Source organism: Pseudoalteromonas undina, from assembly GCF_000238275.3.
Classification (GTDB): domain Bacteria; phylum Pseudomonadota; class Gammaproteobacteria; order Enterobacterales; family Alteromonadaceae; genus Pseudoalteromonas; species Pseudoalteromonas undina.
In genome coordinates, this window is record NZ_AHCF03000003.1 from 115344 (window position 1) to 173014 (window position 57671).

A 57671-nucleotide genomic window follows, 5' to 3' on the forward strand; every position below is an offset into this window, starting at 1 on the left:
ATTTTCTACATAGTGCTGATTAACGGCAGTAATTATATCGCCTGAGCGAAGTCCTGCTTGTTTGGCTGGTGAATTATTAATTACTTTAACAATCGTGGTGCGTTGCTCGATGCTTTTTACTTCTATACCTAGGCCAGTATAGCGACCATTCGTGTTATTAAATAATGCATTTAGCTCATTTTTATCTAAATACTTAGAGTAGGCGTCGAGCTTAGAGTATAAGCGTTCAAATTGAGACGAGTTGTATTCAATATACTCACTGTTTTGCAGTGCTAAATCATCAACGTAGTAGGTGTGAATATTAAACAGTATTTCATTTATTTTTTGGCTTTCTAAGTCTTTAACCGAGCTTGCATAGGCTGTATTTATAAAGCCAAAAAACACTAATAAAACAAATAAGATAAAACAAAAGCAGGGTGCACGCTTTTTCACAGAGGTTTTTTGTTGGCAAATGTGTGTGTTTATCATAACTGCCTCTAACAGGATGCAGCTATTTTGATATTAAATACGCCTGCACCATTTTATGGGATTAACAGCACGTCCTTTATGACGTATTTCAAAGTATAGACCAGAATCGGCTTGTCCACCACTTTGCCCAACTAATGCAACACTTTCACCTTCTCTGACCATATCACCCACGTCTTTTAGCAAGGTTTGTGCGTGTCCGTATAAGCTCATAAAACCTTGACCATGGTCAAGTACGATTACCCAGCCATAGCCTTTTAACCAGTCGGCAAATACTACTTGGCCATTATCAATGCTATTAACTGAAGTCCCTTCAGATGCAGAAATTAATACACCTTTCCAGTTTATTCCGCCGTGCTTACGTTGACCAAACCTATGCGCTAATTTTCCTTTGCTCGGCCAGTTTAATTTTCCTTTATTACGATTTAAGCCAAGTAGTTCAATTTTTGTAACTTTTTCTTCTTCTTCAAGTTCTTTGATAGTGGCGATCAGAGTTTGTTCGTTTTCTTCTAAATAGCTAATGGAATTTTTGGTTTTATTTAACTGCTTTTTTAGGTTTTGTAAGCTTGCTTGGCGCTCATTTTTAGCCCCAAGAAGTGCTGCTTGTCGTCTTTTTTGTTCTTCAAATAAAGCAACGAGCCTCTCTTTTGTTTTCGCAAGCTCAGCTTGATTTTTTGCAATCTCAACTTGCAGTGCTTTAAGATCATCAAGTTGCTTTATACGAGCTTTATTCAGGTAGTTATAGTAGCTAAGTGTGCGTTCAAATTTGGCGGTATCTTCTTGGTTAAGTAGCATTTTTGAATAGTCATCGCTACCTGCCATATAAGCACTTTTTAACTGTGCTGCTAAAATACGTTGAAATTGGGCTTGTTGTTTTTCAAGCTTTGCCGCGCGTTGTTGTTGCTCTGCTTGCTGTTGTTGTGTTTTTTTAACGGATTGCTCAGCCATATTAAGTGCTTTAGCGTTTTTCGCTATAGCGAGCTCATGTGTTTTTAGTTTTTGCTGCTGTTTAGCTATTTCTTTTTGCTGTTGTTGAAACTCAGCTTGGCTTTGCTCTAAAGCAACTTGTACTTGGGATAGGTCTTTTTTGGTACGATCTTCATTAGCCACTGCAACGCCAGTGGCTAATGAGTTTAGTACACATATACACGCAATGATGCGGCATGCGCTTTTATTCATAAATTATTTCAACACCATAATTGGCGAACCGGTCATTTCTGCAGGTTGTTCCAAACCCATTAAATGCAGCATAGTAGGTGCAACATCGCTCAAGGCTTTACCGGTATGCGCTTGTGCGTCACGACCTACATAAATAAAGGGTACTGGCTCGCTAGTATGTGCTGTGTGCGCTTGGCCTGTTTTAAGGTTTGCCATTTGCTCTGCATTACCATGATCAGCAGTTATTAGTGCTTCTCCACCATATTCTTTAAGGGCATCAACTACACGACCAATACAGCTATCTACTGCTTCACAGGCTTTAACTGCCGCTTCAAATACACCTGAGTGGCCGACCATATCGCCATTAGGGTAGTTACAAATAATGGCATCATACTTTCCACTTTTTATTGCTGCAACGAGTTTATCGGTAAGCATTTGTGAGTTCATTTCTGGCTGTAAATCATACGTTGCTACTTGAGGAGATGGGATCAGCTCGCGAGTTTCGCCGTCAAACTCATTTTCGCGTCCGCCACTAAAGAAAAAGGTAACGTGGGCATATTTTTCAGTTTCAGATATACGTAGCTGAGTTTTACCTTGTTTTTCAAACCATTCGCCAAGTACGTTATTAAGCGGCGTTGGGCCAAAAGCCACTGGCGCATCAATATCAGCAGCGTATTCAGTCATCATCACAAAGGCACTAAGCTCGGGCGATTTTTTCTTATTAAAGCCGTCAAAATCAGGTTCGACAAAGGCGCGAGTGATTTCGCGTGCGCGGTCTGCTCTAAAGTTGGCAAATATAATGGTGTCGCCATCATTTACTTTTACTGATTCGCTACCTTTCGGGGTAATAGTACTTGCTGCTACAAATTCGTCATTTTCATCGCGCTCATAAGCCGCGTTAAGTGCGTTTACGCCATCTTCATAATCAAAGTCGCTTTCACCTAGGGTGATTAAATTATACGCTTTTTCAACACGGTTCCAGCGGTTGTCTCTGTCCATGGCATAGTAACGACCAATTAATGAGGCTAAACGGCCACATTTAAGTTCGCTAAACAAGGCTTCAATACGCTCAATTGATGCTTTAGCGCTGCGTGGGGGAGTATCTCTGCCATCTAAAAAGGCATGAAAGTACACCTCTTTAGCGCCGCGTTTTGCAGCCAATTGTATACTCGCCACAATATGATCTTCGTGACTATGAACGCCACCAGGGCTTAGCAGTCCCATAATATGAACGGCTTTGTTGGCATGAACAGCTTTATCAATGTTTTCAACCAGTGCAGGGGTTGTATCAAATTCGCCATCATCAATGGCTTTTGTGATGCGAGTAAAATCTTGATACACAATACGACCAGCACCTAAATTAACGTGGCCAACCTCAGAATTACCCATTTGACCACCAGGAAGACCCACATCTAAACCCGATGCTGAAATTAATGTATGAGGGCGAGTTGCCCAAAGCTCATCTAACACAGGGGTATTAGCAGCTAAAATGGCATTACTTTGCTCATCTTCTCTGTATCCCCAGCCATCTAAAATCATTAATACCAGTGGTTTTTTATGCTCTGTCATAGTCACTCCTGAATAATTAGCGTTGCTAAAATACACGCTAACATTAATGCCAACATGCCAAGCTTAAGCATACCGTGTTTTATAGCTAGGATCAGCAATGAAAAGAAGATATTAAAAATTTTCAATGAGTTCACTCTCTCAATTGAATATTTTAAAGGGTTAGGTTATTTTTCAGTTAAAAGAGCACTACATTGTGGCTTTCACGCGTGCTTAAACTCGCATTTTTAGCTGATTTGGGTATACTTGCGCGGCTAATCCCTATTTTATTCAAGTATTGAATAGGCTTGTGGGGTAAGTTAAGCCTATGTGTAGGTAAAACTCAGAGTAGCCTAGCAGTGCTCTAAATTGACTTATTGATGAGTGACTGCTCATTGTGTAAGTACAATAAATATGAATTAAATATCTAAAACACCTTGTTTTAGCATGTAACTTTATAGTGGAAGTCGAATGGATCAATATATTGAATTTGTCTCAAATCATCCAATTCTAAGCCTAGCTTGGGTTGCGATTGCGTTTCTTATTGTTAGTGGCGCAATAAAAAGTAAATTTTCAGCAATTCGTCAGATCAATCCTCAGCAGTTAACGTTACTTATTAACCGCGAAGACGGTCAGGTTGTTGATATGCGCGGGCAAAAAGAGTTTAAAACAGGTCATATTGCCGGTGCTGTGCATTTAAACCCAGAAAAAGCTAAAGAATCTGATTTCTCAACCCTTGAAAAGTATAAGAGCAAACCCATTATAGTGGTATGTGCTGCAGGCATGACTGCCTCAGGTGTTGCAACCGCAATGCATAAAGCAGGCTATGAACAGGTTTATGTTTTATCTGGCGGTATGGGTGCGTGGCAATCAGCAAGTCTGCCAACAACAAGCGGTCGCTAATATCTCTTAGCTAAACCGATTAAGGATTAATTATGAGTAACGTTGTTTTATACACCAAAGGATATTGTCCTTTTTGTCATCGCGCATTAGCGCTGTTAGACAGCAAAGGTGTAGAATACACAAACATTGATATTGGCGTTCAGCCAGAGCTTCGCGATGAAATGATCGCCAAAGCCGGTGGCGCAAGCACGGTTCCACAAATTTTTATCAACGATGAACACATCGGTGGCTGTGACGACATGATGGCACTAGAAGCACAAGGTCACCTTGACGCTAAGCTGAGTGCTTAATTTAATTAATTATAATAAATAACAGGTTAGGAATAACAATGAACGAACAAAATCAAAATGCAGCAGCAGAAGCTGATGCAGGCGCACAGTTTACTATTCAACGTATTTACACTAAAGATGTGTCGTTTGAAACGCCAAATTCACCAGCTATTTTTCAAAAAGAGTGGGCTCCAGAAGTAAAATTAGATTTAGATACACGCTCTAATAAGCTTGATGAAGGTGTATACGAAGTTGTTTTAGCATTAACTGTGACAGCATCTATCGGTGAAGAAACTGCGTTTTTGTGTGAAATTCAACAAGCAGGTATTTTTACTATTGCTGAAGTTGAAGAGATGCAATTAGCACACATGCTAGGTGCATTCTGTCCTAACGTGTTATTCCCATATGCACGTGAAGCGGTATCAAACTTAGTAAACCGTGGTACGTTTCCACAACTTAATCTTGCGCCAGTTAACTTTGACGCATTATTTGCACAGTACATGCAGCAACGCACAGCGCAAGCTGAGCAGGCTTCAGCAGACGCATAATTTATGAATACAGCAACATCAGCTGTTACTGTTTTAGGGGCGGGGTCATATGGCACCGCCCTTGCTATTTGTTTAGCCCGAAATGGTCACAAAGTGACTTTATGGGGGCGCAATAGCCAAGACGTTGCGACGCTTGCAGCTGAGCGAAAAAATCAACGTTACTTACCTGATATTCCTTTTCCTGACACCTTAACTCTTGAAGCCGATTTACAGCATGCAACAGCAGCTAGCGATATTGTTTTAGTTGTTGTGCCAAGTCATGCGTTTGCTGACACGTTAAAGCAAATTAAACCGGCTTTGCGCTCTGATGCAAAAGTAGCGTGGGCTACTAAAGGACTTGAGCCAGATACTGGGCGTTTATTGCAAGAAGTGGCAGTGCAAGAACTCGGTGAAGAAGTACCATTAGCGGTGCTTTCGGGGCCAACTTTTGCCAAAGAAATGGCTAAGGGCTCACCAACCGCTATTTCGGTGTCATCAACGTCATCAGCATTTGCGAAACAAATTGCCGATTTATTACATTGCGGTCGCTCGTTTAGAGTGTACAACAATGACGACTTTATTGGCATACAGCTTGGTGGTGCGGTTAAAAACGTAATTGCTATTGGTGCAGGGATTTCTGATGGTGTTGGCTTTGGTGCAAATGCACGTACCGCGCTTATTACCCGTGGTTTAGCAGAGTTATCGCGTTTAGGTTGTGCCCTAGGTGCAAAGCCAGAGACCTTTATGGGGATGGCTGGGTTAGGCGATTTAATTCTAACCTGTACCGATAATCAGTCGCGCAATCGCCGTTTTGGTTTAGCCTTAGGTCAAGGTGAAAGTGTTGATGATGCGATTGCATCAATCGGCCAAGTAGTTGAGGGATTTAGAAATACCAAAGAAGTGTATTTACTCGCGCAGCGTGCTGGTGTTGAAATGCCAATCACTGAGCAAATATACAAAGTACTTTATGAAAATAAAGACATGAAAGCAGCTGCTATGGCCTTATTAGGTCGTGAACAAAAGTCAGAATAAAACGAACTGCTAGGTTTTAGGTGACAGGTATTTTGTTTACCTAAAACCTAAAACCTAAAACCTTATTGGGCGTTTGGAAAACCAAGCTGGCGCCAAGATTCATACACAAACACAGCGACCGCATTAGATAGATTCATACTGCGGCTATCGGCTTGCATAGGAATACGCACGCGTTGCTCGTTTGGCAGTGCTTGAATCATGTCATCAGGTAAGCCTCGGGTTTCTGGGCCGAATACTAAGCAATCACCCGCTTCATACTGTGCTTGGTGATGAAACTGACTACCTTTAGTGGTGCACGCATACACTTTTTTAGGCTGGCACTTTTCTAAGTAAGCTTCAAATGAAGCATGACGTTGCACATGACTAAATTCGTGATAATCAAGGCCAGCGCGTTTTACACGTTTGTCATCCCACTCAAACCCTAACGGTTCAATTAAATGCAGTGCATAGCCTGTATTGGCACATAAACGAATGATATTCCCGGTGTTAGGCGGAATTTCAGGTTGGTATAAAACAATATCCAGCACAATAAGCCCTATAAAATCTTTAATTTGACGGGCTCAGTATACACGAACAATGAATAAAAAATGATATACTGAAAACATTAAATACAGCATAAAACGGAAAGATACGTGCATAATCGCAGTTATGAATTTTGGGTCAAGGCCTCTAGCATCGTGACCATGGTCATGGTTAGCCTAATGATTGCGACCAAAGCATGGGCGTGGCTGGCGTCGGGTTCGGCGTCAATGCTTGGCTCATTAACCGACTCATTAATGGATATCACAGCGACACTAATGAGCTTTTTGGTTTTATCGTATGCACTGCGTCCTGCTGACGATGACCACCGATTTGGTCACGGTAAAGCGGAGGCGCTTGCAGGGCTGGGACAAGCAGCTTTTATTGCAGGCTCGGGTTGTTTATTGGCGTTTCACGGTATTGAGCGACTCATTAACCCCGTAGAGCTGACACATTCATTATTAGGTGTTTGGGTCAGTATTTTTGCCATAGTGTGTACATTAGTGATTGTATTTGTGCAAAATAAAGTCGTGAAGCATACAGAGTCAATCGCTATAAAAGCCGATTCTGTGCACTACAAAGGCGATTTAATTTTAAACGCTGCGGTGCTACTTGCTATTTTGCTGGCCTATTATGGGGTACTGTATGCTGACCCTTTGTTTGCGATAGGTGTGGCAGGGTATTTACTTTATAACAGCTGGGATATAGCAACAGAGAGTGCCTCACACTTAATGGATAAAGAGCTGCCCGATGAAGAAAAGCAAAGCATTTTTGAAATAGCGCGTAACCATAATGACGTTTATGGGGTGCACGGTATTCGCACTCGACAAGGCGGTAAAGTTAAGTTTATTCAGCTGCATTTAGAGCTTGATGACAATTTACCACTTATTCGTGCCCATAAAGTAGCAGATGAAGTAGAAGCCATGATAAGTGCTCGTTTTGAATCTGAGGTAGATATACTCATCCACCTCGATCCGCTTTCTGTTTTAGTGAATTCTAAAACTGCTCAAGAAGTAACAGACTCACAAAACTGATAAAAATTAGCTAATAGCGGCTTTCGAATTTCGTCACGTTCAAAAAGTAGCTCGTGTTTTGCATCTTCAAAACTCTCGATTGTTGCATGAGCATGCCTTTTTGCAAAACTATACTGCGCTTTGTTATTAACCACTGTATCGCTAGCTGCACTTGCTATAAACAATGGAATTGGTACGTTTAGATTATCAATCGACTTTAAGAATGATATCGTAGCTGCGAGCCAGCCAAACGTAACGCCACCTAATTGTATGTTAGGTTCTAATTGATAGGCTTGCCTAAAGTAGGTGTAACGCTCCTCGCTGCTAGTAAGTACGTTTTCTGTAAATGGGATTGGGTTGTAGTTGCCTTGTCCAAATGCATAGCAAGAGTGTAAACCAAGCCAAGTGGCTAAGTTAACAATAAATTGCGTTGGTATTTTTGGTACGTCTTTTGTAAAAATATCAAACATAGGCGCAGACAAAAACACACCTTTATAGCTGTTTTCAAAATTAGCTAAATAATCAACTGCTATCGCGCTACCCATTGAATGAGCCAGCATGACTTTTTTACCTTGCCAATGCTTTGAAACTATTTGCTGATCAAAGTTATTAAGGTCATTGCTGTAGTTATTATAATGTTTTACAAAGCCTTTATGCTTATTTTTAAGATGTCTGTAAGAGCACCCCTGACCTTGGTGATCCATAATAAACACAGCAAAATTATTACAGTATAGCTCCCATATCAGTTCTTTATACTTTTCTAGGCCCTCAACACGCCCCGTACTTATCACTACTGCAGTGGTAGCATTGTTAGGGATTGCGTATGCGTAAAATAACTTTCCTGCAGGTGTATCTAAGTAGCTTTTAGTTAAATGTGAAGTATAAAAAACACTAATGGCCTCTTGATTACTCTCAAGCTGGGCTTCTGAACTATAAAACATGCTTTACTCTTTGATTAACGGCAAGGTTATATTAGCACACAAGCCACCTTGTTCTTTATTCGATAAGACTAAATTTCCGCCATGCGCTATTACCGCATTTTTTGCAATGGCTAACCCTAACCCCGTACCCCCGCTGATGCGGTCGCGTGCATCTGATTGCCTAAAAAACGGTTCACACAATTTATCAAGTTGCGCTTTAGGGACGCCTGGACCATCATCACATATTTGTATGTATATGGTATCACTGTGTTTTAAGCTAATACTAATAGTATGTTGTGCATATTTAATGGCGTTGCGCAGAATGTTCTCTAAGGCACTGGCAATTAACATTTCGTCGCACTCTATATTTACTTCAACATTACCGTGTACAACTAGGGCTTTATTGTGCTGTTTTGCTTCAAACTGAGCATCGTTAATCACATGGTCAACAATCACTTGCAGCGACTGTGTTTGCAGCGATAAAGGTTGGCTATTAGCTTCTAAGCGCGATACCTGCAATACATCGGCTATCATTTTATCTAGTTGATTAGCTTCTTTTTCAATACGCAATAAATACGATTGGCTTGCTTCACTTGCCTGCATTTGTGCCAACCCCGTAGCCATTTTTAAACGGGTTAGCGGAGAGCGTAATTCATGGGATATATCGGCTAATAAACGCTTTTGAGCGCTGAGTAGCTGCTCAAGTTGATCAGCCATACGGTTAAAGTCGCGTCCTAAAACTCCAAGTTCATCTTTTCGCTGACTATTTATCGCCGCACGCGCACTTAAATCACCGTTTGAAAGTTTGATTGCTGCTTGTTTTAAGCTATTTATAGGGGCAATTAAGTTACGACTAAATAAGAAACTTAATGTAAGTGAGGCGATAATTGCAATGGAAATTTTTAACCAAACGGGTAATAACCTTAAGCGAATAAAGAGTGGTCGCTGCTGATTGATATCGATTTCATATAACTCAAATTCCCCTTCAGGAACCCGAATGCGTACAGGCCCAAAAGCTTGGTAATATTCAGTAAAAATAACCTGTGGCGACATGCCCTTACTAAAGTTAAGTAAGCTTAAATCAATATTGTTCTCAACATTTTTACTGATCAACACTTCATCGCTATTTTGTGAATTTAAATAAAGTAACTTACGTTTAGTTAAACGCGGATGAGTAATAATGTCATTAATAGAGCGCTTGTGTTTATGTGCGCTACGCTCGATACCTCGTGCCAAATATTCTAGGTTTTTTTGCATCGGCCCTTGTAGTGGATCATGGCTAATGGCGTTTATTAGTGAAATATTACTCAAGAAAAAGAGCGCTGTAAAAGTGCCTATAATCGTCAGCCAAAACCACGTAAAGACCTTAAAAAACAAATAATACCGTGGGTGGCGAAGCCAACTAAAACGCAGGGGTTTATTCTCCTTGGATGAAGACATAACCCGTTCCCCTCATTGTTTTAATTTTATCGCCCTCAATATGCTCGGCTATTTTTTTACGAATATTACTCACATGCATATCTATAGAGCGGTCGAAAGACGCTAAGCGTCTGCCTAATACATCTTCGCTTATTTGCTCTTTGCTAATTACATCTGGCGCGTGTTTTATCAATAAAGCGAGTATTTCGTATTCGGTGCCCGTTAGTGTGAGGGGGCTGTTATTAATACTGGCCTCTCGCGCAGCAAAATTAATAGTAATACCATTTAAAGAGAGCTTTTTATTAGTGTTATTGCTCACACTATTTATATGTTCAATGCGGCGAGTAATTGCTTTTACGCGGGCAAGGAGTTCTCTGTGATTAAACGGCTTTGGTATGTAGTCGTCAGCGCCGAGCTCTAAACCAAAAATACGGTCAAAGTCTTCTCCTTTAGCGGTCAACATAATCACTGGTGTTAATTTACTTTGCCTGAGTTGCTTCAGCACTTCAAAGCCATCTATAGAGGGTAGCATAACGTCTAGTAATATAAGCGCGTAATCGTTTTGCAAGGCAAGCTCTAAGCCTTGTTGACCATCATGTGCGGTTTGAACGCTAAAGCCCTGTGCACTTAGGTATTCGCTTAATAATTCGCATAAACCGGTATCATCATCAATCATTAATAGTTTCATATATAAAGCCTTACGCGCTGTTTATGGTTTTATTTTACGCGTTTAATGTATCAATAGTTAGTCTTTACATAACCTTTACACTGCTTTGCGTTACTTTGCATTGAGCCAGTTATAGTGAACACACTGGTTAGCAGCCAACAACCAACCCAATATAAAGGTGATGATTATGACTAAAGTAAACACGCTATCAAAATTAGTACTTATATGTGGCTTAACAGCTGCAACGCTCAGTGCGGGCAGCGCATTTGCAAAAGGCGATGGCTATAAACAAGAACACTCTCAAGCGCGCTTTTTACTCTCTGAGCGAGCAGTAGATAAGCTGGCACTTACGCAAGATCAACAAACACAACTAAAAGCGATTTTTACAGCGCAAAAAACGCAAATTAAAGCGCTAAGAAGCCAAGACAAAGACGTGCGCAAGGCACAGCGTCAAGCCTATAAAGCACAAATGGATGCATTATTGTCAGCGCCAAATTTTGACGAAAATGCAGCTAAAGAGTTATTAACCGCACGCCAAGATAAGAAACAGCAATTGGGGTTAATTAAATTAAAAACCCAGCATCAAGTAATGCAATTGCTTAACGCTGAGCAAAAAGAAAAGTTAGCTAAAATACAGCAGCGAATGAATAAAAAACACCGTAAACATAGAGCATAACGTTTTAACGCAAAGCAAAAAGCCAGCTAAATGCTGGCTTTTTTATATTACACGAGTGATTATTTAAAAAAGTCATCTTCATTTTTTGCCATCATTGCTTCAATGTCTTCAATCATGTCTTGATTGAATTCATCTGCAGAGGTGATGGGTGCTGAAATTTTATTATTTTCAAACGACCACTCACCTAAGTCAATAAGTTGGCAACGCTTTGAACAAAAAGGGCGGTGCGGACTTTGTGCTGACCATTCTACTTTTATTTTGCAGGTTGGGCAGTTAACCATAGTTGGCATAATTTACTCTCAAATTGATATAAGCTTAGCCGCTCAATTTATCGTTAAGCAACTAAGCACTTTATTTAAAAACTAGTAACACGGTTTATCTCAGCCAGAGAGGTAACGCCCTCTGCTGCTTTTCGAAGACCTGATAAGCGTATGTTATTAAACCCTGCTTTAAGTGATACTTCGGCAATTTCTAGTGAGTTACCCCCACGCATAATAATTTGTGCAATTTCTGGAGTAACTTTCATAACTTCATAAATACCAACACGGCCTTTGAAGCCATCTGTACAGTTTTCACAGCCTTTAGGGGCATATAAAACCATATCCTGTATTTGCTGTTCACTAAAGCCTTGGCGCATAAGTTCTTCACGCGGTAATTGCTCTGGCGTTTTACATTTAGAGCATAACCTTCGGGCTAAACGCTGGGCGATTATCAAGCTGATTGAACTGGCCACATTATACGCGGGTACGCCCATATTTAACAAACGAGTAATCGTTTCTGGTGCTGAGTTAGTATGTAATGTAGATAACACTAAATGACCGGTTTGCGCCGCCTTAATAGATATTTCAGCAGTTTCTAAATCACGTATTTCACCGACCATTACTACATCGGGATCTTGGCGTAAAAATGCCCGCAAAGCGTTAGCAAAGGTCATGTCGGCTTTAGTGTTTATTTGTACTTGGTTAATCCCTTCGAGGTTAATTTCTACCGGATCTTCGGCGGTACTAATATTTCGCTCGGGCTGATTTAGTATATTTAAGCCCGTATACAGGGATACGGTTTTACCCGAGCCAGTTGGGCCAGTAACTAAAATCATCCCCTGAGGTTGATTTAGTGCATCGAGGTAGAGCTCTTTCTGTTCGGGCTCATAGCCTAAAACATCAATACCTAACATGGCACTTGATGAATCGAGGATACGCATTACAATTTTTTCGCCCCACAAAGTGGGCATAGTACTAACACGAAAATCAATACTTTTACGTTCTGTCACTTTGAGTTTTATGCGGCCATCTTGTGGCTTACGTTTTTCAGCGATATCAAGGCGCGACATAACTTTTATACGGGCAGATAGCTTACTGGCTAAGGTATTTGGCGGGCTGGCTACCTCATGCAAAATTCCGTCGATACGAAAGCGAATACGGTATTTATGTTCATAAGGTTCAAAGTGTAAGTCTGAAGCGCCTTTTTTTATTGCGTCCATTAAAATTTTATTAATGTAGACAATAATAGGGGCGTCGTCTTTGTCATCGTCTTTAGACGTATGATCTTTTTGTGGCTCAGAATCTAGTTCAGCAAACTCTTTAAATTCATCCTCACTTAAATTTAAGCTACCTGCAGCATCCAGTAGTTGCTCAATTTTATGGTCAAGCTGTAGGTAGTCAACCACTACCACTTCACACGATAAACCGGTGCTAAATTCAAAGTTTTCAAAAGCGCCGTAATCGGTAGGATCTGAAGCGGCAATATATACTTTTCTGCCTTTTTGTACCAAAGGTAAAATATGATGCTTACGGATCAGCTTTTCTTTAACTAGCTCGGCAGGAATTTGTGCAACATTAAAATCTTTTAAATCAAAAAAAGGCACTCTAAACAAATCAATACATTGCTCAGCTAAATCGTTGCTATCTATTTTTCCGCATTTAGAAATAAGTTCTGCGGTTGACGCAAAGTCTTGCTGCCTGGCTTTTACGGTATCGGTATCAACCCGGCCGAGGGTAATAAATTTTCGTAGTAACGGTGAGTTAATATTCATTGCGCACCTGATTTAATCCTTCTTTACTCAGCAATTTATCAGAAAAAAGAAAGGAATACATTAATCGTACCAATGCAGCAGATAATTTACCGATAAAAATATCAGTTTATTGCGCTGTGATTGGGTCAGTCACTCTATATTGTAGACTTTGCTTGCTGTAAATAATAATTATGTAGCTTAAGTAAGTCTTGTTTTACATCGTTTAAATCGCGGTTATTATTTAAAATATCATCCGCTTTTTGTTGTTTATGCTCACGAGACATTTGTGCGTCAATTATTTGTTTTGCTTGTTCAGAGCTTATATTGTCACGTTTTGTGGTGCGGGTAATTTGTATTTCTACTGGTACATCAATCAGCAAGGTGCGATTACAGTAGCTATCAAGCCCATTTTCGAATAATAACGGGGCAACTAAAACCACATAGTCGCTTTGCGCGTTTTTTAAGTCAGTGAGCAGTTTAGTGCGTATTAAAGGGTGCAACAGCGCATTGAGCCATGTTTTTTGCTCCGGATTACTAAAAATCCGGGCTCTTAGCTCGCCACGGTTTAATGCGCCATGTTCATCGAGTATGTCAGTGCCAAAATGCTCAACAATAGCTTTTAAACCATCAGTGCCAGGTTCAACTACTTGGCGAGCCACAATATCAGCATCAACAATAGTAATGCCTAGCTCTGCCAACATATCGCTAACTGCGGTTTTACCGCAGCCAATTCCGCCGGTTAGTCCCAATACCCAGTTGTTTTTATGATGTTGTGTATTGTTCATAGTTAGTAGCCAATAAAATTAAAATAGCTGTTTTGCAGTTGCGTCCCCCATAGCATAGTGATCCAACCTGCTATTGCTAAGTAAGGGCCAAAAGGAATAGGCGTTGCTTTGTCTTTACCTTGAATACTCAGTAGGGCAATGCCAATAACAGCGCCAACTACGCTTGAAAGTAAAATAACGGTCAATAACGATTGCCAACCCAGCAGTGCGCCAAACACCGCCAGTAATTTAAAGTCGCCATAACCCATACCTTCTTTGCCGGTTATTAACTTAAACAGCCAAAACACGCTCCATAAGCTTAAGTAACCACATGCTGCACCAATAATCGCATCGCTAGGGGCTATGGTATAACCCAATACTGAGGCGATTAACGCCAGCCATAAAAGCGGCAAAGTAAGCTGATCTGGCAGTAGCATGTGATCAATATCAACAAAAGTCAGTGCTACCAATGCCCAAGTCACTACAATGTACAATAAAGCCTGCTCTGTTGCGCCAAAGGTGTAGGCAACCGCTAAACTTAAAATAGCGGTGATGGCTTCAACGGTTGGGTAACGCACTGAGATTGGGTTATCACAGGTTGCGCATTTACCTTTTAAAAATAACCAACTAAATATAGGAATGTTTTGCCATGGTTTAATGGCTGCTTCGCACTTAGGACAACATGAGTTGGGCTTAACTAAATTAAACGTGTCAGTAGTTTGTGAAGTGATCTGTTCAGTCTTTGGGCTGGTTAGTTCATCGGCTAATAATAAGCGGCATTCAGTTTGCCATTCTTTTTGCATCATTAGTGGCAAGCGATATATCACTACATTTAAAAAGCTACCTATACATAAACTTACTAGGCCAACCATGGTCAAGTAAAACCATAGGTTTGCTTGCATCGCGTTGCTGATATCAATAAAAAGACTTTGCATTTATTTTACCTAAAACTAAATTCTGTGTTGATAATACAGTGGTTTTACATAAGTGCAAAGTTAGGTTCGAGGTTTGGGCGACGGGCGACGAGATGCGGGGAACCACCGCGTTTTAATTGTTCTGTAGGCGGAGCTTTATGCCGCGCAAGGTCATTATTCACAATAGAGGTTAAGAGACGCTTCGCTTTTAGAGGTAGTTAAGGTTACGGGCGGCAAGCTGGGGTCTCGAACCCCGCGCCTAAAACCTGTCTAAATAACTGAACCTAGTTGGAATATAGGTAAGTACATGGCCACAATTAAGCCACCCACTAGCACGCCGAGTACCGCCATTATTAATGGCTCTAATAGGCTAGATAGGCCATCTACGGCGTCATCCACCTCTTGCTCATAAATAGTGGCCACTTTAGCCAGCATGCCATCTAAGGATCCTGACTCTTCACCAATGGCGACCATTTGTACCACCATATCGGGGAATATTTTTGAATTACGCATCGCCCAGTTCATTTGATTACCTGAGCTTACCTCAGCTTTTATTTCTAAAATAGCATAACGATAAACCGCATTACCTGAGGCACCGGCTGCAGAATCAAGCGCATCTACCAGCGGTACACCCGCAGCAAAGGTGGTCGATAAAGTACGCGCATAACGTGCCACGGCCGCTTTATTTAAAATCATACCTATAACAGGGAGCTTGAGTATGGCGCGGTCGGTGGCATCTCTGAGCGCTAAACTTCTGAGTGCGGCTTCTTTATATATGTAGCCAAATGCCATTACGGCAATCAATATCATCCACCAATACTCTTGCATAAATTCAGAAATGGCGATAACAAATAAAGTAAAAGCGGGCAGCTCTGCGCCAAAACCAGCAAATATTTCTTGAAACTGTGGTACTACAAATATCAGCAAGATAGAAGTTACAATACCTGCAACCACTAAAACCGATATAGGATAAAACATGGCTTTTTTAATTTTTGATTTTAGTGCTTCTGACTTTTCTTTATATAGCGCAACGCGGTCAAATATTTTATCCAGTGCACCAGATTGCTCACCAGAGGCCACTAAATCGCAATATAAATCATCAAAATAGCGAGGGTATTTTCTAAGTGCGTTAGAAAGCGGCAACCCTGCTTTGACTTCATCGCCAATAGCACTCATCAGCTTACTCACGCTTTTATTGGTGGAGCCTGAAGCTATCATCTCAATGGACTGAATTAGTGGTACACCCGCCATTAGCATAGTGGCAATTTGTCGAGTAACTAAGGCAATATCTTTCGGGGTTACTTTTTGTACGCTTTTTATACCAAACAGCGGCTTGGCTTTACGTTTAACTTTTGAGGGAGTAATGCCTTGTTTGCGTAACTGCGCTTTGACTAGTGCAATGCTTGATCCAGTAAGCTCACCCTCAAGCTTCTTGCCGCGAGCGCTTACACCTACCCATTGAAAGGTATCTAGGCCTTTATTTTCTTGTTTATCTGCCATATGAAACTCACTTGAATTAAACGGGGGTTAAATTACGCAATTAGTAAAAATTTATATAAAAAAAAGCGCCCTACAGAGCGCTTATTAAAAGTTAAATACCGATCATAATTATAATTATAATTATGATGATGGTGTTGCAGCAGCAGCTTGAGGGCAGCTCTTTGGAGCTAGGCTAGCATCACCAGTAATGCCGGCTGTAGCACACGTCCAAGCTCCAGTTGTATCATTACGTGTCCAAGTTAAGGTTGCGCCATTGACTTGAGAAGGTGCATTTTGAACAGTACATACAATGGTATTTGCTGTAGCTGTAATTGCACAATTTTGCGTATCAGTATTGGTAACAGCTTTGATATCACCGATGGCAGAAACAGTTTCACCATTATTCTTCATTATTTCAAACTCAGTTTTAGCGCCTGTTATTTCAGCTAAACCAGCAGTTAGCTTAGATGAAGCTTGATAATTAGAATAAGCAGGCAGTGCTACTGCTGCTAAAATACCGATGATTGCTACTACAATCATTAATTCAATTAGGGTGAAACCCTTTTGGTTTTGTTGTGTCATTGTTTGCATGTTTCCTCTCCTAAAGGATAATGTTGTGGTAAGCCAAACGGGTATAAGTTTTAAAACTATAACTTATGTGTTTACTTAACCTGTTACTACAAAAATAAAATCATTTTGCCAAATTTAGTGCTGCGCTTGAGTGGTAAAATATTTGCCGCAAATACAGCACGCTATATGGCGATTACGTACTAACTTGACCCTTATTTGAGTATAAGCCTAACTATTAAAAGTTAGTTATAACCCGTGTAAGTTACAAGTTAATTATAAAAATAAACCCTGTCGCTTATTTTTACTCTGTCCCTTATAAAGGCTTTTTCACTCTTTTTAACTAATTAAAAATTCAAAACTAGTTAATATGGATGAGTCTAACACTGTTTATTGCGCTTTTGTATGTAAAAACTTTATAAAAAACGCATTAATTTAATAACTTGTTACAAATAATCCTTTTGAATTATTTAATGCCCTTTTTTAAAAGCTGTCAATCAATTAGCGCAAGAATATATAAATAAATTTTACATTATTTATTCAAATCGCATCGATAAATCGATTGATTGTAAATTTTTTGTAAGCGCGCCGCTTGAAATAAAGTCGACCCCAGCTTGCGAGTAGGCTTTGAGCGTTTCTAGGGTCATATTGCCTGATACTTCTAACTTAGCGCGCTTATTTGTAATGCTAACCGCTTGGCGTATTTGCTCTGGGTTAAAGTTATCTAACATTATGATGTCGGCGCCAGCGTTAATGGCTTGCTCTAGCTCATCAAACGATTCAACCTCAACCTCTATAGGTTTATCGGCATGATTTAGCTTAGCTTGAGTAATAGCGTTATTAATTCCTCCACAAGCCGCTATGTGGTTTTCTTTAATTAAAAACGCATCAAACAAACCAATTCGGTGGTTTGCACCGCCACCACACTTAACTGCGTATTTTTGCAATGCTCTTAGCCCAGGTATGGTTTTACGAGTATCGAGTAGTTGCGTGCTTGTACCACTTAGCTCTTTTACATAATGCGCGGTGGTGGTGGCTGTGCCAGAAAGCGTTTGTACAAAATTAAGTGCGGTGCGCTCGGCCGTTAAAATAGCGCGAGCAGAACCGGATGCGGTAAATAGGGTGCTATTGGCACTGACAAAGTCGCCATCGTTAACGCATATGTTTACAACCACACTTGGGTCGACTTGTTTGAACACTTCAATGATTAGGTCTTTACCACAAAAAATGCAGTCTTCACGGGTGATCACTTTCGCATTGGCTTGCTCTGCTTGAGGAATAAGCTGTGCGGTAATATCGCCTTGTTCTGCGCTTTGATAATTAAGGTCTTCATCCAGTGCTAAAGTAACAAGTTGGCTAATTAGGGTATGCGAAATAGACATGAAAAAGCTCATAGTAGATAATAAATTAACTAAATTTTACTCTGTTTAATTACTAATTAGAAGCAGCTAACAACTAAACTAAAAATTAACGCGTTAATCATATTTTATCGTTTAGTATTACGCTATCTTTATAGGGTTAAATCTATTAGCATCTTGATATACATCAATTTTGGTTGATTAACCTGAGCGCTGCGAGCTACGGGTAACGGGCTATGGGCAGCGGGCTACATAAGTTTTAAATAAATAGTATGAAAATAGATTCTTTAGGCGTTATAAATAATATTAGCCAGCGGGCGTGTAGCCACTTTGACGAGCGACCTGCTCACTGCGATATTTCGCTGTTGGTTATTCATAATATTTCATTACCCGCGGGGGGGTTTAACACATCTTACGTTGATGACTTATTTATGGGGTGTATTGATTGTAATGCGCACCCTAGCTTTAGTGACCTAGAAGGGGTTAGGGTATCAGCGCATTGTTTTATTAAGCGCTGCGGCGAGATAATACAGTACGTGCCTTTTGAAAAACGTGCATGGCACGCAGGGCGTTCCTGCTTTGCTGGGCAACAAAATTGTAATGATTTTAGTATAGGTATAGAGCTTGAGGGCACAGATACAACTAACTACACCGATGCGCAATATCAAAGTTTAGCTGCATTGGCGCACGCTATTATGCAGCGTTACCCAAAAATAACAGCCAGTAATATAGTAGGGCACTGCGATATTGCCCCTGGGCGAAAAACCGACCCTGGAGAGAGTTTTAACTGGCGTAAATTTTTTAACCTAATTGAATAACTAAGTAAAGCGAGTAACTACATGATTTTGGTTTCAATAATAATAGCACTGATACTTGAGCGTTTAGGTGCTCGCTCTGCGCATTGGCAAATGAGTTATTACGCTAATGGCTACTTAACTCGCTCTGTTAATTTATTGACCAATAAAGGTTTATTTGGCACAGCTACGGGGTTTTTAATTTGGCTATTCCTGCCTGTGATTGCTATTGGGTGTGTGTATTTTTTATCTGACTTTGTACTTTGGCAGCTTGTTTTTAATGTGGCAGTGTTATTGGTGTGCTTTGGTTGTGCTAAACAGCGTGCTTTGTATAAGTCGTACCTCAATGCATTAACTCGAGGTGATCAAACTGCAGCTACCTTATACGCTTTGCAATTGGGACAAAAGCGCACAGAGGAGCAACAAGGAGGTGAAACCTTAGGGCAAACGCTGGCTTGGGTTAACTTTCGATTTTATTGTGCGGTTATATTTTGGTTTGTGGTATTGGGTGTTGCCGGTGCTGTTTTTTATGCGCTAGTGCGCACTTTTGCCGACTTAGTGAGTGACAATAGTGATGAAGTCATTGCTAAGCATTTTAAGTTAATCCACCGTTTATTGTTTTGGCTAGATTGGCTCCCAGCGCGTATTACCAGTTTTGGTTATTTAGTGATTGGTAACTTTAATAAAGGGACTAGCTGTTGGCTGCATTACGTGTTTGACTTTTCAAGCCCTAATCGCAAGGTGGTTACTTATACGGCGTTAGCGGCTGAACAAGTTGAAGAGCGCTATTATGGTTGCACCTTTGAAGCCACCTGCATGATCAAACTGGTTAAGCGCAATGTACTTTTTTATTTAGTATTAATTGCCTTAATGACTTTATTTGGTGGTTTAAGCTAAAGAGCAGGGGTTAGGTTCTAGGTATTAGTTGGCGGGCTACGAGCAATGAGCAACGGGGAACGGGGAACGGGGAACGGGCTTAAAACCTTTAACCTCTAACCTAGAGCCCAAATATGCGCGAGGTAAACTCTCACTTACAATGATATAAAAGTATGTTTGTATAAGGTGCTAGGTTTTATCCTACTGCCGAACCCCGAACCCCGAACCCCGAACCCCGAACCCCGAAAATTAAAATCATCTGGTCTGACCATTTGTTTTTCATCTTATTAACCTTTCTTTACCCTCTGTGATCTGTGTATTATTTGAACTTTGTTTAAATTACGTTACGCTGGCCTTAGGGCTTTAAAACTGCTGTAAATTGACAGTAATTACGGTTTTTGATAACGTATGGCAAAATTTGGTATGACCAATTTACCTTTTGGTCAGGTCATTCAGTTAAAAGCCTTATTTAATGGGCTGCTAGCACTTATACAACGCGGACGTTGATTGATGTCTTTAAAAATTAAAGCGGCAAAATTATCTGATGTTATTTTACAACAACTTGAGAACATGATTCTTGAGGGGTCGTTAGCACCAGGAGAAAAGTTACCACCGGAGCGTGAACTCGCTAAGCAATTTGAAGTGTCGCGTCCGTCGTTGCGTGAAGCCATTCAAAAGCTTGAGGCAAAAGGGCTCGTAACCCGTCGTCAAGGTGGTGGAACGTATGTAAAAAATCAATTGGAAGAGGGGCTGACTGATCCGTTGTTTGATTTGATCAGTAAACACCCCGAATCGCAATTTGATTTATTAGAATTTCGTCATGCTCTAGAGGGAATTGCGGCTTATTACGCAGCACTTCGCGGCACAAGCAACGATTTTGCAAAAGTAAAACAAAGCTTTGATCAGATTGCATTAGCTAAAGATGAATTAAAGCAAAAAGCCAAAGCGATTAATGACTTTCATTTTTGCATCGCTGAGGCGTCTCATAACGTAGTGTTACTGCATTTAGTAAGAGGGATGCAAAGCTTACTTGAGCAGAATGTTTTACAAAATTTAACGGTATTACTTAAAAAGTCAGATATAAGCAGCCAATTAGCCGAGCATAGACGCTTATTAATGGATGCAGTGATTGACGGTAATCCTGAACAAGCTCGCTTAGCGAGTAATGCGCATTTAGCCTATATTGAAGAAGCATTGCTTGAAGCGGGTAAAGAGCATTCGCGAATTGAACGTAGTTTAAGACGCACCAAACAAAATTAAGCAAGTACATTCACTTTTAACTTGAGTTAACAGTGAAGTATTCAATACATAAAATTAGTATTTTAAACATAAGGAAACCTCCATATGTCTGAAGTCAATAAAATTGACGTAGACGCGCTAGAAACACAAGAGTGGTTACAAGCTCTTGAATCGGTTGTGCGCGAAGAAGGTGTTGAACGAGCTCAGTTTTTACTTGAGCAAGTGTTAGAACAAGCCCGTTTAGACGGTGTTGATATGCCAACAGGCATTAACACAAACTACGTTAATACGATTCCGGTTGATCAAGAACCTGCCTACCCTGGTGATGTAAATCTTGAGCGCCGTATTCGTTCAATTATTCGCTGGAACGCGATTATGATTGTATTGCGTGCATCGAAAAAAGATCTCGACTTAGGCGGCCATATGGCGTCTTACCAATCGTCTGCTGCATTTTACGAAGTGTGTTTTAACCATTTCTTTAAAGCGCCAAATGATGTTGATGGCGGCGATTTAGTTTATTACCAAGGTCATATTTCTCCGGGTATTTATGCGCGTGCATTTGTTGAAGGGCGTTTAAGTGCTGAACAGCTTGATAATTTCCGTCAGGAAGTAGATGGTAAAGGCCTACCTTCTTACCCTCATCCTAAATTAATGCCTGAGTTTTGGCAGTTCCCAACGGTATCTATGGGCTTAGGTCCAATTTCTTCAATTTACCAAGCGCGTTTCTTAAAGTACTTAGATGGCCGTGGATTAAAAGACACTAAAAACCAACGTGTATATGCGTTTTTAGGTGATGGTGAAATGGATGAGCCAGAATCACGTGGTGCTATTTCTTTTGCTGCCCGTGAAAAGCTAGATAACCTATGTTACTTAGTTAACTGTAACCTACAGCGCTTAGATGGCCCTGTAATGGGTAACGGTAAAATCATTCAAGAGCTAGAAGGCCTATTTAAAGGCGCTGGCTGGAATGTTATTAAACTTGTTTGGGGCAGCGGTTGGGATATTCTGCTTGCTAAAGACACCACAGGTAAATTACTACAGTTAATGAACGAAACTGTTGATGGTGATTACCAAACATATAAAGCAAAAGATGGCGCGTACGTACGTGAACATTTCTTTGGTCGTTACCCAGAAACAGCAGCACTTGTTGCTGATATGACAGATGAAGAAATTTTCGCCCTTAAGCGCGGTGGTCATGAGCCTTCAAAACTGTTTGCTGCATTTAAAAAAGCAGAAGAAACGAAAGGTCGTCCAACAGTAATCCTTGCTAAAACAGTAAAAGGTTACGGCATGGGTGAAGCGGCTGAAGGTAAAAACATTGCGCACCAAGTTAAGAAAATGGATATGTCGCATGTGGCTCACTTACGCTCACGTTTAGGCTTAGATGATTTAGTATCTGAAGAGCAATTGAAAGAGCTACCATACTTAGAGCTTGAAAAAGATTCTCCAGAGTATAAGTACCTTCATGCACGTCGTGATGCGCTACAAGGTTACACGCCAACACGTATCGCTAAGTTTTCTGAAAAGTTACAGTTACCAGAAGTAGATGCGTTCAAGCCATTACTTGAAGAGCAAAAGCGTGATATTTCAACCACTATGGGCTTTGTGCGTGCACTTAATATCTTATTAAAAGATAAAGGTATTGGTAAAAATATTGTGCCAATTATTGCCGATGAAGCACGTACTTTTGGTATGGAAGGTTTATTCCGTCAAATCGGTATTTACAACCCACATGGCCAAAATTACACCCCTCAAGACCGTGATATTGTTTCTTACTATAAAGAAGCAACCTCAGGGCAGGTATTACAAGAAGGGATTAACGAGCTAGGTGCAATGTCGTCATGGGTTGCTGCTGCAACATCTTACAGTACCAACGACTTACCGATGATCCCATTCTACATTTACTACTCTATGTTTGGTTTCCAACGTGTTGGTGACATGGCATGGATGGCAGGGGATCAACAAGCACGTGGTTTCTTATTAGGTGCTACAGCGGGTCGTACAACGCTAAATGGTGAAGGCTTACAGCACGAAGATGGCCACAGCCACATTCTTGCAAACACTGTACCTAACTGTATTTCTTACGATCCTACTTATGCATTTGAAGTAGCGGTTATCGTGCAAGACGGTATTCGTCGTATGTACGGTGAAGAGCAAGAAAACATTTACTACTATCTAACGCTAATGAACGAAAACTACCATCAGCCAGCAATGCCAGAAGGCGCTGAAGAAGGTATTCGTAAAGGTATCTACAAGCTAGAAAGCTACGAAGGTAAAAAAGCCAACGTACAGCTATTAAGCTCAGGTACTATCATGACTGAAGTGCGTAAAGCTGCGGCAATTTTAAGCGAAGAGTTTGGTATTGCGTCTGATGTTTACTCAGTAACTTCATTCAATGAACTTACCCGTGATGGACAAGATGTTGAACGTTTCAACATGCTTAACCCAGAAAGCGAGCAAAAAACGCCATACATCACTAGCGTATTAAACGATTCAGTAACTGTTGCTGCAACGGATTACATGAAAAACTACGCAGAACAAGCGCGTTCATTTATTCCAAGCAATAACTACAAAGTATTGGGTACAGATGGTTACGGTCGTTCAGACAGCCGTGAAAACCTACGTCGTCACTTTGAAGTTAACGCAAGCTACGTGGTAGTTGCGACATTATCTGAACTTGCTAAACGTGGTGAAGTTGAAAAGTCAGTGGTTGTTGAAGCAATTAAAAAATTCAACATCGACACTAACAAACTAAATCCACTGTACGCATAAGAGGTTTGCAATGAGTATTGAAATTAAAGTACCTGATATCGGTGGCGATGAAGTAGAAGTAACCGAAATACTAGTGAGCGTTGGCGATAAAGTTGAAGTTGACCAATCACTATTAAGTGTTGAAGGTGATAAAGCTGCGATGGAAGTACCTGCTGAACAAGCCGGTACGGTAAAAGAAATTAAAGTAAATGTGGGTGACACTGTTACCACAGGCACTTTAGTGTTCATCTTTGAAGGTGAAGCGCAAGACTCTGCTGCTGACTCTAAAGAAGCTGAAAAAACCGAGGAAGCAGCACCTGCTGCGCCATCGGCTTCATCAACCAAAGAAGTTACTGTGCCAGATATTGGTGATGACGAAGTTGAAGTAACTGAAATTATGGTTGCAGTTGGTGATAGCGTAGAAGAAGAGCAGTCTATCTTAAACGTTGAAGGCGACAAAGCGGCAATGGAAGTACCAGCACCCTTTGCCGGTACAGTAAAAGAAATTAAAGTAAATACTGGTGACAAAGTGAAAACGGGTTCATTAGTATTTGTTTTTGAAGTGTCAGGTGGTGATAACCAAAGTGCTCCTGCAGCTGATTCAAAAGCACAAGAGAAGCCTGCTGAACAAACATCGGCATCAAGCACTAAAGAAGTTAGCGTGCCTGATATTGGTGATGACGAAGTTGAAGTAACAGAAGTGATGGTTGCGGTTGGCGATAGCGTAGAAGAAGAGCAATCTATCTTAAACGTTGAAGGCGACAAAGCAGCTATGGAAGTACCGGCGCCGTTTGCAGGTACTGTTAAAGAGATTAAAGTAGCGACTGGCGATAAAGTTAAAACTGGCTCATTGATTTTTGTATTTGAAGTGGCGGGTAGTGCACCAGCTGCAGCACCTGCAGAAAAATCAGCACCAGCGCCTAAAACAGAATCTAAGCCGGCAGCTCAGACTGAGTCAAAACCAGCAGCATCATCTGCTAAAGCAAGCTCTGAAAGCTTTGAAAACAATAGCGCTTATGCACATGCATCGCCAGTGGTTCGCCGTTTAGCACGTGAGTTTGGTATTAACCTTGCCAACGTTAAAGGCACGGGTCGTAAAAACCGTGTTGTTAAAGAAGACGTGCAAAACTATGTTAAGCAACTGGTTAAGCAAGTTGAGTCTGGTCAAGTACCAGCAGCTAAAGGCAATGCTGGTGGCGGTGAGCTTGGTTTAATTCCATGGCCAAAAGTTGATTTTGCTAAGTTTGGTGAAATTGAAGAGAAAAAACTCTCTCGTATTCAAAAGCTGTCAGGTAAAAACTTACACCGTAACTGGGTACAAATCCCACATGTTACCCAGTTTGATGAAGCGGATATCACGAGCCTTGAGCAGTTCCGTAAAGAGCAAAATGCCCTTAACGAGAAGAAAAAGCTGGGTGTTAAAATTACGCCATTAGTATTTGTAATGAAAGCAGCTGCTAAAGCGCTTGCTGAGTTCCCTACATTTAACTCATCGCTTTCAGAGGATGGCGAAAGCTTAATCCTTAAAAAGTACATTAATATTGGTGTAGCGGTTGATACGCCAAATGGCTTAGTTGTACCAGTGTTTAAAGATGTTGATAAAAAAGGCATTATTGAACTATCTCGTGAACTAATGGAAGTATCTGCTAAAGCGCGTGATGGCAAGTTAAGTTCATCAGATATGCAAGGTGGTTGTTTTACTATTTCAAGCCTAGGTGGCATTGGCGGTACGGCATTTACGCCGATTGTGAATGCGCCTGAGGTGGCAATTTTAGGTGTGTCAAAATCTGAAATGAAGCCTAAGTGGAATGGTAAAGAGTTTGAGCCTAAGCTAATGGTTCCACTTTCAATGTCTTACGACCATAGAGTGATTGACGGTGCACTTGCTGCACGCTTTACTGTTACTCTTGCAAGTTACATGAGTGATATACGCCAGTTAGTGATGTGATCACTACAGAGTGAGTAAAATCAAATCCCAGCCAGTTGTTTTTAGCTGGGATTTTTATCATTTGCAATGATACAATATTTGCACAAATGCCCTTTTCTGCCTTGCAGAAACATGGCAGTTAAATTTTGGGGCTGTGTCCCGTTCAAACAATAAAGGTAATAGCATGAGCAACGAATTAAAAACTCAAGTTGTTGTACTAGGCGGTGGTCCTGGTGGTTACTCTGCAGCTTTTCGCGCTGCTGACTTGGGCTTAGAAGTTACATTAGTAGAATCTCGCGAGACATTAGGCGGTGTATGTCTTAATGTTGGTTGTATTCCTTCTAAAGCACTTTTACACGTAGCTAAAGTGATTGATGATGCTGCAGAAATGTCATCTCACGGCGTTACTTTTGGCGCACCAAAAATTGACTTAGATGAAGTTCGTTCTTGGAAAGACTCTGTTGTTGGCCAGCTTACAGGTGGCTTAGACGGCATGGCTAAAATGCGTAAAGTAAAAGTTGTATCTGGTTACGGTAAATTTACTGGTAGCAACACTTTAGATGTTGAAGGCGCTGACGGTAAAACAACCATTACCTTTGATAACGCAATTATTGCTGCGGGTTCTAAACCTGTAAACTTACCTTTCATCCCTGAGGATGATCGCGTTATTGATTCAACGGGCGCGCTAGAGCTTAAAGATGTTCCTGAAAAGCTACTTGTTTTAGGTGGTGGTATTATCGGTCTTGAAATGGGTACGGTTTACCGTGCACTAGGTTCTGCAATTGATGTTGTAGAATTTGCAGACCAACTTGTTCCTGCTGCTGATAAAGACATCATTAAAATTTACCAAAAGCATGTTAAAGACAAGTTTAATGTAATGCTTTCAACTAAAGTAACTGGCGTTGAAGCAAAAGACGACGGTTTATATGTTACGTTTGAAGGCAAAAATGCACCGGCAGAGCCAGTACGTTACGATAAAGTACTTGTTGCTGTAGGTCGTACACCAAATGGTAACATGTTAGACGCTGATAAAGCGGGTGTGAATATTGATGAGCGTGGTTTTATTAACGTTGATAAGCAATTACGTACTAACGTAGAACATATTTTTGCGATTGGTGACTTAGTGGGTCAGCCTATGCTTGCGCATAAAGCGGTTCATGAAGGCCATGTTGCAGCAGAAGTTATCTCTGGTCAAAAACATTACTTTGATCCTAAGTGTATTCCTTCAATTGCTTACACTGACCCTGAAATTGCATGGGCGGGTGTAACTGAAAAAGAAGCGAAAGAGCAAGGTTTAAGCATTGAAACAGCTGTATTCCCTTGGGCTGCATCGGGTCGTGCTATTGCTTCTTCACGTACTGAAGGTTCTACTAAGCTTATTTTTGATAAAGAAAGCGGCCGTATTATCGGTGGTGCTATGATTGGTATTAACGCAGGCGAAATGCTGGGCGAAATCGGTCTAGGTATTGAAATGGGTGCAGATGGTGAAGACCTAGCGCTAACAATTCATGCTCACCCAACATTGAACGAATCAATCGGCCTTGCTGCTGAAATTTTTGAAGGTTCAATCACTGATTTACCAAACAAAAAAGCAGTTAAAAAGAAGAAGTAATTTCTTTTAGTTAATCGCGATAAAAAACCCAAGCCTCGGCTTGGGTTTTTTGTTTTTATAGCCTCAGCGTTTAGCAAAAGATTGTTCTGTGTAGCGCAGCGTCTCTATGGTGCAAAAACAAAGACTAAACCATGTCGAGCTGCGAGTGTCGGGCAACGGGCTTAAAACCCTAAATTAAACCTGCGCGAGATAAATTCACGCCTGCAACATAAAAGTTATGCTTGCAAAAAGCTCGGTGTTTTATTTTACTAGCGCCCGCAGCCCGCAGCCCGCAGCCCGCAGCCCGCAGCCCGCAGATATCTATTTCCTTTTATTTTAGCTACAATGCGCAGCCATCAGTTTATAGGTAATTAACCACAGTGACCCAGAGTTTAAAAAATTCAGTTTTAGCATTACGTGCTCAGCAAATAAGTGAATCTCGACGTGAGTTTAATGCCCGTGGTGGAAAAATGGATCGCTGTGAGCAATGCTTAATTGCCAAGCATTACTGTATTTGTGAGGACGCTGAGTACGCAAGCTGTAGCGCTGCAGTATGCTTACTTATGTATCACAATGAAAGTTTTAAACCGTCTAATACAGGGCGTTTAATTGCGGAAATAGTGCCTGATAATCATGCGTTTCGTTGGGATAGAACCTCCCCAGATCCTGCTTTATTAGCATTGTTGAATAATGATAAATATCAGCCTTTTGTGATTTTTCCGGCTGAAGATGTTGAAACTGATAGGGTGGTAACCCAGGTTGAAACGCATGCAGGTAAACAGCCATTGTTTATATTTTTAGATGGTACATGGCGAGAAGCTAAAAAAATGATTCGTAAGAGTCCTTATTTAGATAACTTACCTGTGCTTTCTATTACCGCAGAAAAACTCTCAGATTACCGATTACGTGTAGCGCCCCATGCTCATCAGTTAGGAACGGCAGAAGTAGCTATTATGGTATTAGCATTGGCTGGTGAAGTTGATGCGAGCACTAAATTAGAACAGCATTTTATTAAGTTTCGCGACGCTTATTTACTTGGTAAGCGTAACAAAGGCAGGCCCGAATAAAGTGCAGGGTATTAATACGAAAAAGCTGAATTTGACGCTTGAGTATAGCCTAAACATATATAACTTGGCTGACCGCTGACTTTCAGGCAAAAGAAAAGCGCGAACCATCTCTAGTCGCGCTTGCGGAATCTTCTAACTTTGTTGCATCCTGCAATTGAACCTAATCAACTCCAATTTTTACGATCCGTGTTATTACAATATTACTTTCTAGTTCTATGTAATATAGGCTATCCGGGCCTGTCTCCATAAATTCCTAAAACATCCTGTAAGGTAAAATCTATTACCAATCCTTATTGCACATCCGAGTGCATTCCCTTTGTTACCATTCCGTTGTGTTGCCTTTAAGGCCTGTCCTTTTTGTTCCCTATCCTTTATAAACAACTATTCCGCTGTTGTTATCCATTATGCATCATCCTGATGCTATCCCTTGTGCAACAATCCATTGCGATACTCATCCTGAGCCTGTCCTTAAATCCCTGTTATCCTAAAAACCAAACCTTGGTATTCGAGTAGTTAATCCGTTTCCATTTACTCGGTAAGCGTCGTTGCTTATTTATGGGTTAATTATAGAGAGTGATTTGCAGTAAATGTAGGATAAAACCGCTTATGGTTTATGTTCTTACAAATGAAATATTTATAAATTATCTAAAATACAATGGCTTGCTGTATTTATGGGGTGTTATGCAGGGTGTTTTTACTCATTTACTGCCATAAGCGTAAGAGATATCTTACAAGGGTTTTCTTTTTTGGGCGTATTTATCACTAAGTAATTATATAAAGTGTGCACTTTTTAGTTCATCGCGGTAAAATTAATGATAATAATTATTAGTCAGGTAAGAAAATATGAAAAAAACACTAGCGCTTGTCGTTGGACTAATTATCTCAGCACCTGCTGTTGCAACCGATGTTGTGAATATTTACTCATTTAGACAACCTTTTTTAATTAAACCTATTTTAGATGATTTTACACAGCAAACAGGCATTAAAACTAATGTTGTGTTTGCTAAAAAAGGCCTAATCGAGCGTGTTAAGCGTGAAGGCAAGCACAGCAAAGCAGATTTAGTTTTAACGTCTAACTTTAGTGCGTTAATTCAGTTAGAAGAGCTAAAGCTAACGCGAACTATTGATAGCGAGAAGGTTAATAAGAATGTGCCGGCTGCATTTCGTGATGGCGATGGTCAGTGGGTGGCGCTCACTAAGCGAGTGCGAAATGTTTACTCTTCAAAAGAGCGTTTAGGTCCATTACCTGAGCTGAGTTATGAAGATTTAGCTGCACCTGAATATAAAGGTCAAATTTGTACTCGCTCTGGTAAACACCCTTATAACTTAGGGTTAGTGGCTTCTATGATTGCTCATCATGGTGAAGTCCAGACTAAAACATGGCTCGAGGGTGTAAAAGCGAATTTAGCGCGTAAGCCGCAGGGAAATGACCGTGCGCAAGTGAAAGCCGTTAAAGAAGGTTTATGTAATTTAGCTTTAGGTAACAGTTACTACTTAGGTAAAATGTTGCAAGATGAAGCGCAAAAACCGTGGGCAGATGCGGTTAATATTAATTTTCCAAACCAAACTAACCGTGGTTCGCATATTAACGTATCGGGTGCGGTAATTACTAAGTATGCTAAAAACCCTGAAAATGCCTTGAAACTTATAGAGTATATGACCGACAATAAGGCGCAAAATATGTATGCCTCGCTCAATATGGAGTACCCGGTCAAGCCAGGTGTTAAGCTTTCAAGTTTGGTTGCATCATGGGGAAGCTTTAAGGAAGACAGCTTACCGCTTGATGAAATTAGCAAATATCGTCCGTTAGCCCTTAAGCTAATTGATGAGGTGAAGTTCGATCTTTAATGACTTATAAATTTCAGCTGTCGAAGTGGCAGCTTATTGCGTGGTCGACAGGGTTATTACTGTCGACCCCGTTGTTTTTTCTGCTAGTAGAATCTTTACAAGGCGACTCAGAGGTATTTACTCACCTGTGGAATACCGTGCTGTGGGACTACATAAGTAATACCGTATTGCTGGTTTTAGGTGTAGGGTTACTTAGCTGTCTGATTGCGTTGCCACTGGGTTGGCTCACCGCTTATTGCCGTTTTCCTGGCAAACAACAGTTTGAATGGGCACTGATGCTGCCGCTTGCCATGCCTACCTATATTATTGCTTATGTGTACACGGATTTACTCGACTACGCGGGGCCGATACAAATAACACTAAGAGAATGGTTTGGTTGGCAATCACCCAATGATTACTGGTTTTTTGATATACGCACTTTGCCAGGGGCTATCATCATGATTGCGCTGGTACTCTACCCGTATTTATATTTAATTTTTAAAACCGCACTACGTGAACAATCCTTTAAATTAGTTCAAGCAAGCCAATTAATGGGATTAAGTGCATGGAAAAGCTTTTTTAAAGTAAGCCTAGTGCTTTCTCGTGGTGCTATTGTTGCTGCGCTGGCTTTGATCAGCATGGAAACCATGGCTGATTTTGCTACCGTTAGCTACTTTGCAGTCAGTACATTAACCACCGCAGTATACGATACTTGGTTTGGTTATTACTCATTAACTGCGGCAGCAAAAATTTCAGGGGTGATGTTGTTACTGCTATTCTTAGCATTGATCACCGAGCGTTTTAGCCGTCGTAACCAAGCTGTATTTGAGCGTCAGTCAAGTGTGAACAGTGAGGCGCTTTATATTCTTAAAGGTAAGTCTGCATGGTTAGCAACGGGGTTTTGTAGCCTTATTTTAATAATCTCATTTATTATTCCCATGGTTGTTTTGCTCAAGTATGCAATCATGTATTTTGATCAAGCGTGGAGTAGTGAATTTTTTAGCTATGCATGGCAAAGTTTGAAAGTGGCCGCAGTAGTGAGTGTAGTGACTATTGTTTTGAGTGTTTTAGTGGTGTTTTATCAGCGCATTGCAAAACAAGTAAACCCACTTATACCTGGGCGCTTAGCAAGTACCGGGTATGCACTCCCTGGGACAGTATTAGCTATTGCTGTATTGTTGCCACTCACCCTATTAGAAAATACTATTAACCGCATTCTGACTCCTTATAACTTAGATATTGGTTTATTACTTACTGGTAGTTTACTAACGATTATCTTTGCTTATATTGTGCGTTTTTACGCAGTTGCTCATGGTGCTATAGAGTCGAGCTTTTCACGCATTAGCCCCTCGCTTGATATGGCAAGTCAGTCAATGGGGAAAAGCCAAGGCCACACATTACGCTTAGTGCATTTGCCTTTATTACGCCGAGGCTTATTAACCGCTGGTTTATTGGTATTTATTGAGTGTATGAAAGAGCTGCCCGCAGCCTTACTGCTAAGGCCTTTTGATTTTGAAAGTTTAGCTACGCACGTGTTTCAATATGTTAGCGATGAACAATTAGAGCTGGCCTCCATATCAGCTTTATTTATAGTGGTGGTAGGTTTTATTCCGTTATATTTTATTAACCGTTCAATGGAGCAACATAGTTAAATGAGTAGTTTGATTTTACAAGGTGTGAGCTATGCATATAACGGGACTAAGGTTGTAGATGATTTAGACTTAACCTTAGGTAAAGACGAAATAGTGTGTTTACTCGGTGCCAGTGGCTGCGGCAAAACCACCACGCTTAAAGCCATTGCAGGGTTAATTGAAGCCAAACAAGGACAGGTATTTATTGATGGTAAGTTAGTCAGTGACGCCAATACGTTTGTGTCACCAGAGCATCGTAATATTGGCATGATGTTTCAAGACTACGCATTATTCCCACATTTAACGGTGGCGAATAATATTGGCTTTGGTCTAAGCGGTATGAGCAAAGCGGATAAACAGGCTCGCGTGGATGAAATGTTAAAACTTGTGCACTTGGTTGGCTGCGCGGATAGATATCCACATCAACTCTCTGGTGGTCAACAGCAACGGGTAGCGATTGCGCGTGCATTAGCTTATAAACCCAGCTTACTATTGTTAGATGAGCCGTTTTCTAATATTGATACCCAAGTCCGATTTGAATTAATCGCTGATATAAGACGTATTATTAAAGCTCAACAAGTGTCGGCAGTATTTGTTACTCACTCAAAAGAAGAGGCGTTTGCATTTTCAGATACACTTGCTGTTATGCACCAAGGTAAAATTGCGCAGCAAGGAACGCCAGAGCAGCTTTTTGCTAAACCAAGTTCAAAGGAGGTTGCAGAGTTTCTGGGTCAGGGCATATACTTAAGCGCAACTGCATTAACAGCCACTGAATATGAAACGCCGTTTGGTGTGGTTAAATCAATACTGCCACAGCAACACGCAGTGGCTGAAAAGGGGGTTATTTATGTGCGTCCACACCAGCTTGAGCTTGCCAGTAGTAACAATAACGAACTGCAGTGTGAGTGCGTTACAATTCTAAGCAGTCGCTTTATTGGCTCTGCTTATGTATATACTGTGGTTATTGCTGAACAAGAAATAGAAGTTGCAGCTCAGTATGGCCAGTCATTTGAAATTAATGAACAGGTTATAATAAAAATAAAACCGCACACGGTGAATTTTTTTAAATCGTAATTAATCACTGTGTTTTGCTCTAAAAAGTAAGGAATAACAATGGCGCAAGCGCAATCAGGGATTTGTGCTGAAGCAAACTTACACGGTTTGCACTTATTTTTTAATGTACTTGATGGTCACGACGAATCACTTCGCGCTAAGCTTAAACAAGTGAGCGATATTGAAGATGAGTTTAGTGATCAGTTTTCTGAATCTATGCTTTCTTGCATGGTGGCAATTGGTGCGCAATATTGGCCGCATATCTTACCTGATTTCATGCCAAGCGAGCTGCAAAGCTTTCCTAATATTACCCATAGCGAGTTTGTTATGAGTGCAAGGCCATGTGATTTGTTTGTGCAAATCCGCTCAGACAGAGAAGACGTGAACCACTTGTTTGCACTACAAATACTCAAACTATTCACCCCTGATGTTGAGCTGGTAGAGCAAGTTCGTAATTTCCGTTTTTTAGATGGTCGTGATTTTAATGGTTTTATTTATGCGGGCGATACCCCACATGGCCGTCAAAAACGCGTAACGGCGTTAGTAAACAAACCTGATAGTTTTGAAGATCAAGGTAGTTACATTCATGTGCAGCGCTTCAAACATGACTTGAGCTTGTGGCAGCATTTGTCATTACATGAACAAGAGCAAATAATGGGTCGTACACGCCTTGATAATACCTTGCTCAGCCCCGCACTTGAGAGCAGCCATGCAACCCGAAGTGAATTAAAAGACGAACAAGGTCAGGCACTGTTACTTAACCAAAGCATGCCTTATGGCGATGTGTATGAGCAAGGTATGTTAGTGATTACGTGCTCTGCTAAAGGGGATGCATTCGAAAAAGTGCTAACTAGCCGACTAGGGCAGGGAGAGAATTATGATCACTGGCTTGATTTTACTCAGGCGGATATGGGCTCTGCATTTTTTGCCCCCTCAGTACGATTTTTAAAGCAGTTATAACAATTACAAAACGGCTATGTATTATTCATAGCCGTCTTTATTACAGCGTTAGTGATTAAACCGTATCAAATAAAATACGAACACGCTCTAGTGTGAGGTCTATTTCTGAGATTTTAGCTGGTGCGATAAAAATAGTATCATCGCCAGCAATAGTACCTAGTACGCCATCTGCTTTGCCTAATGAATCAAGTAAACGCGCAATGAGTTGAGCAGCTCCAGGACTGGTGCGAATAATAATCATCATTTCGTTATGCATAATATCAATAACGAGCTGGCGTAATGGGCTCTTAGCGGTTGGTACCCCCATTTCGGCGGGTAAACAGTATACCATTTCTTGTTTTGCATTACGGGTGCGTACCGCGCCAAACTTACTTAACATTCGCGACACTTTACTTTGGCTAATATTATCAAAGCCTTGCTCTTTTAACGCATCAACTATTTCGCCTTGTGAGCCAAAGTTTTCTTCTTTTAAAAGTGCTTTAAAGGCTTTAACCAATGCTTCTTGTTTATCTTGTGGTTGCATAGTGTCTAATTAGTTATGTAATAGATACTGCAAATTCTACACAAAAATGCATAATTATGCAGCAGTTGTTTGCTTAAGTTGCCATTTTGCTGCGTTTAAACAGCAAAGTTTACAACTATGGTCGAAAATATAGCTAAAATAAGCAGGATAAATTTGTTTTTAGTCGTTAATTTCTTTATCTTATGAACCACAAATATTTCCTACCTCAAATCACGGAGAATTCCAATGAAAGTTGCTGTATTAGGTGCTGCAGGCGGTATCGGTCAAGCGTTGTCTTTATTATTAAAAACAGGTTTACCAGCTGGCTCTGAATTATCACTATATGATGTTGCGCCAGTAGTTCCTGGTGTTGCTGTTGACCTTTCTCACATCCCAACAGATGTTAAAGTTGCAGGTTTTGGTGCTGACGATTTAGATAAAGCATTAACAGGTTGTGATATCGTTCTTATCCCAGCGGGTATGCCACGTAAGCCAGGTATGGATCGTGCTGATTTATTTAATGTTAACGCTGGTATCATCAAAACACTAGCAGAAGGCATTGTTGCTAACTGTCCTAAAGCGCTTGTGGGTATTATTACTAACCCAGTTAACGGCACTGTACCAATTGTTGCTGAAGTATTTAAAAAAGCAGGTACTTATGATGCTAAACGTGTATTCGGTATTACAACACTCGATGTGATCCGTTCTGAAGCGTTCATTGCTGAGCTTAAAGGCGTTGACGTAGCAAGCGTTAAAGTTCCAGTAATTGGTGGCCACTCAGGCACAACTATCCTACCGTTACTTTCTCAAGTTGAAGGTGTTACTTTCACTGATGAAGAAGTGGCTGCACTGACTCCACGTATCCAAAACGCGGGTACTGAAGTAGTTAATGCTAAAGCGGGCGGTGGTTCTGCAACATTATCAATGGGTGCTGCTGCTGCACGTTTTTGTATGTCTTTAGTTAAAGGCTTACAAGGTGAAGACGTTGTAGATTATGCATACGTTGCTGTTGAAAATGGCGATGCAGAGTACTTCGCACATCCAGTACGTTTAGGTAAAAATGGCGTAGAAGAAATTCTTTCTTACGGCACCCTAAGCGCATTTGAAGAGCAAGCAAAAAATGACATGCTTGAAACTCTGAAAAAAGACATTAAAGAAGGTGTTGATTTTATGGCGTAATAGCCAAAATTAACCCATAAAAAAGCCTGCACTTGCAGGCTTTTTTATTGCTCGGAACTATCTACACAGTATAACTTAGTGGTCGCGGTCAACCGCTATTCTAGCTAAGCTAATTAACGCTTGCTTGTAACTTGATTCAGCTAAGCAATCTAAACAAGCAATTGCTTTCTCTGCTTCTTGCTCTGCTTTTTGCATAGTGAACTCAAGGGCATTGGTATGTTTAAGTGCAGCGAGTATCTCATCTAGATGCTCCATACCATTACAGTGCTCAATAGCGTCTCTTATTAACTGTGTTTGATGCTCACTACCGTGTTGCATTGCATATATAAGAGGTAACGTCGGCTTACCTTCAGCTAAATCATCGCCAATGTTTTTACCAAGTTGGTCGGCATCAGCGTTGTAATCTAAAACATCATCCACTAACTGAAAAGCAGTGCCTAAATGCATACCATACAAATTAAGTGCGTTTAATACACTGTCATCTTGCTCAGTAATAATAGCAGCTAGCCCGGTTGCAGCTTCAAATAACTTGGCGGTTTTAGAGTAAATAACCTGCATATAACTGGCTTCAGTAGTATCTGGGTCATTACAGTTCATTAATTGCAGCACTTCGCCTTCAGCAATAATATTGGTTGCATCGGCTAATACTTGCATTATCTGCATTTTACCAAGGCCTACCATTAGCTGAAACGAGCGAGTATAAATAAAGTCTCCCACGAGAACACTGGCGGCATTACCAAACTCGGCATTTGCTGTGGGTGTGCCACGGCGCAAGTTAGATTCATCTACTACATCGTCATGTAAAAGCGTTGCGGTATGAATAAATTCAATAATTGTTGCTAGCGTAATGTGATCTTTACCTTGGTAACCTAGCGCTTTTGCCGCCAAAATAGCCAACATGGGGCGAACACGTTTGCCACCGCTGTTAACAATATACAAACCAAGTTGATTAACTAACGCCACATCTGAGCGCATTTGCGCATGTATTAGTTGATTGACGTCATTCATATCGCTTTCGATTAACGCCTGGATAGCTTTTATATCCATTGATCTCCGAGCCAATTTTAATGTGTGAACGGCGCAGATTGTACAACAAAAAACGCATTAGCTCGATATTTTGTGATGATTCCTTAAAAAAACACCCTTAAGTAGGTTAAATGACCTATTAACTTGGTGAATAAATGATTAAACAGCGCGGTTTAAATTTGAATCATCCTTGACGGTTAATTGAACTGCGTGGGCTTGCTTTGCGATTGCTAATTTATTTTCTCTAACCGTTAAAAAGCGCTTGGCAAAGGGGGATTTTAATATAAAATAGGGGAAATATTGAATTGCTCTCAATGCAGCTACTTTTTATTCATTTAATTACAAAAAGAGGCTTGCTAGTTTTTTCGCATTAGCGTAAACTTCGCGCCCTATTGAAGAATATTTTAGTTGCGTCGATTTGAGGGCGCACAGACGGAGTTAATTATGTACGCGGTTTTCCAAAGTGGTGGTAAACAGCACCGTGTGACTGAAGGTCAAACAATTCGTCTTGAGAAATTAGACGTTGAAACTGGTGCAGCAGTTGAATTTGATTCAGTACTTTTAGTTGCTGATGGTGAGAAGATCGAGATTGGTGTACCGTTCGTAAACGGTGGTAAAGTAACAGCTGAGGTTGTTTCACACGGTCGCGGTGAGAAGATTAAGGTTGTTAAATTTAGACGCCGTAAGCATTCTCGTAAGCAAATGGGCCATCGTCAATGGTTCACAGAAGTTAAAATCACTGGCATTAGCGCTTAATTAGAGGTACTTAGAAATGGCACATAAAAAAGCAGCTGGTAGTACTCGTAACGGTCGCGATTCAGAAAGCAAACGCCTAGGTGTTAAGCGTTTTGGTGGCGAATCAGTTCTAGCGGGTAGCATCATTGTTCGTCAACGTGGAACTCGTTTTCATGCTGGCGCAAACGTAGGTATCGGTAAAGACCACACTATCTTCGCAAAAGCAGATGGTAAAGTTCAGTTTGAACAAAAAGGTCCTTTAAACCGTAAATACGTAACTATCGTAGCTGAGTAATCAGTAAGGTAGTTAAAAAACCCCGCCTTTGCGGGGTTTTTTGTTTTAAGCAGCTCTAAATATATACCCAAGTGTTTTTATGCTCAGTGTGCTCTATAGGCCACTTAGGTATATAATAGAGTTATTAACAAGCCAATCCCTAAAGTGAGTAATCATGAAGTTTGTAGATGAAGTAGAAATTCGCGCAGAAGCTGGTGACGGTGGCAGCGGCATCGTGTCTTTTCGTCGTGAGAAATATGTTCCAGATGGTGGACCTGATGGCGGTGACGGTGGAGACGGTGGTAGTGTTTATCTACAAGCTGATGAAAACTTAAATACCCTTATTGACTATCAATTCGAGCGTTTTCATAGAGCAGAACGCGGTACTAACGGTCAAAGCCGTAACTGTACTGGTAAAAAAGGTGAAGATCTGATTGTAAAAGTACCGGTAGGCACACGTATCATTGATGTTGATACACAAGAATCATTAGGGGATTTAACCCAAGATGGTCAACGAATTGTGGTTGCAAAAGGCGGTTTCCATGGCTTGGGGAATGCGCGTTTTAAATCAAGTACCAATCGTGCCCCACGTCAAAAAACACTCGGAACACCTGGTGAAGTACGTAACCTTAAGTTAGAGCTAATGCTGCTCGCTGATGTAGGTTTACTGGGTTTACCAAATGCCGGTAAATCGACCTTTATTCGCAGCGTATCGGCTGCAAAACCTAAAGTAGCAGATTATCCATTTACTACGCTTATCCCTAACTTAGGTGTTGTTCGTCCTGAAGCAAATAAATCATTTGTCATTGCCGATATTCCTGGCTTGATTGAAGGTGCATCGGATGGTGCAGGCTTAGGTATTCGTTTCTTAAAGCATTTAGAACGCTGTCGTGTGTTATTGCACATTATTGATGTTATGCCAGTTGATGGTTCAAATCCTGTTGATAATGCTTTTGCAATCATTAACGAGCTACATCAGTACAGCCCTAAGCTTGCTGAAAAGCCTCGCTGGTTAGTATTTAATAAAATTGACTTATTGCCAGAAGATGAAGCCAAGGCCTTATGTGAGCAAATTGCAGAAGAGTTAGGTGAGTCTGAAAATATTTATAGTATTGCTGCAATTAATAAATTGAATACTCAGCCATTAATTCACGACATCATGATGCTACTTGATAACATGCCTAAAGAAAAGTTTGTTGAAGTTGCAGACGAAGAGGTTGAATTTAAATGGGATACCTACCATCAAAAAGCCACTAAAGGCGATGATGATGACTGGGATGATTGGGATGAAGATGATTACGACGTAGAAGTTGTCTACGAGCGTTAATGATAATTGTATATGTTTAAAAGGAGCTAACGCTCCTTTTTTATTTTTTAATAATAAAGAATTAGGTGTTTAGTGTGATAATTTCAATGATTGCAGCAATGGCAAACAACCGTGTCATTGGTTTAGATAATAAAATGCCATGGCACTTACCTGGCGATCTTCAGCACTTTAAAAAAGTAACCTCTGGTAAGCCCGTTATTATGGGGCGTAAAACATTTGAGTCGATAGGTAGGCCGCTGCCTGGGCGTCGCAATATTATTATTACTCGCAACACTAAATATAAAGCAGCGGGAATTGAAACAGTAACCACGCCTGAGGCTGCACTTGAGCTTGTTAATGATGTTGCAGAGGTGATGATTATTGGCGGTGGAAACATTTACCAGCAGTTCTTAGGGCAAGCACATCGGTTGTATTTAACCTTTATTGACTTAGATGTAGAAGGGGATACACAGTTTCCTGATTACCAAAATGTTGCAAGTTGGCAAATTGAAGATGAAATGTTGATAGCTCCTGATGATAAAAATAAATATAGTTATAAGTTCGTAACTTTGAATAAAATCTCTTAACATTATTGCCAAAATCTGAGCGTGTTGGTACAATATTAAACAGTCGAGTACGAAAAAAGTATTAATATAGGGTGTCCAATCAATGATTAAATTACCGAAGCTAGTTGTAATTGCTGCTATTGCAGCGGGTTCGTTTGCTTATACTGCGCCTGCAAGCGCTAATGATCAGTTAGCTGTTTCAGTCTGTGAATACATTGCTGGTGATGATAAAAACCGTCTGCGTAGCAAATTAAAAAGTTCACGTGTGAAAGTTCGTAATATCTATGATGCAGTTTTCTGTAATGGTAATAACTTATTGCGTCACGCTGTTGCAAGTAATGCAGTTGATACAGGCGAGTACATTGTTAAAAACTTATCAAAGAGCTCACTTGAAGATGGTGCCGATATTGCTTGGGCTGAGGCAAATCATGCTGGATCACCTTTAATCCCTATTATTAAAGACCGCGCAGGCCTTTAAATAAAAGCTTAATTAATAAAAAAAACCACGTTTAAACGCGGTTTTTTTACTTAGATAAATTGTCATTTTACACCCTGTTTAACTACCTTTAAGTCTAGTTCCCCCCTGAGTATTTATCCTTATTACTCTTATTACATAAAAATGTCATAAAAACTCAATACTCTATGTGTATGTCAGTTTTGAGATATATTTATGCGTGTATCATTTTTTACCCGTTTACTAGCCATTTTATTAACGTTAGCAAGTATCCTTTTAGCCGCTACCTTGTTATGGGCAAGCCATACATTACTTAAACTTCAGCAACAAGATAGCGCATATAGCCAATTAAAAAATAGCATAATGGTCGAGCTTGCCGATCATTTGGAAAGTTATTTAGTACAAGGTAATAGCCAATACCTAAAACAATCATCGACCTTGATTGAGCAGCTTAAAGCGCAACAGTTAACGGTGCTGCCTCCTGAATTAGAAATTCGTTTAGCTGCACAATTAACTTCATTAAATACAGATATTAATGGTAAATACAGAGCACTTGGAAAACTATCTGGCAATGAAACTGCGCTGTTAGATAACGCGCTTAGACAAATGGCCGGCTCAGCCTCTTCACTCATTAATTATGCGCAAAAAGCACCAATGCAAACCAGTAACGCTCTTAATTATTATAAATTAGCGAGTGATTATTACAGTGAAGTGGTTAATTTATCTTTATCGACTTACCAGTTGATCAATGATTACCAACCTGAGGTAGAGAAAAACCTGCAACAAAGTATAAAAACCCTAAATTTACTAGCTATAAATATTGAGCAGTTACCGAACTTAGGGGTAATGACTGAGGTTGATGAGTTTGCTTTATTTGTAGATGAGGAACCGGAAGATTTGGCAGCTGAAATAAAAGCGGAGTTGGTGAGTTGGCCTAAACGTTATTTGCGCGATTTAAGCAGTACTTTATCGCAATCAAAACAACGTGATTCTGGAACGAATGAGTTACGTGAACAAATTAGTTTAGTATCAAAAACAGTGATTGAGGCAGAGCAAACATTAAAAGCACAGCAAGATAACGTGAAACGACAAGTGTTTTGGGTGTTTGGAATAGCAATAGGCGGATTAGTAATATTAGCTTTTAGTGTCTATTGGGTACAGCGCAGACAGGTTTTACAGCCTTTACGACAACTGCGAGATGGGTTTGCATTTTTAATAGAAAGTAATGAGTTAAAAAATATTACAGTGAATAATCCTAAAACAGAGGTAGGAGAAATAGCACAGTATTTTAACCAGCTAATTGAGCGCCAGCGTTTAGAAGCGCAAGAAAGAGCGAATATGCTCAATGTAGTCAGTCAGTTTATGCAGCAAATGAGTGAGCATTTACATACTATTGGGCAAAAAAGTAATACGAGTTATCAGCAGGTAAATCACAATGAAGAACTGCTTCTTAATATTCAGCAACTTGGTGAGCAGGTTAATCATATTAACGCTCAGGCTGCTGAAAATGCCCAAAGTACTTATGAGGCAATGCAGCAAAGTGTTGGTTTTGCTAAAAGTATGCTTAATGCCAGTTCTGATACACAGCAACGTATTGAGCAGGGGATGCATAGTGTTCAGGAATTACTGAGTGGGGTGCAAGGAGTGAGTAATATTATTACGGTTATACGTACCATCGCTGAGCAAACAAACTTACTCGCGCTCAACGCTGCGATAGAATCAGCAAGAGCCGGTGAGCAAGGTCGAGGTTTTGCCGTAGTTGCCGATGAGGTAAGGCAATTAGCAATGCAAACCCAAGGTTCGTTAAAAGAGATCAATGATCAGTTGGCGCTACTAAGTGAAAACTCTCAAGTGGTTTATAAACAAATCAATGCACTAACTGAGGATGCACAATTACAAACCGCAAATGCTCAAGAGCTTAAAGCAAACTCTGAAGGAGTCGCAGGCAATGCGCAGCAGGCTAATAAAGTTGCGATTGATGCAATGGAGCTGGCTAAACAGCAAAATGAGTTGCTCCAAGGCTTTACTCTATCGATGCATGATATGAAAAGCCAAGTAAGTGAGTCGAGTGAATTAGTTGCTGATATAGGCTCGCAGTTAGAGTTGCAAATGACATCTATTAAAGAAGGTCTAGGTTTAGATAACAACAGCGATTAATCGAAGACGAATTAAATATTAATCTGTATGCTAAAAGACTATGTAATTATCCTAAGGAATTAATATGATAGAGCAAGGTCAAACAATACCTGCAGTAAGTTTATCTCAGCTTAGTGATGAAGGTATGCAAACGCTCACTAATAATGAATTATTCGCAGATAAAAAAGTTGTATTATTTGCAGTGCCGGGTGCTTTTACGCCTACTTGTTCCAATGCTCATTTGCCTGGTTATATCGCGCTAGCTGATAAATTCAAGGCTAAGGGTATTAACGCTATTTATTGTGTATCGGTAAATGATGCATTTGTTATGAAAGCATGGGGCGAGTCACAAAATGCAGAACATATAGATATGCTTGCAGACGGCGATGCCAGTTTTACTCGTGCCTTAGAGCTTGAAAAAGATACTGCTGGCTTTGGTGGTTTGCGTTCTAAGCGCTACGCTATGGTTGTAGATAATGGTGTTGTTAGCGAATTACTTGTAGAACAAGAAAAAGAATTTGTAATAAGTAGTGCTGAAGCCGTTTTAGCCAAGCTATAACTAAGCTGTTTTAGGTATTGAATAAAAGCCGATACATATGTATCGGCTTTTTTTATCTAAGGAGAAAGTAGTTTACGGCTGGTATTGACCGCTTAGCGTTAAACCAGAAAAGGTTTGATACGCATTTACGCTTAGATGCCATGTTCCCGCTTGAGGGTTACTAAATGTACATGTTTCAGCGTTACCATTTTTATAAGGACGACAATCATAGCTTGAGCTAGTTGGTTGACTGCCAAATTTTACAAATAAATCTGCATCACCGGTGCCGCCAGACGTTGTTACTGTAAAGCTAGCCATGCCAGCTGGCACATCTAGCGTGTAATGTTTCCACTGACCTGCATTTGCAGTAACATCAGACACTGTGCCACCACCTGCTTGAGGTGTACCTGAACCACCACCGGTTGAACCACCTGTAATGTTACCGACTAAGCTAACACCAGTGTAGGCAGAATAACCATTTAACATTATATGATAAGTACCTGGGGTTGGGTTATCAATAGAGCACTCTTCACTGTTACCGCCTTTATAAGGGCGACAGTCGTATGTAGAGGTAGTTGGTTTGCTACCAGCACGTACATACAAGTCAGCATCACCTGTACCACCGCTCATAGTGAAAGTAACATTAGTGGCACCGCTTGGGACTGTCATAGTGTAAAAGTCTTGTGCACTTGCTGCACCACTTAATCCCGTTTTCACTTGTCCATCAACAAGCTCATTATCACCTGATGTTGGCGGTGGTGTGCCACCTGATGCTGCGGCAACAGCGGCTGCAGCATCCACAATACCTGTGCCACAGCTAGTACATGTTGCAGAGAATGAGCGAGTGGTTGTTTTTAAGATGTTTTCAATTTCATCAGGAGTCGCATTTGGTTTAGCTTGTTTGATCAATGCAGCAACACCCGCAACATGAGGTGCAGCCATTGATGTACCTTGCGAAAAACCATAGCTGTCGCTTGATGGTGTTGTTGAACCTGAGTTGTAAGTAGATAAAACACCCTCAGAATCATTTGCAAAGCTTTGCGCGCCACCTGGGGCTGCTACATCAATATTACTACCATAATTTGAGTAATATGCGCGGCCACCGTTACGGCCAACTGATGCAACGTTAACAACACCACTACAGTTACCTGGGTTGTAGTTTGCAGAATTATCGTTATCGTTACCTGCGGCAATAACAACAACAGTACCGTTATTGCGTGCTGTATTAATAGCATTTTGAGTCGTTGAGCTACATGCACCTGCACCACCTAAGCTCATGTTTATAACATCAGCAGGGTTAGCATTTGCCGATGTACCCGACACATTTCCACCTGAAGCCCAAATAATACCATCAGCAATATCAGAGGTTAAACCGCCACATTTACCTAACACACGTACAGGCACTACTTTCGCGTCGTAAGCAACACCAGCAACACCTTCACCGTTATTAGTTACCGCAGCAACAGTTCCTGCTACGTGAGTACCGTGCCAGCTAGAACCTTGTGCACCGTTGTTACCACATTCTCCGGCTGCAACAGCATCCCCTGGATCGCGAGCATCGTTATCACGGCCATTGCCATCATTAGCGACTGATAGATTAGAGATCATATCGTAGCCAGGTAAAATATTGGCGTTTAAATCAGCGTGCGGACGGTAACCAGTATCAAGAACAGCTACAACCACGCCGCTACCTGTAGCAGTATCCCAGGCTGTTGGTAGATTTAGGCCACCGGCTTGCTCATAGTAATGCCATTGGTCGCCATAACGAGGGTCGTTTGGTGTTGCAAATGGTTTTAACATTTGATCGACTTCAATGTATTCAACATTGCCTGAATTGACCATTTCTTGCATAAACTGTTGTGCTTCTTCAGCATTAAGCTTTTTGTCGGCACGCATTACGTGATGATCATTCAATGCCATTGCGCGGATATATTTAGCTTTAACTTTACCTTTTTTTGAGGTGAAGTTTTTTACAAAGCTTTGCGCTTTTTTATTCATCATTGCAGGCGATGCTTCAGTTGTTGATACGTTCATCATATCGCTATTATTTTTATATTTGATAATGAACTGAGTTTCAAACCCACCTTGATTTTGCATTTTAGCTGAGGTTTCAGCCATAGAAGGTGAGATTGCTTGTTCTGGATTTGCCATGCTTGAGCTGGCTGCAAATAGTGTACTTATTGTTAGCGCAACAGCGCATTTTTTAAATGAATCATTAGAAGTCATAATTACCCTTAGTTTTATTATTATTTGTGGAAAGCCACAAAGCGGGTACAAAGGTAAATGATCTGTTAACTATTTTGAAATATTAAATACGTATGTGCCTATTTCATTTAGTTATAACCGTGAATTCAGTAAGCTTTCAGTCGTTTTGTATTTGTTTTTATTATGTTGACGATCCTAATGTATTAGATTTATTTGGTGCTTTTTATCATTATTTAATCTTTATTGATAAATTAAAAACAATATAACAGCTATCTTGTTGTTACCGAAACTTTGTTATAATTCACCAAAGTTTTTAAGAGATGACCAAATGACTCACCTTGATGTGATAGTGATCGGTGCCGGAGCTGCAGGTTTAATGTGTGCAGCGCAAGCAGGATATCGCGGCCGAAGTGTTACAGTGCTTGATATGGGTAAAAAGCCAGGACGTAAAATTTTAATTAGTGGCGGCGGGCGTTGTAACTTTACTAACGAAAATGCGAGCCCTAATAACTATTTATGCACTAATCCCCATTTTGTAAAGTCGTGCTTAAGTCGTTATACCCAGCATGACTTTGTAGAGCTTGTAGACCGACATGGTTTGGCGTATCACCATAAAACATTGGGACAATTATTCTGTGACAATAGCGCACAAGACATTGTTGATATTTTACTAACAGAGTGTGAGTGGGCGGGTGTTACAATTAAACTACGCAGCGAAGTGTTAAATGTAGCTAAAACAGCAACAGGTTACAGTGTCACAACTGAGCAAGAAACACTGACCTGTGAGTCGTTAGTTGTCGCATCTGGCGGTTTAACTATGCCTAAACTTGGCGCGACGCCAATAGGTTATAAAATTGCAGAGCAATTTGGTTTAAAGGTATTGCCGACGATGGCCGCTCTAGTTCCCTTTACCTTACATCAGCACGATAAAGAGCGTTTTGAAGGGCTTTCGGGTATTAGTATTTCTTGTGAAGTTGCAAGCGAAGATGGCACTGTATTTAAAGAGAATATTTTATTTACTCACCGCGGCTTATCCGGGCCTGCCATATTACAAATAAGCTCATTTTGGCGAGCAGGTCAGGCGGTGACGATCAATTTATTACCTGAACTAGATTTAAAGCAACAGCTAGCCGATTGGCGAGAAACGCAAGCGCAAAAATCGTTAAAAAATAGCCTTGCTACTATCTTACCTAAGCGTTTTGTTGAAATACTCTATGACAGTAAAGCTATTCCTGATTGCAATATTAACCAGCTAACGCATGGCCAAATAGATGCACTCGCGGATTATATTCATGCTTGGCAAATTAAGCCAAATGGTACCGAAGGTTACAGAACCGCAGAAGTGACTTTAGGTGGTGTAGATACCGATGAGCTAAGCTCAAAAACATTTGAGGCTAAAAAAGCCAAAGGTTTATACTTTATTGGTGAAGTGACCGATGTAACGGGTTGGCTAGGAGGCTATAATTTCCAATACGCGTGGAGCTGTGGATTTGCCGCTGGGCAATACGCGTAAAAAGTCGCTCAGCGCGGCTTATTAAACCTGCCACTTAAGCTCTTAAGTGGCATTTTTTATTTCTAACTTTTAAGTCTATATTGCTGCATTTTACTATTCGGTTTTTCGGGAATAGTCATTTCGATTATGCCTGCATCAATTGCAGGTTTTAAATAGCGCTCTCTAAAATGTTTTCGATCTTTTAACCCTAGCTGGTTTTGTAGCTCTTGTCGGTTTAATGGTTTTTCGCTTTGGTTAAATACATTTATTAAAGCGATGACTTGGGGGGCTTGTATGTCTAAGTGTATAGTGTTTTTAACTTGAGGGGGGTGTTGTGGGGTTTGGCTTTTTGTTATTGATTTTAAATCACTTTCTAAAATATCTAATGCTGAAAGTAATGTCTCTAACATGTACTCAATAAACACGGATGAGTCACCGGTTTTGGTACTTAGGTTAATGCTTTCAAAGTATCGTTGGCGTGTTGCCGCTATTAAGTTATGAATGTTTAGCAATGAAAACAGCGTATGCCATTGTGATAATTGTTGGGTTTGCCACACACACGCTAACTCAGTATTACCCTGTGCAACCGGTTGAATAAACTGTAATTCATAATGGCATACTGCACTACTGATTAGAGGGTGGTGGTTAGTTGTATTAAACCACGCAAATAATTCTTCTACCATTTTTGGCACTCGAATTGCCTGTGGTGCCATTTGTAAGCCATTTTTTAACGCTAGACCTTGCTCCCTATAACGGCCTGACTTTTCACTTTGATCTTTCATTAAGCTGCGATGCAGAGCTAATAAGCTATCTGGGCTTGATAGGTCAGATACTGTAAATTGAAATTCAGAGTTTTTCATTTGTATAGAGGTGAGTTTTTGTTGCTTATAGTGCTCAATAGTTGCTGGCGAATATAAGGCACTGATTTTACCTAAAGCTTCACTAATATTTGCAATGCTGTGAGTCATGCTGGCTGAGATTGAAAATGGGGGAGTGGCGTTGCTCATTTCGTTATAGAGGTTATTTAAATCAGGAGATTAGAATACGCGAACTGAATATAAAAGTCAGTTTTAATAGTGATTTAGTATTTATTTAAAATTTTACATAGTCTTTAATTACTGGTTTTAAATGTTAAACCGACGCCAAATAGCGCCGGTTTATTAGTTACTCTTCGATAAACGCTTCACCTTCGTTCATCCACTTAGCGGCTGGCTTGCCTTTTAAGTAATGATCAAAGTACTGCATCATACGTACTGAGAAATCTACCTGATTAGGGAATTGCTTTAAGTGATGCGGTTCACCTTCATATTGTAAAAATGTAGCATCTTTACCCGCACGGCGCAGTGCTAAGTAATATTGCACGCCTTCATGCCATGGCACAGCATCATCTTTATCACCAAACATAATCAGAATCGGGGTATTTACTTTATCCGCAAAAAAGACTGGTGAGTTCTCAATATAAAGCTCAGGGGCTTCAAATAAGTTTTTACCAATGCGACTTTGCCCTGTTTCATATTGAAATTGGCGAGCAAGCCCTGACTTTAAGCGAATGCCACTGTAGGCGCTGGTCATGTTAGACACTGGCGCCCCCGAAACTACAGCTTTAAACATATCAGTTTCAGTGATCATAAACGCGCTTTGATAACCCGCCCATGAGTGGCCTTGTAGCCCTATTTTATTAGCATCGGCAATGCCTAAATCAATCAGCTTTTGGGTGGCGTTGATCATGGTTTGAGTTGAAGACTTACCTGGGTGACCTATTTCAAAGCGAATATCAGGTAAAAAGATGGCGTAGCCATTTGATGTAAACATTGGGAAGTTAGGACGATGATTTAATTCCATTTTAGGGAAATCGTACATACGCTGGCTCATATAGCGGTAAAAGTACACCACAACCGGTACTTTATCGCCTTTTTTATAGCCGGCAGGTTTGATTAATACCCCTTGTAAATCTTCTCCATCAAAGCCTTTATAGCTAATAAGTTCAGGTTCTTGGCCCCACGCGAAGTTATTAACTTGTGGATTTAAGTTCGTGACCTTTTGTGGCTTATTAAAGCTAAAGTCAGTTTGGTAAATATCAGGGAATTGCTGATAGGTTTGCTCAGTAAATAAGTATTTATCGGCATTTTTGGCTTTTTTAATTACATCAAAACGCTTATTACCTGTGAGTACTTTAGTAACGTTAAGCGTTGTTAAATTAAGTTTAGCCACCTCACTTTGCTTACTTTGTAAGTTAATTGCAGAGAGCAAAAGAGTATCATTGCTGTTAAAGCCCACTTGGTTTTTATCAAGCTTGATTACTCTGTACTGAGTATTACTTTGTTTACCATTAGTTAAGCGTTTGGCTTGTTTGGTATTTACATTAAACGACCAAATATCATATTTACTATAAACCAGTATTTCGCTGCTATCGTTAAGCCAGCCAGCAAAGCCATAGCCAGGCTGCTTAGATGGGTAATCGTGTTTGTCATCGGCAAAGGTAGCGTTAATTGCTTTGCTGAGTACGCTCACTTTGTTATTGCCTAAGTTTTTAAGCTGTACTTGGTTGTTATCAAAGTAAGCAGCAAACTGACCATTAGGCGCAAGGCTAGGTCTAAATGGATAGTCGTTAATAATAGGTGTTTGTTTACCCGTTTTTATATCAACCGCAAAGTAGTCAGCAAAAAAGCCGCCATACATTATTTTTTCAAGATGGGCTAGATTTGAGTAGCCTAATAATGAATCCGCGCGTTCAGTATTAAGTGCCAGCTCTGGCATATTTGGTGTGCTTAACTGTACAACTTGTTGCGAGTTTACATGGTATACCGCCGTGTAATGTCTGTTTTTATTGTTTTTATGCCACTGCTGCTCTTCGCGAGGTTTAATTTGTGCATCGTTGTTGTGCCATACATTTAACCCTTTTTGGTCGCGAATAACCTCAAAGTTATACAGGGACGACTCATCGGTATATTCTTTTTTCTTAACTTTTGCAGCAAGTTTTGGGCGGTTTTCAAAGTATAGGCGTGTACCATCTTCGGCCCACGTTAATGTTGCAGTTTTACCCATTAACCATTCTGGGTTAGGTGACTGCACAGTGGTAAGCGTTTCGTTCTGCCAAAGCGTTAATTCGTATTGGCGGCGACGCTTATCATCGTTTACATAGTTACCTAAAGTAAATGCAACACTCTTATTGATTGGATGCCAAGCTATTTTGTTGGCAACCACACCAGGCTCGTCAATTAATGCTGTGCTGGTAAAATCATTGAGTGAAAATAAAGTAATTTGATTATTATTACCATCCACATAGCTTTGGCTCACTAATAATTGATCGCTGGTGGCGCTAATATCATAGGTGAAAGCACTTTCAAGAGTGTGGGTGCGTTTATCGCTTAAGTTGACGACAACCAGTGGGTAGCTTTTATCTTTTTTATCAGCTGTGATAGCGCTATCTTTATCGGAGTTTTTATCATCCGCGTCGGTGCTCTCATTTTTACGATAGGCAAGCCATTGGCCGTTATTAGCGAGTACGTAATCTTTTACGTCATTAAAGCGTTGTTGCTCACCGGTTTGGGTATTCACTAATACTAGATTGTTTTTTAAATCACTTTTTTTCTTAGTGGTCTCTTTTTCAAGTAGGGTAGGCACTTGGGTGAATACGACCCAGTTCGCCATTTTGTTAATTGTAGGGCGAGTGCCTCGCTCTACCTCAGCAATAAGCTTGTTGTTATTTAGCGAGTAGACTTGCCCAGTGGCATTGCCACGATAAGGAGTTGCACTTAAAGAGAGGATTTGACCATTTTCAGAAAGCTGTGTGCCTTTTGCAGATTTAAAATCAAATACATCTTTAAATTCTAATGGCTTATTTGCTAAGGCACTGGCGCTCGTTAAGCTGGTAATAAGTGCACAGCCTATAAGAGTGAGTTGTGTTTTCATTATAGATTCTCGTTTTTTAACATTATTTTATTGTAACGAGTTTTAATAACAATTCGAGTAGATACGATAAGCGGTAGCAAGGCAGAGATGAGAGGGGAAAAATGAATGGTAAAAGGTTAAATTTTCGGGCCACGGGATGCGAGGTGTTTGGCATCGGTAAAAAGTTAGGGAAGTAAAAGTTTAATTGTGGTTTTCAATTTTTTACTTTTTGCTCTGTGTTCAAATTAATTTTTAAATATAATTTATAAAAAGAACACAGAGTTTATGTGGAATTGATGATAGGAGAATAATTTAATAACCTTGCTGGCAAGATTACCTAAAACCTAAAACCTAAAACCTAAAACCTTATAACCAAATTTTTTGAAGTTCTGGCCATTGTTTTTCAAATTGCTCACTTGGGCGAGCACTAAAATTACTGCGCACAAACTGATTCATTTTACCTTCAACGTAGGCAAGCAAAAAGTTAGCTAGGGTTAACTCATCGCTTTGGAAGTTTTTACCTTCACGTAGCTTACGCTCTCTAAGAATTTGTTTAAATTGGGTTTCTAGTTTTTCAAATAAGCCCTGTACACGCTCACGAAGTCGCTCTTGTTCTCCTTGTAGAGCGTCGCCTGTTAATATACGAGTAATGCCAGGGTTTTTCTCAGCAAACGTTAGCAACAGTAATAAGGTATTATATACGCGTGCTTTGCTTTCTTTTTCGTTATCTAAAATAAGATTAATACGTGATAGCAGGGTATCTTCAATAAACTCAATTAATCCTTCAAACATCCGCGCTTTGCTCGGAAAGTGGCGATAAAGAGCGGCTTCAGATACGCCAACTTCTGCGGCAAGTTTGGCAGTTGTAATACGCTGGCCAGGGCTGGTTTCTAACATTTGTGCGAGTGCTTGCAGTATTTGCTCTTTGCGATTACTTTTTTTTGTCGCAGGCATGAACATTCCTTTTTTAATAGTTATTTTTTCTACATCAATGTGCGATAACACAGCTACCGGCCTAGTGCTGCTGCGGGCAATAACCAGTAAGGCGGTATTTTCACGTATTACGTGAAGCTCTGGTACTGCGCAAGCATTAAACTATATTAGCGAAGTAAAATTACACTAAAAGGTCACAAGGCGTCATCATGTTAATGTTTTATTCAGTTTGTTTCCAGCCTTTTTATAATCGCTTGGCAAGCTGTTCGATCACTTTGATTGCTATTTCTGTTTTGCTGGCCTCAGGTAAATCGAGTTGTTCATTTTGCCAATAAAGAGTAAGTGCGTTACGTTCTGAATTAAAGCCTAAATCACTCTGCGATACGTCGTTTGCGCAAATCATATCGAGGTTTTTATTAGTCAATTTCCCTTTAGCATAGTTAGCAACATTTTGCGTTTCTGCTGCAAAGCCGACAGTGTAAGGGCGGCTTTGTGTAAGGTTTGCTATCGCTGCTATAACATCTGGGTTCTTAACTAAGCTAAGAGTGAGTTCATCGCCTTGTTTTTTCATTTTTTGCGTGGCGATATTTGCTGCACGGTAATCGGCTACAGCAGCGCACCCAATAAAGGCGTCTGATTGAGGGGCGTAACTGAGAGATTCTTGCAGTAGCTGCTCAGCACTTTCTATATTAATTAAATTAACACCTTGCGGCGCGGTAATGGTTACTGGGCCTGAAATTAAGTTAACTTGCGCGCCAAATGATAAAGCGGCTTGTGCTAGTGCATAGCCCATTTTTCCTGAGCTGTGGTTTGATATAAAACGCACCGGATCGAGAGGTTCTCGAGTTGGACCTGCGGTAATAGTAATGGTTTTACCCGCTAAGAGTTGTGGTTGCGCAGGTTCAGTGCATAAACTCACTAATTCATGCGGTTCAAGCATTCGCCCTGCACCCACATCACCACAGGCTTGCTCACCCTTACCTGGTCCCCAAACAGCAACGCCACGAGCCTTTAAAGTGGCTATATTAGCTTGCGTTGCAAGGTGTGCGTACATTTGCTGATTCATTGCCGGCGCTATGGCTACTTTTGCAGGGGTTGCGAGCAATAACGTAGTGAGTAGGTCATCAGCAATGCCTGCGGCCATTTTTGCAATAATATTGCTGGTGGCAGGGGCAACTAAAATTAAATCAGCCCATTTTGCAAATTCAATATGTCCCATTGCAGCTTCTGCTGATGGGTCGAGTAATGAGTCAGACACCATTTCACCACTGACGGCTTGCATCGTTAGCGGGGTAATAAAATGCTTTGCTGATTCAGTCATTACAACTTTAACGTCACAACCATGGTCTTTTAAACGTCTTACGAGTTCGGCACATTTATAGGCTGCAATTCCACCGCTAATTCCCAGCACTATTTTTTTATTTGTTAAATTAATCATGGTTGTTCATCAATTTTATAAAATATGCTGGCTAAAATAACAAATCTTGAGCGTGACAGCTAAGATAAAATGCGTTTTATCGCGCTAATTTTTAATTTTGCATTACAGTTATATGATACTGACCGCTTTCAAGGATGAACGATGCAATTAACCTCTCTGCCTAATTCACTCAGACCGCGAGAAAAGCTGCTAGAAAAAGGCGCAAAGGCACTCTCTGATGCTGAACTATTGGCTATATTTTTACGTACTGGTTTACCCGGTATGAATGCGATAGAGCTGGCACAGCACCTGCTTAATGAAAATAAAACCCTGCATAATTTGTTTAATGCCAGCATAGATGAATTTTGTGCGCAAAAAGGGCTAGGAACAGCTAAATATGTACAGCTACAAGCGGTACTTGAGCTGAGTCAGCGTTATATGCAAGAAGGCTTTGTTCGCGATGCGGTTTTTAACTCGCCTCAAGCTGTATACGACTATTTAACCTTGCAAATGCGAGGGCTGCAGCAGGAGGTGTTTATGGTGTTGTATCTTGATAGCCAAAATCGTTTATTAAAAGATGAAATTTTATTTTATGGTACGATTAACGCCGCCAGTGTGTATCCGCGTGAAGTTGTTAAAGCGGCTTTAAAAAATAATGCAGCGACGGTTATTTTTTCACATAATCATCCCAGCGGTATTGCAGAGCCAAGTCAGGCCGATAAGCTAATTACCAATAAATTGTGCCAAGCGCTGCAATTAGTCGACATAAATGTATTGGATCATATTATTATTGGCGGTGAAAAATGTGTTTCGTTTGCCGAACGGGGACTTATTTAAGTTTATCGCTCGCAGATATGTGCTAAAAATGAGCGGTTTACTGTGTTTTGGCAAATTAGTTTAATTTAAATGCAGTTTTTACTTTCCCTAAGGGCATTCGATCTTTATAATTAGCCGCTATCAAATTTACACATGAGCTGGTTGGATAAGATCAGTATTTGATCTTTGCCTGTAAAAGCTGTATAAAGAGCGCCCTTCGATTTATCTCTAGGGCACAAATACATGGCCTTAGGGAAAATTAAGCTCGAGCGAAGTTATTGGAGATATATAGACATGTCTAAAGTATGTCAAGTTACAGGTAAGCGTCCAGCGGTTGGTAACCACCGTTCACACGCGAGAAACGCGACTAAACGTCGTTTCCTACCTAACCTACAAACACACCGTTTTTGGGTTGAAAGTGAAAAACGTTTTGTAACATTACGCACTACTACTAAAGGTATGCGTATTATCGATAAAAAAGGCATTGACACGGTTCTTACAGAAATCCGTGCTCGTGGCGAAAAAGTTTAAGGAACTGAATTATGCGCGATAAGATCCGTTTAGTTTCAACTGCTGGTACTGGTTTTTTCTACACTACCGACAAGAACAAGCGTAACATGCCTGAAAAAATGGAAATCAAAAAGTTCGATCCTAAGGCTCGTAAACATGTGATTTTCAAAGAAGCTAAAATCAAGTAATTTAGTTTTCTTTCAGAAGTGTAAAAACCCAGCTTATGCTGGGTTTTTTGTTTTTAAAATCCACTCTATTATCCACCGACAATATACTCACCGTAATTGTGTCCATTTAATTAAACCGCTAACTGGCTTTTGTTAGGCACCATAGCTTATTTCTTTAATAACGGTATCAGTTGTTTGTAATACCAATCCGCAATAATACTTAATCATTTTACGGGGCTAAACGTGTCGCAACCTGCGTTAAAAAATTCTCGTTTAGAACAACTAAATAGCAAATTTTTTGCCTAGCTATCAACACGTTTTTCCAGCCTCAAAATAGACCACTTAATTAAGCGAATTGGTATAACCAAAGAAAACATAAAGAGTATTAAATGACTTTACGGGCTAAGCTGTTGGGTGTTGTGTATTTAGAGTGAGATTGTGCGGTGTATAAGCATGTCTGGAGAGGGAACGGGTGTTTTACTATGGCTCGCTAGGGTATAAACTGTAAGTAGCCCTTAGGCTACTTACAGTGTGATTCTTATACTTTAAAGTTCTCTACTGATATTCTTAGCTCTTCGGCTAACTTAGCCACTTCTGAACTTGAAATATTCGTTTGTACAGCACCTTCTGCTGTTTGCTCGGCAATAGCAACAATAGACTCTAAGCGTTCACTGATCTCTTGTGATACTTGTTGTTGTTCTTGTGCTGCTGTTGATATCTCTTCACTGACATTGTGCGCTTGCGATACCGCAAGAGTAATTGAATCCAGTGCACTATTAGCTAAATCACTTTGCTCAACACACGAAACCGCGCGTTCTTTACCTTTTTCCATTGCCTTAACTGCTTCTTCAGCGCCCGACTGTAGTGATTCAATCATAGATTGAATTTCTTGTGTCGACTCTTGAGTTTTACTTGCAAGCGATCTTACTTCATCAGCTACCACAGCAAACCCTCGACCGTACTCACCGGCACGCGCTGCCTCAATCGCCGCATTAAGTGCAAGTAAGTTAGTTTGCTCAGCGATACCACGAATAACGTCTAAAATACTACCAATTGAGGCGCTGTCTTTGTGTAGTTTATTAATAACACTTGATGCTTCATCAACTTCGTAAGCGAGTTGTTCAATGGTTGCTTTATTTTGATTTGAAATACCTTTAACGCGTTCAGCTTCTTTATCGGCATTTTTGATTTCGCCTAGTGCTTGTTGAGCACTGTTGCTCACTGTTTGAGAAGTACTGCTCATTTCAGTGGTTGCGGTTGCCGCTTGCTCTACTTGCGCTTGTTGATTACTAATCGCTTTGCTTGATTCACCGGTAATTGTTGAGGTTTGCTCAGAAGCGGCAGCAAGTTGTGTTGAACGCGAAATAATACCGGTAATTAAGCTGCGTAAGCTATCAATTAAGGTATTACAGCTTTTCGATAATTCACCAAATTCATCTTTTGCGCTGTCATCTAAGCGTTGAGTCATATCACCACTGGCAACAATATCTAGAATGCGGTTAACTTCAGCTAAAGGCTTAGTAATACGGTTAACCGTAATGATGGCTACAAGCACTGCGATGATAGTCGCAATAATCATACCTATCCAAGTCCATAAATTAGCTGAGTTTACATCGCTGCGAACGCCTTCTTGCAAAGTAAATGCAACGCCGCTTGCTTGTAGTACTAATTCGTCAATTTGGCTAAGTGCTGTTTTAGTGGCTTTTTCCGATTCTTCTAATTCACGTTCAGTTGTGCTGATTGCATCAATAAGGCGTTTTTTATTCGCTGAAAGGCTATCGTTACCTAAGATATTGCTTTCAAGCGTATCTACGTAGCCTTTTAGGTCGTTAAACAAGCCGCTATGGCTTTGCTCTATCGCGGGTTGTATTAATGCAACAGTACGAACGACTTCTTCAAAATAATACACTTGTTCATTTTTAATAATATCGAGCGTGTTAAGCGTTTTAACAGTTAACATATCGGTGCTGCTGGTAACCACAGACATAAAGTTATTTTCAAGGTTATTAGCTGCTTGGTAAGCACGCGGGTGGTTATCTTCTAAGCCATCAATATCAATAATATCAAGTACCATAGAGTTAGCGTCTTCAGCCGCGAGTTCAACAGTTTCTAATTGAGCTTTGAGCTTTTTATTAAGCACTAACTGAGTGTTTTTGTCTTTCAGCAGACTCTCTATAATGTTTAAAAAACTTAAGTAGGTTTTTTCAACGTCAAGGCTGCTCTTATTTAATTGTGGGTCATCTTTTACTACCTGTTGTAGCTCGCGATGTAGCTTATCAAATAATTGTTTTTGTTCTTCTATTTGTGCTTTTATTGGCGCTAGCTCTTGAGCAGATGAAGTGTGAAAACTGGCTTGAGCAGCTTTACTCATCAAAATAAATTCAGCTTGTAATTGAGCGCTCTTGTTTAATGCCGGAAGCGATAGCTGATTAACTTTTTGAGTTGAACGATCTATATTTGCTATTTTTATTAAAGAGTTACCGCCAATAATTAAAAGTAATAAAGTGATAAATATAAAACCACCCCAAATACGTTGACTCACTGTTAGATTCATATGGTTTTCCATTCAAAAATACGTCTATTAAAACTTATCGGCGCTTTCAACAATAAGTTAAGTAATTAAAAATAATTAATTTTTACTGTTAATAGTTAGTTGCTAAATTTACCGTGAAACTTCATCACACACTAAGCATACATAATTCAACTATTCGACTATGGATATAAAATAATACAAGGCAATTCTCCTCGTCCTTAATTAGATTAAGGGAGTGTTGCTATTTTTTACACTTAGTTGTGAATGGTTTGTAATTATGTAATTTAACATGCACTCTTAAACTTAACAGATGTATTAACTTTTTTCAGTTTATTTAGACAAAAGTTGTGATTTTTCTGAAATTTTTTGTTTGCTTTGTAAATCTATTAAGGTCATTGAGCCGCCCCAGACGCAACCTGTGTCTAGAGCGTACAGGTGTTTGTAGGGAGTTTGACCTTCAAGGGCAGCCCAATGACCAAAAATAAGGTCATGTTGAGCGTTAACGATTTTAGGGTGAGAAAACCAAGGAATTAATGAGTGGCTATTGGCTGTTGCTTCTTTTGCATTAAAATCAAGCAAATTATCAGGCGTAACAAAGCGCATACGGGTGAAATAATTAACGATATAGCGAAACTTTGCAGCGTCATCAAGCTGCTCACTCCATGAAAGTGGGTGAGGCTGATACATGTTTTTTAAGAAGTATTGAGCGTTGTCAGCACCATAGCATTGCTGCGCGAATTGGGCATGCTGAATGGCTTGCTCGCATGACCAATCAGGATTAAGTCCTGCGTGAGAGATAAAACAATCATACTGCTCTAAATAAAGAGCTAAAGGCTGAGTTTGTAAAAACGCGATGTACTCGGGGAGTTTACTGCTGTTGAACAGTGTCGTTAGTTTGTCTTTAGGGTTGGGTGCAACATTATTTAAATAACAGGCAATCATGTGTAAGTCATGATTGCCTAATGTGACGCTAACGCTGTCTTGATGTTGATAAATATAATCAAGGCACGCTTTGGAGTCTGGGCCGCGAGCAACAATATCACCTACTAGGTAGAGGTGGTCTTTGCTA

52 protein-coding genes (2 of these 52 cut by a window edge) are annotated in these 57671 nt (G+C 40.4%); 29 read left to right on the forward strand and 23 right to left on the reverse strand.

All coding sequences use genetic code 11. The annotated features are described in order from the left end of the window. The 3 genes in view from PUND_RS04110 to gpmM are tightly spaced (at most 33 nt apart) and all read right to left on the reverse strand, a layout consistent with a single transcriptional unit that may run on beyond the window. Positions 1-468, reverse strand: partial view of a S41 family peptidase gene (locus PUND_RS04110; protein ID WP_010391823.1) — the beginning only. The gene continues 798 nt to the left of window position 1, outside the view; 468 of the gene's 1266 nt are visible here — the first part of the coding sequence; the start codon lies at positions 466-468; its stop codon lies off the left edge, out of view. Between the two features lie 33 nt (positions 469-501). Then, entirely contained in the window at positions 502-1644 is a 1143-nt protein-coding gene (locus tag PUND_RS04115) for a murein hydrolase activator EnvC family protein (RefSeq protein WP_010391825.1), read from the reverse strand. Positions 1645-1647: 3 nt separating this feature from the next. Continuing rightward, complete coding sequence (gene gpmM / locus PUND_RS04120) at positions 1648-3192, reverse strand: 2,3-bisphosphoglycerate-independent phosphoglycerate mutase (protein WP_010391829.1); 1545 nt, start codon at positions 3190-3192, stop codon at positions 1648-1650. A gap of 447 nt (positions 3193-3639) precedes the next feature. On the opposite strand from gpmM, the gene PUND_RS04125 reads away from it, so the two are divergent. Genes PUND_RS04125 through gpsA form a run of 4 tightly spaced genes read left to right on the forward strand, consistent with a single transcriptional unit; the run spans position 3640 to position 5899 of the window. Next, positions 3640-4071 (forward strand): rhodanese-like domain-containing protein, encoded by a 432-nt coding sequence (locus PUND_RS04125; protein ID WP_010391832.1) that lies wholly within the window; start codon positions 3640-3642, stop codon positions 4069-4071. Between the two features lie 32 nt (positions 4072-4103). Then, complete coding sequence (gene grxC, locus PUND_RS04130) at positions 4104-4361, forward strand: glutaredoxin 3 (RefSeq protein WP_010391834.1); 258 nt, start codon at positions 4104-4106, stop codon at positions 4359-4361. A 38-nt stretch (positions 4362-4399) separates the two neighbouring features. Next, positions 4400-4888 (forward strand): protein-export chaperone SecB, encoded by a 489-nt coding sequence (secB, locus tag PUND_RS04135; protein WP_010391837.1) that lies wholly within the window; start codon positions 4400-4402, stop codon positions 4886-4888. 3 nt (positions 4889-4891) lie between these two features. After that, positions 4892-5899 carry an NAD(P)H-dependent glycerol-3-phosphate dehydrogenase gene (gpsA, locus tag PUND_RS04140; protein ID WP_010391838.1) on the forward strand — a complete coding sequence of 336 codons (1008 nt, stop codon included), beginning with the start codon at positions 4892-4894 and terminating at the stop codon, positions 5897-5899. Positions 5900-5961: 62 nt separating this feature from the next. Here the strand turns inward: gpsA and trmL are convergent, their stop codons facing one another. Then, entirely contained in the window at positions 5962-6426 is a 465-nt protein-coding gene (trmL, locus tag PUND_RS04145; RefSeq protein WP_010391841.1) for a tRNA (uridine(34)/cytosine(34)/5-carboxymethylaminomethyluridine(34)-2'-O)-methyltransferase TrmL, read from the reverse strand. 105 nt (positions 6427-6531) lie between these two features. On the opposite strand from trmL, the gene PUND_RS04150 reads away from it, so the two are divergent. Then, positions 6532-7452 (forward strand): cation diffusion facilitator family transporter, encoded by a 921-nt coding sequence (locus tag PUND_RS04150; RefSeq protein ID WP_476704311.1) that lies wholly within the window; start codon positions 6532-6534, stop codon positions 7450-7452. On the opposite strand, the gene PUND_RS04155 is transcribed toward PUND_RS04150, so the two are convergent. Genes PUND_RS04155 through PUND_RS04165 form a run of 3 tightly spaced genes read right to left on the reverse strand, consistent with a single transcriptional unit; the run spans position 7425 to position 10458 of the window. Continuing rightward, positions 7425-8372 carry an alpha/beta fold hydrolase gene (locus PUND_RS04155; RefSeq protein WP_010391845.1) on the reverse strand — a complete coding sequence of 316 codons (948 nt, stop codon included), beginning with the start codon at positions 8370-8372 and terminating at the stop codon, positions 7425-7427. The genes PUND_RS04150 and PUND_RS04155 overlap by 28 nt on opposite strands. A gap of 3 nt (positions 8373-8375) precedes the next feature. Further along, the gene (locus tag PUND_RS04160) at positions 8376-9791 is read right to left on the reverse strand and encodes an ATP-binding protein (RefSeq protein WP_041709613.1); all 1416 of its coding nucleotides are present in this window, start codon (positions 9789-9791) and stop codon (positions 8376-8378) included. Then, positions 9769-10458: a response regulator gene (locus PUND_RS04165; protein ID WP_010391849.1), complete on the reverse strand. Its 690-nt coding sequence runs from the start codon at positions 10456-10458 to the stop codon at positions 9769-9771. The genes PUND_RS04160 and PUND_RS04165 overlap by 23 nt, the downstream gene beginning before the upstream one ends. Before the next feature lie 166 nt (positions 10459-10624). On the opposite strand from PUND_RS04165, the gene PUND_RS04170 reads away from it, so the two are divergent. Further along, positions 10625-11113, forward strand: coding sequence for a Spy/CpxP family protein refolding chaperone (locus PUND_RS04170; RefSeq protein ID WP_010391851.1), 489 nt, complete (start codon positions 10625-10627; stop codon positions 11111-11113). 59 nt (positions 11114-11172) lie between these two features. Here the strand turns inward: PUND_RS04170 and yacG are convergent, their stop codons facing one another. From yacG to nadC, 7 genes are all read right to left on the reverse strand, one after another. Beyond that, positions 11173-11403: a DNA gyrase inhibitor YacG gene (yacG, locus tag PUND_RS04175; protein ID WP_010391853.1), complete on the reverse strand. Its 231-nt coding sequence runs from the start codon at positions 11401-11403 to the stop codon at positions 11173-11175. A 65-nt stretch (positions 11404-11468) separates the two neighbouring features. Then, positions 11469-13145, reverse strand: coding sequence for a type IV-A pilus assembly ATPase PilB (gene pilB, locus PUND_RS04180; protein WP_010391856.1), 1677 nt, complete (start codon positions 13143-13145; stop codon positions 11469-11471). A gap of 134 nt (positions 13146-13279) precedes the next feature. Then, positions 13280-13909: a dephospho-CoA kinase gene (coaE, locus tag PUND_RS04185; RefSeq protein WP_010391858.1), complete on the reverse strand. Its 630-nt coding sequence runs from the start codon at positions 13907-13909 to the stop codon at positions 13280-13282. Positions 13910-13911: 2 nt separating this feature from the next. After that, positions 13912-14823: a prepilin peptidase gene (locus tag PUND_RS04190; RefSeq protein WP_010391861.1), complete on the reverse strand. Its 912-nt coding sequence runs from the start codon at positions 14821-14823 to the stop codon at positions 13912-13914. Positions 14824-15072: 249 nt separating this feature from the next. Beyond that, complete coding sequence (locus tag PUND_RS04195) at positions 15073-16302, reverse strand: type II secretion system F family protein (RefSeq protein WP_010391863.1); 1230 nt, start codon at positions 16300-16302, stop codon at positions 15073-15075. 120 nt (positions 16303-16422) lie between these two features. After that, the gene (locus PUND_RS04200) at positions 16423-16872 is read right to left on the reverse strand and encodes a pilin (RefSeq protein ID WP_010391865.1); all 450 of its coding nucleotides are present in this window, start codon (positions 16870-16872) and stop codon (positions 16423-16425) included. A 512-nt stretch (positions 16873-17384) separates the two neighbouring features. Beyond that, positions 17385-18230 carry a carboxylating nicotinate-nucleotide diphosphorylase gene (gene nadC / locus PUND_RS04205; RefSeq protein ID WP_010391866.1) on the reverse strand — a complete coding sequence of 282 codons (846 nt, stop codon included), beginning with the start codon at positions 18228-18230 and terminating at the stop codon, positions 17385-17387. 248 nt (positions 18231-18478) lie between these two features. Between nadC and ampD the strand changes: the two genes are divergently transcribed. The 11 genes from ampD (at position 18479) to PUND_RS04260 (ending at position 33922) form a co-directional block, all read left to right on the forward strand. Next, positions 18479-19024, forward strand: a complete 546-nt coding sequence (gene ampD / locus PUND_RS04210; protein WP_010391871.1) for a 1,6-anhydro-N-acetylmuramyl-L-alanine amidase AmpD — start codon at positions 18479-18481, stop codon at positions 19022-19024. Positions 19025-19045: 21 nt separating this feature from the next. Further along, the gene (ampE, locus tag PUND_RS04215; RefSeq protein ID WP_010391873.1) at positions 19046-19897 is read left to right on the forward strand and encodes a beta-lactamase regulator AmpE; all 852 of its coding nucleotides are present in this window, start codon (positions 19046-19048) and stop codon (positions 19895-19897) included. A 489-nt stretch (positions 19898-20386) separates the two neighbouring features. Continuing rightward, positions 20387-21136: a pyruvate dehydrogenase complex transcriptional repressor PdhR gene (pdhR, locus tag PUND_RS04220; RefSeq protein WP_008114937.1), complete on the forward strand. Its 750-nt coding sequence runs from the start codon at positions 20387-20389 to the stop codon at positions 21134-21136. Between the two features lie 84 nt (positions 21137-21220). Beyond that, the gene (gene aceE, locus PUND_RS04225) at positions 21221-23887 is read left to right on the forward strand and encodes a pyruvate dehydrogenase (acetyl-transferring), homodimeric type (RefSeq protein ID WP_010391663.1); all 2667 of its coding nucleotides are present in this window, start codon (positions 21221-21223) and stop codon (positions 23885-23887) included. 10 nt (positions 23888-23897) lie between these two features. Continuing rightward, complete coding sequence (gene aceF, locus PUND_RS04230) at positions 23898-25814, forward strand: pyruvate dehydrogenase complex dihydrolipoyllysine-residue acetyltransferase (protein ID WP_010391662.1); 1917 nt, start codon at positions 23898-23900, stop codon at positions 25812-25814. Positions 25815-25977: 163 nt separating this feature from the next. Continuing rightward, a complete protein-coding gene (lpdA, locus tag PUND_RS04235) occupies positions 25978-27405 on the forward strand; it encodes a dihydrolipoyl dehydrogenase (protein ID WP_010391661.1) in 1428 nt (475 codons plus the stop codon). A 359-nt stretch (positions 27406-27764) separates the two neighbouring features. Further along, positions 27765-28451: a tRNA-uridine aminocarboxypropyltransferase gene (locus tag PUND_RS04240; protein ID WP_010391660.1), complete on the forward strand. Its 687-nt coding sequence runs from the start codon at positions 27765-27767 to the stop codon at positions 28449-28451. An 843-nt stretch (positions 28452-29294) separates the two neighbouring features. Then, positions 29295-30299 (forward strand): Fe(3+) ABC transporter substrate-binding protein, encoded by a 1005-nt coding sequence (locus tag PUND_RS04245; protein WP_010391658.1) that lies wholly within the window; start codon positions 29295-29297, stop codon positions 30297-30299. Further along, positions 30299-31930 (forward strand): ABC transporter permease, encoded by a 1632-nt coding sequence (locus PUND_RS04250; RefSeq protein WP_010391655.1) that lies wholly within the window; start codon positions 30299-30301, stop codon positions 31928-31930. Before PUND_RS04245 ends, PUND_RS04250 begins: the two co-directional genes overlap by 1 nt. Next, the gene (locus PUND_RS04255) at positions 31931-32983 is read left to right on the forward strand and encodes an ABC transporter ATP-binding protein (protein ID WP_010391654.1); all 1053 of its coding nucleotides are present in this window, start codon (positions 31931-31933) and stop codon (positions 32981-32983) included. 39 nt (positions 32984-33022) lie between these two features. Then, a complete protein-coding gene (locus tag PUND_RS04260; protein ID WP_010391653.1) occupies positions 33023-33922 on the forward strand; it encodes a Dyp-type peroxidase in 900 nt (299 codons plus the stop codon). 55 nt (positions 33923-33977) lie between these two features. On the opposite strand, the gene argR is transcribed toward PUND_RS04260, so the two are convergent. Further along, positions 33978-34445 (reverse strand): transcriptional regulator ArgR, encoded by a 468-nt coding sequence (gene argR, locus PUND_RS04265; protein ID WP_008466460.1) that lies wholly within the window; start codon positions 34443-34445, stop codon positions 33978-33980. A gap of 225 nt (positions 34446-34670) precedes the next feature. On the opposite strand from argR, the gene mdh reads away from it, so the two are divergent. Continuing rightward, complete coding sequence (gene mdh, locus PUND_RS04270) at positions 34671-35603, forward strand: malate dehydrogenase (RefSeq protein ID WP_008466462.1); 933 nt, start codon at positions 34671-34673, stop codon at positions 35601-35603. Between the two features lie 75 nt (positions 35604-35678). Here the strand turns inward: mdh and ispB are convergent, their stop codons facing one another. Further along, complete coding sequence (ispB, locus tag PUND_RS04275; protein ID WP_008114958.1) at positions 35679-36650, reverse strand: octaprenyl diphosphate synthase; 972 nt, start codon at positions 36648-36650, stop codon at positions 35679-35681. Between the two features lie 423 nt (positions 36651-37073). Here ispB and rplU point away from each other — a divergent pair, with 423 nt between their 5' ends. The 7 genes from rplU (at position 37074) to PUND_RS04310 (ending at position 42659) form a co-directional block, all read left to right on the forward strand. Continuing rightward, a complete protein-coding gene (gene rplU, locus PUND_RS04280; protein ID WP_004587921.1) occupies positions 37074-37385 on the forward strand; it encodes a 50S ribosomal protein L21 in 312 nt (103 codons plus the stop codon). A 16-nt stretch (positions 37386-37401) separates the two neighbouring features. Further along, complete coding sequence (rpmA, locus tag PUND_RS04285) at positions 37402-37659, forward strand: 50S ribosomal protein L27 (RefSeq protein ID WP_004587922.1); 258 nt, start codon at positions 37402-37404, stop codon at positions 37657-37659. 154 nt (positions 37660-37813) lie between these two features. Further along, entirely contained in the window at positions 37814-38965 is a 1152-nt protein-coding gene (gene cgtA / locus PUND_RS04290; RefSeq protein WP_010391652.1) for an Obg family GTPase CgtA, read from the forward strand. A gap of 74 nt (positions 38966-39039) precedes the next feature. Continuing rightward, positions 39040-39531, forward strand: coding sequence for a type 3 dihydrofolate reductase (gene folA / locus PUND_RS04295; RefSeq protein ID WP_010391651.1), 492 nt, complete (start codon positions 39040-39042; stop codon positions 39529-39531). A gap of 82 nt (positions 39532-39613) precedes the next feature. Next, positions 39614-39988 (forward strand): DUF3718 domain-containing protein, encoded by a 375-nt coding sequence (locus PUND_RS04300; protein ID WP_010391650.1) that lies wholly within the window; start codon positions 39614-39616, stop codon positions 39986-39988. Between the two features lie 192 nt (positions 39989-40180). Continuing rightward, complete coding sequence (locus PUND_RS04305; RefSeq protein ID WP_010391648.1) at positions 40181-42121, forward strand: methyl-accepting chemotaxis protein; 1941 nt, start codon at positions 40181-40183, stop codon at positions 42119-42121. 64 nt (positions 42122-42185) lie between these two features. Beyond that, positions 42186-42659, forward strand: coding sequence for a peroxiredoxin (locus PUND_RS04310; RefSeq protein WP_010391647.1), 474 nt, complete (start codon positions 42186-42188; stop codon positions 42657-42659). Between the two features lie 72 nt (positions 42660-42731). On the opposite strand, the gene PUND_RS04315 is transcribed toward PUND_RS04310, so the two are convergent. Continuing rightward, the gene (locus PUND_RS04315) at positions 42732-44864 is read right to left on the reverse strand and encodes a S8 family peptidase (protein ID WP_010391645.1); all 2133 of its coding nucleotides are present in this window, start codon (positions 44862-44864) and stop codon (positions 42732-42734) included. A gap of 307 nt (positions 44865-45171) precedes the next feature. Here PUND_RS04315 and PUND_RS04320 point away from each other — a divergent pair, with 307 nt between their 5' ends. Beyond that, entirely contained in the window at positions 45172-46356 is a 1185-nt protein-coding gene (locus PUND_RS04320) for a BaiN/RdsA family NAD(P)/FAD-dependent oxidoreductase (protein ID WP_010391644.1), read from the forward strand. A gap of 62 nt (positions 46357-46418) precedes the next feature. Here the strand turns inward: PUND_RS04320 and PUND_RS04325 are convergent, their stop codons facing one another. The 4 genes from PUND_RS04325 to coaBC all read right to left on the reverse strand — a co-directional run bounded on the left by PUND_RS04325 (position 46419) and on the right by coaBC (position 52597). Beyond that, entirely contained in the window at positions 46419-47342 is a 924-nt protein-coding gene (locus tag PUND_RS04325) for a Fic family protein (protein WP_010391643.1), read from the reverse strand. A gap of 157 nt (positions 47343-47499) precedes the next feature. Further along, positions 47500-50247, reverse strand: coding sequence for a S9 family peptidase (locus PUND_RS04330; protein ID WP_010391642.1), 2748 nt, complete (start codon positions 50245-50247; stop codon positions 47500-47502). A 345-nt stretch (positions 50248-50592) separates the two neighbouring features. Continuing rightward, on the reverse strand, positions 50593-51180 hold the full coding sequence (gene slmA, locus PUND_RS04335; RefSeq protein WP_008113236.1) for a nucleoid occlusion factor SlmA: 588 nt from the start codon (positions 51178-51180) through the stop codon (positions 50593-50595). Positions 51181-51403: 223 nt separating this feature from the next. Continuing rightward, positions 51404-52597: a bifunctional phosphopantothenoylcysteine decarboxylase/phosphopantothenate--cysteine ligase CoaBC gene (coaBC, locus tag PUND_RS04340; RefSeq protein WP_010391640.1), complete on the reverse strand. Its 1194-nt coding sequence runs from the start codon at positions 52595-52597 to the stop codon at positions 51404-51406. Between the two features lie 141 nt (positions 52598-52738). On the opposite strand from coaBC, the gene radC reads away from it, so the two are divergent. The 3 genes from radC (at position 52739) to rpmG (ending at position 54090) form a co-directional block, all read left to right on the forward strand. Then, the gene (radC, locus tag PUND_RS04345) at positions 52739-53413 is read left to right on the forward strand and encodes a RadC family protein (RefSeq protein ID WP_010391639.1); all 675 of its coding nucleotides are present in this window, start codon (positions 52739-52741) and stop codon (positions 53411-53413) included. 273 nt (positions 53414-53686) lie between these two features. Beyond that, the gene (gene rpmB / locus PUND_RS04350) at positions 53687-53923 is read left to right on the forward strand and encodes a 50S ribosomal protein L28 (protein ID WP_008464111.1); all 237 of its coding nucleotides are present in this window, start codon (positions 53687-53689) and stop codon (positions 53921-53923) included. Between the two features lie 11 nt (positions 53924-53934). After that, complete coding sequence (gene rpmG / locus PUND_RS04355) at positions 53935-54090, forward strand: 50S ribosomal protein L33 (RefSeq protein WP_004587947.1); 156 nt, start codon at positions 53935-53937, stop codon at positions 54088-54090. 517 nt (positions 54091-54607) lie between these two features. On the opposite strand, the gene PUND_RS04360 is transcribed toward rpmG, so the two are convergent. Then, entirely contained in the window at positions 54608-56623 is a 2016-nt protein-coding gene (locus PUND_RS04360) for a methyl-accepting chemotaxis protein (RefSeq protein ID WP_010391635.1), read from the reverse strand. A 309-nt stretch (positions 56624-56932) separates the two neighbouring features. Next, positions 56933-57671 carry the 3' portion of a symmetrical bis(5'-nucleosyl)-tetraphosphatase gene (locus PUND_RS04365; RefSeq protein ID WP_010391634.1) on the reverse strand. It continues 80 nt past the right edge of the window, so the window shows 739 of its 819 coding nt (coding positions 81-819); its start codon lies beyond the right edge, outside the window; it ends in the stop codon at positions 56933-56935.

Bases quoted from the DNA above. Each gene is read 5' to 3' on its own strand.
- PUND_RS04115 (WP_010391825.1), bottom strand. From the start codon at position 1,644: ATGAATAAAAGCGCATGCCGCATCATTGCGTGTATATGTGTACTAAAC.
- gpmM (WP_010391829.1), bottom strand. From the start codon at position 3,192: ATGACAGAGCATAAAAAACCACTGGTATTAATGATTTTAGATGGCTGG.
- PUND_RS04125 (WP_010391832.1), top strand. From the start codon at position 3,640: ATGGATCAATATATTGAATTTGTCTCAAATCATCCAATTCTAAGCCTA.
- grxC (WP_010391834.1), top strand. From the start codon at position 4,104: ATGAGTAACGTTGTTTTATACACCAAAGGATATTGTCCTTTTTGTCAT.
- secB (WP_010391837.1), top strand. From the start codon at position 4,400: ATGAACGAACAAAATCAAAATGCAGCAGCAGAAGCTGATGCAGGCGCA.
- gpsA (WP_010391838.1), top strand. From the start codon at position 4,892: ATGAATACAGCAACATCAGCTGTTACTGTTTTAGGGGCGGGGTCATAT.
- PUND_RS04155 (WP_010391845.1), bottom strand. From the start codon at position 8,372: ATGTTTTATAGTTCAGAAGCCCAGCTTGAGAGTAATCAAGAGGCCATT.
- PUND_RS04160 (WP_041709613.1), bottom strand. From the start codon at position 9,791: ATGTCTTCATCCAAGGAGAATAAACCCCTGCGTTTTAGTTGGCTTCGC.
- PUND_RS04165 (WP_010391849.1), bottom strand. From the start codon at position 10,458: ATGAAACTATTAATGATTGATGATGATACCGGTTTATGCGAATTATTA.
- PUND_RS04170 (WP_010391851.1), top strand. From the start codon at position 10,625: ATGACTAAAGTAAACACGCTATCAAAATTAGTACTTATATGTGGCTTA.
- yacG (WP_010391853.1), bottom strand. From the start codon at position 11,403: ATGCCAACTATGGTTAACTGCCCAACCTGCAAAATAAAAGTAGAATGG.
- pilB (WP_010391856.1), bottom strand. From the start codon at position 13,145: ATGAATATTAACTCACCGTTACTACGAAAATTTATTACCCTCGGCCGG.
- coaE (WP_010391858.1), bottom strand. From the start codon at position 13,909: ATGAACAATACACAACATCATAAAAACAACTGGGTATTGGGACTAACC.
- PUND_RS04190 (WP_010391861.1), bottom strand. From the start codon at position 14,823: ATGCAAAGTCTTTTTATTGATATCAGCAACGCGATGCAAGCAAACCTA.
- PUND_RS04195 (WP_010391863.1), bottom strand. From the start codon at position 16,302: ATGGCAGATAAACAAGAAAATAAAGGCCTAGATACCTTTCAATGGGTA.
- PUND_RS04200 (WP_010391865.1), bottom strand. From the start codon at position 16,872: ATGCAAACAATGACACAACAAAACCAAAAGGGTTTCACCCTAATTGAA.
- nadC (WP_010391866.1), bottom strand. From the start codon at position 18,230: ATGTCTATTTCGCATACCCTAATTAGCCAACTTGTTACTTTAGCACTG.
- ampD (WP_010391871.1), top strand. From the start codon at position 18,479: ATGAAAATAGATTCTTTAGGCGTTATAAATAATATTAGCCAGCGGGCG.
- ampE (WP_010391873.1), top strand. From the start codon at position 19,046: ATGATTTTGGTTTCAATAATAATAGCACTGATACTTGAGCGTTTAGGT.
- pdhR (WP_008114937.1), top strand. From the start codon at position 20,387: ATGTCTTTAAAAATTAAAGCGGCAAAATTATCTGATGTTATTTTACAA.
- aceE (WP_010391663.1), top strand. From the start codon at position 21,221: ATGTCTGAAGTCAATAAAATTGACGTAGACGCGCTAGAAACACAAGAG.
- aceF (WP_010391662.1), top strand. From the start codon at position 23,898: ATGAGTATTGAAATTAAAGTACCTGATATCGGTGGCGATGAAGTAGAA.
- lpdA (WP_010391661.1), top strand. From the start codon at position 25,978: ATGAGCAACGAATTAAAAACTCAAGTTGTTGTACTAGGCGGTGGTCCT.
- PUND_RS04245 (WP_010391658.1), top strand. From the start codon at position 29,295: ATGAAAAAAACACTAGCGCTTGTCGTTGGACTAATTATCTCAGCACCT.
- PUND_RS04250 (WP_010391655.1), top strand. From the start codon at position 30,299: ATGACTTATAAATTTCAGCTGTCGAAGTGGCAGCTTATTGCGTGGTCG.
- PUND_RS04255 (WP_010391654.1), top strand. From the start codon at position 31,931: ATGAGTAGTTTGATTTTACAAGGTGTGAGCTATGCATATAACGGGACT.
- PUND_RS04260 (WP_010391653.1), top strand. From the start codon at position 33,023: ATGGCGCAAGCGCAATCAGGGATTTGTGCTGAAGCAAACTTACACGGT.
- argR (WP_008466460.1), bottom strand. From the start codon at position 34,445: ATGCAACCACAAGATAAACAAGAAGCATTGGTTAAAGCCTTTAAAGCA.
- mdh (WP_008466462.1), top strand. From the start codon at position 34,671: ATGAAAGTTGCTGTATTAGGTGCTGCAGGCGGTATCGGTCAAGCGTTG.
- ispB (WP_008114958.1), bottom strand. From the start codon at position 36,650: ATGGATATAAAAGCTATCCAGGCGTTAATCGAAAGCGATATGAATGAC.
- rplU (WP_004587921.1), top strand. From the start codon at position 37,074: ATGTACGCGGTTTTCCAAAGTGGTGGTAAACAGCACCGTGTGACTGAA.
- rpmA (WP_004587922.1), top strand. From the start codon at position 37,402: ATGGCACATAAAAAAGCAGCTGGTAGTACTCGTAACGGTCGCGATTCA.
- cgtA (WP_010391652.1), top strand. From the start codon at position 37,814: ATGAAGTTTGTAGATGAAGTAGAAATTCGCGCAGAAGCTGGTGACGGT.
- PUND_RS04300 (WP_010391650.1), top strand. From the start codon at position 39,614: ATGATTAAATTACCGAAGCTAGTTGTAATTGCTGCTATTGCAGCGGGT.
- PUND_RS04305 (WP_010391648.1), top strand. From the start codon at position 40,181: ATGCGTGTATCATTTTTTACCCGTTTACTAGCCATTTTATTAACGTTA.
- PUND_RS04310 (WP_010391647.1), top strand. From the start codon at position 42,186: ATGATAGAGCAAGGTCAAACAATACCTGCAGTAAGTTTATCTCAGCTT.
- PUND_RS04315 (WP_010391645.1), bottom strand. From the start codon at position 44,864: ATGACTTCTAATGATTCATTTAAAAAATGCGCTGTTGCGCTAACAATA.
- PUND_RS04320 (WP_010391644.1), top strand. From the start codon at position 45,172: ATGACTCACCTTGATGTGATAGTGATCGGTGCCGGAGCTGCAGGTTTA.
- PUND_RS04325 (WP_010391643.1), bottom strand. From the start codon at position 47,342: ATGAGCAACGCCACTCCCCCATTTTCAATCTCAGCCAGCATGACTCAC.
- PUND_RS04330 (WP_010391642.1), bottom strand. From the start codon at position 50,247: ATGAAAACACAACTCACTCTTATAGGCTGTGCACTTATTACCAGCTTA.
- slmA (WP_008113236.1), bottom strand. From the start codon at position 51,180: ATGCCTGCGACAAAAAAAAGTAATCGCAAAGAGCAAATACTGCAAGCA.
- coaBC (WP_010391640.1), bottom strand. From the start codon at position 52,597: ATGATTAATTTAACAAATAAAAAAATAGTGCTGGGAATTAGCGGTGGA.
- radC (WP_010391639.1), top strand. From the start codon at position 52,739: ATGCAATTAACCTCTCTGCCTAATTCACTCAGACCGCGAGAAAAGCTG.
- rpmB (WP_008464111.1), top strand. From the start codon at position 53,687: ATGTCTAAAGTATGTCAAGTTACAGGTAAGCGTCCAGCGGTTGGTAAC.
- rpmG (WP_004587947.1), top strand. From the start codon at position 53,935: ATGCGCGATAAGATCCGTTTAGTTTCAACTGCTGGTACTGGTTTTTTC.
- PUND_RS04360 (WP_010391635.1), bottom strand. From the start codon at position 56,623: ATGAATCTAACAGTGAGTCAACGTATTTGGGGTGGTTTTATATTTATC.